Annotated in this window: 47 protein-coding genes, 1 tRNA gene and 1 pseudogene (1 of these 49 running past the window's edge); 37 read left to right on the top strand and 12 right to left on the bottom strand. The window is 46.6% G+C overall.

Going from position 1 to position 57,671, the window contains the following annotated elements; genetic code table 11:
• The 6 genes from argH to KGF70_RS01655 all read left to right on the top strand — a co-directional run.
• Positions 1 to 514: the final stretch of an argininosuccinate lyase gene (gene argH / locus KGF70_RS01680; protein WP_216767544.1), read on the top strand. It extends 890 nt beyond the left edge of the window; only the last 514 of its 1,404 coding nucleotides appear in the window; its start codon lies beyond the left edge, outside the window; the stop codon is at positions 512 to 514.
• Between the two features lie 821 nt (positions 515 to 1,335).
• The gene (locus KGF70_RS01675) at positions 1,336 to 1,872 is read left to right on the top strand and encodes an HdeD family acid-resistance protein (protein ID WP_003637860.1); all 537 of its coding nucleotides are present in this window, start codon (positions 1,336 to 1,338) and stop codon (positions 1,870 to 1,872) included.
• Between the two features lie 188 nt (positions 1,873 to 2,060).
• Positions 2,061 to 2,945 (top strand): RNase adapter RapZ, encoded by an 885-nt coding sequence (gene rapZ, locus KGF70_RS01670; protein ID WP_003637861.1) that lies wholly within the window; start codon positions 2,061 to 2,063, stop codon positions 2,943 to 2,945.
• Complete coding sequence (gene yvcK, locus KGF70_RS01665; RefSeq protein ID WP_003637862.1) at positions 2,942 to 3,943, top strand: YvcK family protein; 1,002 nt, start codon at positions 2,942 to 2,944, stop codon at positions 3,941 to 3,943. Before rapZ ends, yvcK begins: the two co-directional genes overlap by 4 nt.
• 12 nt (positions 3,944 to 3,955) lie before the next feature.
• Entirely contained in the window at positions 3,956 to 4,888 is a 933-nt protein-coding gene (gene whiA / locus KGF70_RS01660; RefSeq protein WP_216767545.1) for a DNA-binding protein WhiA, read from the top strand.
• A 421-nt stretch (positions 4,889 to 5,309) separates the two neighbouring features.
• Complete coding sequence (locus KGF70_RS01655; RefSeq protein WP_216767546.1) at positions 5,310 to 6,962, top strand: peptide ABC transporter substrate-binding protein; 1,653 nt, start codon at positions 5,310 to 5,312, stop codon at positions 6,960 to 6,962.
• A 150-nt stretch (positions 6,963 to 7,112) separates the two neighbouring features.
• On the opposite strand, the gene KGF70_RS01650 is transcribed toward KGF70_RS01655, so the two are convergent.
• The 4 genes from KGF70_RS01650 to KGF70_RS17165 form a co-directional block, all read right to left on the bottom strand.
• Positions 7,113 to 8,084 carry a 2-hydroxyacid dehydrogenase family protein gene (locus tag KGF70_RS01650; RefSeq protein ID WP_216778609.1) on the bottom strand — a complete coding sequence of 324 codons (972 nt, stop codon included), beginning with the start codon at positions 8,082 to 8,084 and terminating at the stop codon, positions 7,113 to 7,115.
• A 235-nt stretch (positions 8,085 to 8,319) separates the two neighbouring features.
• Complete coding sequence (gene clpP, locus KGF70_RS01645; RefSeq protein WP_003637866.1) at positions 8,320 to 8,910, bottom strand: ATP-dependent Clp endopeptidase proteolytic subunit ClpP; 591 nt, start codon at positions 8,908 to 8,910, stop codon at positions 8,320 to 8,322.
• Between the two features lie 281 nt (positions 8,911 to 9,191).
• On the bottom strand, positions 9,192 to 9,650 hold the full coding sequence (locus KGF70_RS01640; RefSeq protein WP_253954668.1) for an SDR family NAD(P)-dependent oxidoreductase: 459 nt from the start codon (positions 9,648 to 9,650) through the stop codon (positions 9,192 to 9,194).
• Positions 9,625 to 9,879 carry an SDR family NAD(P)-dependent oxidoreductase gene (locus KGF70_RS17165; protein ID WP_253954669.1) on the bottom strand — a complete coding sequence of 85 codons (255 nt, stop codon included), beginning with the start codon at positions 9,877 to 9,879 and terminating at the stop codon, positions 9,625 to 9,627. The genes KGF70_RS01640 and KGF70_RS17165 overlap by 26 nt, the downstream gene beginning before the upstream one ends.
• Before the next feature lie 85 nt (positions 9,880 to 9,964).
• Here KGF70_RS17165 and KGF70_RS01635 point away from each other — a divergent pair, with 85 nt between their 5' ends.
• A complete protein-coding gene (locus tag KGF70_RS01635) occupies positions 9,965 to 10,102 on the top strand; it encodes a MerR family DNA-binding transcriptional regulator (protein ID WP_082230272.1) in 138 nt (45 codons plus the stop codon).
• A gap of 615 nt (positions 10,103 to 10,717) precedes the next feature.
• Here KGF70_RS01635 and KGF70_RS01630 read toward each other — a convergent pair.
• Positions 10,718 to 10,789, bottom strand: a tRNA-Arg gene (locus KGF70_RS01630).
• An 82-nt stretch (positions 10,790 to 10,871) separates the two neighbouring features.
• On the opposite strand from KGF70_RS01630, the gene rpoN reads away from it, so the two are divergent.
• The 17 genes and pseudogenes from rpoN to KGF70_RS01550 all read left to right on the top strand — a co-directional run bounded on the left by rpoN (position 10,872) and on the right by KGF70_RS01550 (position 34,837).
• Positions 10,872 to 12,206 carry an RNA polymerase factor sigma-54 gene (gene rpoN, locus KGF70_RS01625; RefSeq protein WP_216767548.1) on the top strand — a complete coding sequence of 445 codons (1,335 nt, stop codon included), beginning with the start codon at positions 10,872 to 10,874 and terminating at the stop codon, positions 12,204 to 12,206.
• A gap of 219 nt (positions 12,207 to 12,425) precedes the next feature.
• Positions 12,426 to 13,457, top strand: a complete 1,032-nt coding sequence (locus KGF70_RS01620) for a sugar-binding transcriptional regulator (RefSeq protein ID WP_003637870.1) — start codon at positions 12,426 to 12,428, stop codon at positions 13,455 to 13,457.
• A 66-nt stretch (positions 13,458 to 13,523) separates the two neighbouring features.
• On the top strand, positions 13,524 to 14,546 hold the full coding sequence (gene gap, locus KGF70_RS01615; RefSeq protein WP_003643974.1) for a type I glyceraldehyde-3-phosphate dehydrogenase: 1,023 nt from the start codon (positions 13,524 to 13,526) through the stop codon (positions 14,544 to 14,546).
• 117 nt (positions 14,547 to 14,663) lie between these two features.
• On the top strand, positions 14,664 to 15,866 hold the full coding sequence (gene pgk / locus KGF70_RS01610; RefSeq protein ID WP_003637872.1) for a phosphoglycerate kinase: 1,203 nt from the start codon (positions 14,664 to 14,666) through the stop codon (positions 15,864 to 15,866).
• Between the two features lie 26 nt (positions 15,867 to 15,892).
• Entirely contained in the window at positions 15,893 to 16,651 is a 759-nt protein-coding gene (tpiA, locus tag KGF70_RS01605) for a triose-phosphate isomerase (RefSeq protein ID WP_003637873.1), read from the top strand.
• Between the two features lie 80 nt (positions 16,652 to 16,731).
• Entirely contained in the window at positions 16,732 to 18,060 is a 1,329-nt protein-coding gene (gene eno / locus KGF70_RS01600) for a phosphopyruvate hydratase (RefSeq protein WP_003637874.1), read from the top strand.
• 147 nt (positions 18,061 to 18,207) lie between these two features.
• Positions 18,208 to 19,083, top strand: a complete 876-nt coding sequence (locus KGF70_RS01595) for a hypothetical protein (RefSeq protein ID WP_216767550.1) — start codon at positions 18,208 to 18,210, stop codon at positions 19,081 to 19,083.
• Positions 19,084 to 19,122: 39 nt separating this feature from the next.
• A pseudogene (locus tag KGF70_RS01590) lies at positions 19,123 to 20,653 on the top strand (ClC family H(+)/Cl(-) exchange transporter).
• A 99-nt stretch (positions 20,654 to 20,752) separates the two neighbouring features.
• Entirely contained in the window at positions 20,753 to 20,989 is a 237-nt protein-coding gene (gene secG, locus KGF70_RS01585; protein WP_003637877.1) for a preprotein translocase subunit SecG, read from the top strand.
• A 63-nt stretch (positions 20,990 to 21,052) separates the two neighbouring features.
• Positions 21,053 to 21,133 (top strand): hypothetical protein, encoded by an 81-nt coding sequence (locus tag KGF70_RS17710; RefSeq protein ID WP_323128385.1) that lies wholly within the window; start codon positions 21,053 to 21,055, stop codon positions 21,131 to 21,133.
• A gap of 137 nt (positions 21,134 to 21,270) precedes the next feature.
• Positions 21,271 to 22,020, top strand: coding sequence for a carboxylesterase (locus KGF70_RS01580; protein WP_105920636.1), 750 nt, complete (start codon positions 21,271 to 21,273; stop codon positions 22,018 to 22,020).
• Positions 22,021 to 22,028: 8 nt separating this feature from the next.
• Positions 22,029 to 24,431, top strand: coding sequence for a ribonuclease R (gene rnr, locus KGF70_RS01575; RefSeq protein WP_216786387.1), 2,403 nt, complete (start codon positions 22,029 to 22,031; stop codon positions 24,429 to 24,431).
• 25 nt (positions 24,432 to 24,456) lie between these two features.
• Positions 24,457 to 24,927 (top strand): SsrA-binding protein SmpB, encoded by a 471-nt coding sequence (gene smpB / locus KGF70_RS01570; protein ID WP_003637880.1) that lies wholly within the window; start codon positions 24,457 to 24,459, stop codon positions 24,925 to 24,927.
• 393 nt (positions 24,928 to 25,320) lie between these two features.
• Positions 25,321 to 30,123: a BspA family leucine-rich repeat surface protein gene (locus KGF70_RS01565; RefSeq protein ID WP_216786386.1), complete on the top strand. Its 4,803-nt coding sequence runs from the start codon at positions 25,321 to 25,323 to the stop codon at positions 30,121 to 30,123.
• A gap of 539 nt (positions 30,124 to 30,662) precedes the next feature.
• Positions 30,663 to 32,099, top strand: a complete 1,437-nt coding sequence (locus KGF70_RS01560) for an amino acid ABC transporter substrate-binding protein/permease (protein WP_216767553.1) — start codon at positions 30,663 to 30,665, stop codon at positions 32,097 to 32,099.
• A gap of 2 nt (positions 32,100 to 32,101) precedes the next feature.
• Entirely contained in the window at positions 32,102 to 32,836 is a 735-nt protein-coding gene (locus KGF70_RS01555; protein WP_050339118.1) for an amino acid ABC transporter ATP-binding protein, read from the top strand.
• Between the two features lie 1,248 nt (positions 32,837 to 34,084).
• Positions 34,085 to 34,837 (top strand): Fic family protein, encoded by a 753-nt coding sequence (locus KGF70_RS01550; RefSeq protein ID WP_088769961.1) that lies wholly within the window; start codon positions 34,085 to 34,087, stop codon positions 34,835 to 34,837.
• 63 nt (positions 34,838 to 34,900) lie between these two features.
• Here the strand turns inward: KGF70_RS01550 and KGF70_RS01545 are convergent, their stop codons facing one another.
• Both KGF70_RS01545 and KGF70_RS01540 read right to left on the bottom strand, forming a co-directional pair.
• Complete coding sequence (locus tag KGF70_RS01545) at positions 34,901 to 35,488, bottom strand: LURP-one-related/scramblase family protein (RefSeq protein WP_050339116.1); 588 nt, start codon at positions 35,486 to 35,488, stop codon at positions 34,901 to 34,903.
• A gap of 23 nt (positions 35,489 to 35,511) precedes the next feature.
• On the bottom strand, positions 35,512 to 36,381 hold the full coding sequence (locus KGF70_RS01540) for a Cof-type HAD-IIB family hydrolase (RefSeq protein WP_216767554.1): 870 nt from the start codon (positions 36,379 to 36,381) through the stop codon (positions 35,512 to 35,514).
• A gap of 115 nt (positions 36,382 to 36,496) precedes the next feature.
• Here KGF70_RS01540 and KGF70_RS01535 point away from each other — a divergent pair, with 115 nt between their 5' ends.
• From KGF70_RS01535 to KGF70_RS01520, 4 genes are all read left to right on the top strand, one after another.
• Positions 36,497 to 37,189, top strand: a complete 693-nt coding sequence (locus KGF70_RS01535) for a uracil-DNA glycosylase (RefSeq protein ID WP_050339114.1) — start codon at positions 36,497 to 36,499, stop codon at positions 37,187 to 37,189.
• A gap of 23 nt (positions 37,190 to 37,212) precedes the next feature.
• Positions 37,213 to 38,190, top strand: coding sequence for a phosphate acetyltransferase (gene pta, locus KGF70_RS01530; protein ID WP_003637888.1), 978 nt, complete (start codon positions 37,213 to 37,215; stop codon positions 38,188 to 38,190).
• Positions 38,191 to 38,306: 116 nt separating this feature from the next.
• Complete coding sequence (tsaE, locus tag KGF70_RS01525) at positions 38,307 to 38,768, top strand: tRNA (adenosine(37)-N6)-threonylcarbamoyltransferase complex ATPase subunit type 1 TsaE (RefSeq protein WP_216767555.1); 462 nt, start codon at positions 38,307 to 38,309, stop codon at positions 38,766 to 38,768.
• Positions 38,769 to 38,773: 5 nt separating this feature from the next.
• On the top strand, positions 38,774 to 39,289 hold the full coding sequence (locus KGF70_RS01520; protein ID WP_216767556.1) for a GNAT family N-acetyltransferase: 516 nt from the start codon (positions 38,774 to 38,776) through the stop codon (positions 39,287 to 39,289).
• 60 nt (positions 39,290 to 39,349) lie between these two features.
• On the opposite strand, the gene KGF70_RS01515 is transcribed toward KGF70_RS01520, so the two are convergent.
• Together KGF70_RS01515 and KGF70_RS01510 are read right to left on the bottom strand one after the other, a co-directional pair.
• Positions 39,350 to 39,886, bottom strand: coding sequence for a 3'-5' exonuclease (locus KGF70_RS01515; RefSeq protein ID WP_003637891.1), 537 nt, complete (start codon positions 39,884 to 39,886; stop codon positions 39,350 to 39,352).
• A 62-nt stretch (positions 39,887 to 39,948) separates the two neighbouring features.
• A complete protein-coding gene (locus KGF70_RS01510; RefSeq protein ID WP_216767557.1) occupies positions 39,949 to 40,713 on the bottom strand; it encodes an exodeoxyribonuclease III in 765 nt (254 codons plus the stop codon).
• Positions 40,714 to 41,864: 1,151 nt separating this feature from the next.
• Between KGF70_RS01510 and KGF70_RS01505 the strand changes: the two genes are divergently transcribed.
• The 4 genes from KGF70_RS01505 to KGF70_RS01490 all read left to right on the top strand — a co-directional run bounded on the left by KGF70_RS01505 (position 41,865) and on the right by KGF70_RS01490 (position 46,673).
• Complete coding sequence (locus tag KGF70_RS01505; protein ID WP_216767558.1) at positions 41,865 to 42,767, top strand: Gfo/Idh/MocA family protein; 903 nt, start codon at positions 41,865 to 41,867, stop codon at positions 42,765 to 42,767.
• A 185-nt stretch (positions 42,768 to 42,952) separates the two neighbouring features.
• Positions 42,953 to 43,861 carry a UDP-N-acetylmuramate dehydrogenase gene (gene murB, locus KGF70_RS01500; protein WP_050339110.1) on the top strand — a complete coding sequence of 303 codons (909 nt, stop codon included), beginning with the start codon at positions 42,953 to 42,955 and terminating at the stop codon, positions 43,859 to 43,861.
• Positions 43,862 to 43,895: 34 nt separating this feature from the next.
• The gene (locus KGF70_RS01495) at positions 43,896 to 46,025 is read left to right on the top strand and encodes a sodium:proton antiporter (RefSeq protein ID WP_050339109.1); all 2,130 of its coding nucleotides are present in this window, start codon (positions 43,896 to 43,898) and stop codon (positions 46,023 to 46,025) included.
• Positions 46,026 to 46,160: 135 nt separating this feature from the next.
• Positions 46,161 to 46,673 carry a MarR family transcriptional regulator gene (locus tag KGF70_RS01490; protein ID WP_216767559.1) on the top strand — a complete coding sequence of 171 codons (513 nt, stop codon included), beginning with the start codon at positions 46,161 to 46,163 and terminating at the stop codon, positions 46,671 to 46,673.
• Between the two features lie 84 nt (positions 46,674 to 46,757).
• On the opposite strand, the gene KGF70_RS01485 is transcribed toward KGF70_RS01490, so the two are convergent.
• On the bottom strand, positions 46,758 to 47,417 hold the full coding sequence (locus KGF70_RS01485) for a DUF1361 domain-containing protein (protein ID WP_216767560.1): 660 nt from the start codon (positions 47,415 to 47,417) through the stop codon (positions 46,758 to 46,760).
• A gap of 182 nt (positions 47,418 to 47,599) precedes the next feature.
• On the opposite strand from KGF70_RS01485, the gene cdaA reads away from it, so the two are divergent.
• The 5 genes from cdaA to KGF70_RS01460 all read left to right on the top strand — a co-directional run bounded on the left by cdaA (position 47,600) and on the right by KGF70_RS01460 (position 55,229).
• Positions 47,600 to 48,442, top strand: coding sequence for a diadenylate cyclase CdaA (gene cdaA / locus KGF70_RS01480; protein WP_003637898.1), 843 nt, complete (start codon positions 47,600 to 47,602; stop codon positions 48,440 to 48,442).
• Entirely contained in the window at positions 48,439 to 49,416 is a 978-nt protein-coding gene (locus tag KGF70_RS01475) for a YbbR-like domain-containing protein (RefSeq protein WP_050339105.1), read from the top strand. Before cdaA ends, KGF70_RS01475 begins: the two co-directional genes overlap by 4 nt.
• 30 nt (positions 49,417 to 49,446) lie before the next feature.
• Positions 49,447 to 50,805, top strand: coding sequence for a phosphoglucosamine mutase (gene glmM / locus KGF70_RS01470; RefSeq protein ID WP_050339104.1), 1,359 nt, complete (start codon positions 49,447 to 49,449; stop codon positions 50,803 to 50,805).
• Between the two features lie 1,494 nt (positions 50,806 to 52,299).
• Positions 52,300 to 54,117 (top strand): glutamine--fructose-6-phosphate transaminase (isomerizing), encoded by a 1,818-nt coding sequence (gene glmS, locus KGF70_RS01465; protein ID WP_216767561.1) that lies wholly within the window; start codon positions 52,300 to 52,302, stop codon positions 54,115 to 54,117.
• 296 nt (positions 54,118 to 54,413) lie between these two features.
• Positions 54,414 to 55,229 carry a Cof-type HAD-IIB family hydrolase gene (locus KGF70_RS01460; RefSeq protein ID WP_216767562.1) on the top strand — a complete coding sequence of 272 codons (816 nt, stop codon included), beginning with the start codon at positions 54,414 to 54,416 and terminating at the stop codon, positions 55,227 to 55,229.
• A 199-nt stretch (positions 55,230 to 55,428) separates the two neighbouring features.
• On the opposite strand, the gene KGF70_RS01455 is transcribed toward KGF70_RS01460, so the two are convergent.
• Both KGF70_RS01455 and KGF70_RS01450 read right to left on the bottom strand, forming a co-directional pair.
• Positions 55,429 to 56,019 (bottom strand): TetR/AcrR family transcriptional regulator, encoded by a 591-nt coding sequence (locus tag KGF70_RS01455; protein WP_050339100.1) that lies wholly within the window; start codon positions 56,017 to 56,019, stop codon positions 55,429 to 55,431.
• A 12-nt stretch (positions 56,020 to 56,031) separates the two neighbouring features.
• Complete coding sequence (locus KGF70_RS01450) at positions 56,032 to 57,051, bottom strand: aldose epimerase family protein (RefSeq protein ID WP_216767563.1); 1,020 nt, start codon at positions 57,049 to 57,051, stop codon at positions 56,032 to 56,034.
• Between the last annotated feature and the right edge of the window lie 620 nt (positions 57,052 to 57,671).

Below are 57,671 nucleotides of genomic sequence, written 5' to 3'. Positions count from 1 at the left end.
ATCTGGCCGGGTTTACGGTAACTTGATGGGCTTGTTGACAGTCATGAAGGGCATTCCGTTGGCTTACAATAAGGACCTTCAAGAAGATAAGGAAGGCGCCTTTGATACGGTGACCACCGTCTTGACTAGTTTGCACGTCTTTACTGGCATGCTGGCAACGCTCACGGTTAATGAAGATCGGATGGCAGAAGCCACCACCAACGATTTCTCAAACGCTACCGAATTAGCAGATTATTTGGCGAACAAGGGGATTCCATTCCGCGAAGCCCACGCGATCGTCGGTAAGCTTGTTTTGGACGGCTTGAAAAAACAGCGGCCATTACAAGATATTCCATTAAGTGAATATCAGCAGATTTCACCACTGATTCAAGAAGACGTTTATCATGATTTGGATGCCAAGGTTGCCGTGCAACGGCGGCATTCACTCGGTGGTACCGGCTTTGACCAAATCAAACAAGAGTTGCAACGGGCACAAGCGCAACTCGCCACCTACCAGTCTTCAACGACTGACTAAATATTGTTATCAATTTGACCATTGATAGTTTTCGAATCGACCGCCAAGAGTGTATGCACTTGGCGGTCGTTTTCTTGATGGAAATTTTGAAGACGAAACAGACTTTAGGTTCGTTCAAAAGCAGCCAGCTGAGGGACGCTGGAAACAAGGCGAATTAGCGTAAAACTGTCGTGTTGTTCGTCCTACACCGGCTTCCAGGCATTTCTGACAACGCTGGAACGCGATGGACACAGATTTAAGCCGACAACCCACGTCTTAAATACTGGTCTTTCACGTTCTATGCAATATTGTTGAAACGTGTTCGGGTCAGACCGGGACTTCCGGTTAGCTACGCCAGAACGCCAAGCGGAAGTTCACCGCTTAACGCTCTAGCTAGGCTAATCCTCAGTCCCAACCCGTCTGAACCTCACACTCTAGGAGCCGCTGAGCATTGTCAGAAATACCTTCCACCCGGGGATCGTATTCGAAAGGCAGACATGTGCGGACCCAACTTTTAGTGAACAGGTCGTTGGTTCTTAGTGATGAGTCATTTTGGTATCGAACTGTAAGACTGGTCTGCAGCAATTTCAAGTAGTCATACTTTTTTATTCAATTGACCGTCAACACCATTGAACGTTATCGAAAAATTTCCTAGTTGACTCAGCCAGCTCCAAAAGTCGGAATAGGGAGATCATTGGCTGCCGAACAATCAGCCAACTGTTTGATTCCTTTTACCGAAAAACAATACTGATTAAAGTCTAATAAAGTCCATCAGAAAAATTGGAAACTCTTACATTAACTGGTAAGATAGAATTAATATCGGATATGGGAGATGTTAAGAGATGTTTAATGATCATCGATGGGGTTTTGACTGGACAGAGTTTATGACCGGAGTCGTTTTCTTGATTGCGGCGTACTTTGTGATCAAACAACCCCAAGCAGCATTATTGAGCTTGGTATTTCTATTTGCGATTGCAGCAATTATTAGCGGAATCACAACGATTGGTGGCTACACTAAGTTGCGGCGCGAAACTGGGTTACGAGCGAACTTTGCACTGGTATTTGCAATTATCGATATTTTAGTCGGTTTACTGTTCTTATTCCACGCACCAGCAGGGATCCTCGTCCTCGGCTATGTCTTTGCCTTCTGGTTCTTGATCGACTCTATCGAACGGTTGACCGTGGTCTCACATTTGCGAGTCTTCGGAACGGGCTACTACGTGTTATCACTGATTCTGGATATCATTAGTTTGGCGTTAGGGATTATGCTGATCATCAACCCAATGATTGCGGTCGTTAGTTTCAACGTCCTCGTCAGTTTCTATTTCGCAGTCTTTGGTATCAACGCGATTTTGATTGCCTTTGCACGGCGCAACTAAACGCAAAATGATTTAGTTTGTCTGTACAAATTAACGTAGCTCGCTACCAGAGATAGCGGGCTATTTTTAACGCAACTTTCAATAGATTTTATGGCTAGCCTGGTACTAGCCAACCGGACTGTCAGTAGAAATGACACGCCCGGTGTGTTATACTACCAACAATATGGACTTTAGGAGGCCAATATAGCATGGCAGAGTCATTACAACTCGTTATTATTTCTGGGATGAGTGGTGCCGGTAAGACGGTCGCCGTTCAAAGCTTTGAAGACCTAGGCTATTTTTGCATTGATAATATGCCGCCAGCGTTGTTACCGAAGTTCTCAGAATTAGTTGAGGAGTCGGGAAAGATTAAGAAAGTGGCATTGGTGATCGATTTACGGTCACGGGCCTTTTACGATGAAATTATGGATATGTTGGCCAATCTGGACAACACCGACTTTGTGTCGACTCGGATTCTGTTCTTAGATGCTTCCAATGAGGAATTGGTCTCCCGGTATAAGGAGACGCGGCGTTCGCATCCGCTGGCAATGGAAGGCCGGGTCATGGATGGTGTACGTAAGGAACGTGAACTTCTGGCACCATTGAAAGACCGGGCTTCCTACGTAATCGACACGTCGGCATTGACGCCCCGCGAATTACGAGAATCAATTTTTGATAAATTTGAAACTGATCAGGATGAAACCTTCCACATCGAGATGCTGTCGTTTGGCTTCAAATATGGTTTGCCAATCGATGCCGATATCGTGATGGATGTGCGCTTCCTGCCGAACCCGTATTACATTCCGGAATTAAAGACGCAGACCGGATTGGATAAACCGGTGGCGGATTACGTGATGGAACAACCAGCGACGGAGAAATTTTACCAACAATTCCTAGGCATGTTGGAAAGTATCATGCCAGGCTATGAAGCTGAAGGCAAGAGTAGTTTGACGATTGCCATCGGCTGTACGGGTGGTCAACATCGCTCAGTCGCATTGACGCAACGCATCGGCGAAGCGCTGGCTAAGCACTATAAGGTGCATATCAGCCATCGCGATATTGATAAACGAAAGGAAACTGTTAATCGCTCATGAGAAAGTACACATTTAAGACCCAGCGGCCTAAAATTGTGGTGATTGGCGGGGGGACTGGTTTGCCAGTCGTTCTGAAAGGCTTGCGCAAACAAGCTGTTGATATCACGGCAGTTGTAACGGTCGCTGATGATGGTGGCTCGTCGGGTATTATCCGCAACTATGTTAACGTCGTGCCGCCTGGTGATATTCGAAACGTTATGGTGGCATTGTCGAATTGGCCCCATTTGTATAAAGATATTTTTCAGTATCGTTTCCAGGGCGACGACCAGTTCTTTGCCGGCCACGCGATTGGAAATCTGATTATTGCCGCCCTCACTGAGATGAAGTCGGGGGTGTTTGATGCGGTCCAAGAACTGTCTAACATGATGCAAGTTGACGGGCACGTCTACCCGGCAGCCAATGAAGCGCTGACGCTACACGGACGGTTCAAAGACGGCACTGAATTAGTGGGTGAAGCTGAAATCACCGCTGCCCACAAGTCGTTGGAACGCGTTTGGGTCACTGATAAAAATGGTCAGGAACCACAAGCCGTTCAACCAGTGATCGATGCCATCATGGCGGCGGACCAGATCGTTTTAGGACCTGGTAGTTTATTTACCAGTATCCTGCCCAACTTGACCATCAGTAATATCGGTCGCGCCGTTTGTGAATCCGATGCGGAAGTGGTTTATATTTGCAACATCATGACGCAAAAGGGTGAAACGGATAACTTTTCAGATGCTGACCACGTGCGGGTCTTGAACCGCCATCTCGGTCAGAATTTCATCAACACGGTACTCGTTAATACGGAAAAAGTACCGGAAGATTATATGGATTTCCACAAATTCAACGAAGTCTCTCGTCAAGTCAGTCATGATTTTCGGGGGCTACGTGAACAAAACTGTCGGGTCATCTCGTCTAATTTCTTGAAGCTTCGCGACAATGGGGCCTTTCATGATGGCGACCAGGTCGTGGCGGAACTCATGAACTTAGTGGGCCATTCCGACGTTTTTAGATAAGGGGGTCGTGGCATGTCATACGCCAGTGACGTTAAGAAAGAACTAACTAACCTCGCTGTCCATCGCGAGAATGCAAAGGCTGAATTAATGGCCTTGATTCGAATGAATGGTGCAATTAGTCTTGCCAATCACCATTTCATTTTGAATATCCAGACGGAAAATCCGGCCATCGCGCGGCGTATTTACCGGCTACTCAAACAATTTTATGACGTGGATAGTGAACTGATCGTCCGTCGTAAAATGAAGTTAAACAAAAACAATTTATACATTGTGCGGCTGAAGACGGGGACTGACATGGTGCTGGCTGATTTGGGAATCTTAAAAGATTATCAAATCGTCGAAGTCGCACCAACGGAAGTGCTTACCGATGATGCCGCGGTCCGCTCGTACTTGCGAGGGGCCTTTCTGGCGGGTGGCTCCGTCAACAATCCGGAGACATCGCGCTACCATCTTGAAATTTACTCACTTTACGAAGCCCATAATCATATGATTTCTGAAATGATGAATAAGTATGGGTTGAATTCACGAACGACTGACCGGCGTGGCGGCTACATCACGTACATCAAGGAAGGTGAAAAAATCGCGGACTTCTTGTCATTAGTCGGTGCGACGAATGCGATGTTGAAATTCGAAGATATCCGAATCATGCGTGATATGCGGAATTCGGTCAATCGGTTAGTTAATTGCGAAAACGCCAATATGGACAAAGTGGCGAACGCGTCTAGTAAGCAGATTGAAAATATTTTGTTGATCGACGAAACGGTTGGCTTACAACAGCTGCCGCCTAAGTTACAAGAAGTGGCGGTCGCTAGGTTAGCACACCGAGAAGTCAGTTTGAAAGAACTTGGCACCTTAGTCCCTGGTGGCCCGATTTCCAAATCTGGGATCAACCATCGTTTGCGCAAAATCAATCAGTTTGCAGAACAGTTACAAAAAGAAGCTTAAATACTGGTCTACCGGTCTTCTGGTATGACCTGTTAATATTGCGCCAAGCTGTGGGTTACGACCAGTGCTTGGCGCAATTTTTTTGAGTGCGTTCACTAATAGCAAGATTGGTACGCCTTAAAAAACACTTGACAAAAGTAAGTAAAGCTATTTATACTGTACACAACTTATGAAATCGGAGAGACGTTAACTATGCAAAAGTCAGCTACTAACATGATGATGTGCTGCCCATGTTGTGAATCACACAACATGGTTATTTGCGTAGGATTACAAGCGTCTCAGCATCAAAAATAACGGGATTGAGCTCACAACGTTAATTTTGAAACGCCTGCTTGGAATCTGACGAGATTCTAAGTGGGCGTTTTTTGTTACCACCGATGGGGATAAGTCATTTAATTTGGGAAATAAAGGGGCGATCAGGTTGAAAAAACGAGCAATAGTTGCAGCAATTATGAGTTTAGCATTAGTCACGGTGTTGGCCGCGTGTGGCAAGCAGAGTAGTCAGAGTACTGGCAGCGGCAAGTATGCCAGTAGCCAAGTCCTGAATCTGTCCTACCCGAGCTCTTTAGATTCGATTGATATTTCTAACATGTCCGGTTATGGCAGTACCGGGAATATTTTTGAAAGTTTGTACCGCTTGGGTAAGAACGGGAGTATTACGCCTGGTTTAGCGAAGTCCACCAAGGTTTCAAAGGACGGTAAGACTTATACATTCACGATTCGCAATGCCAAGTGGAGTGACGGGTCCAAAATCACCGCACAAGATTTTGTTTATTCATGGAAACGCACGGTGACGCCCGCGACGAAATCACAATACGCCTACCTATTTTCAGGGGTGAAAAACGCGGATGCGATCGTTGCTGGTAAAAAATCGCCAGATACGCTAGGTGTGCAAGCCAAGGGTCAGCATACCTTCATCGTCACTTTGGATAAGCCAATCACGTACTTCAAGAAGTTAATGACTTACCCATTGTTTGGACCAATCAGTGAAAAAGCGGTTAAAAAGTGGGGTAGCAAGTATGCCACGAAAGCCCAATACATGCTCTACAGTGGGCCGTTTAAGCTAACGGGTTGGACTGGGACCAACAACAAGTGGCAATTCGTCAAGAACGACCAGTATTGGGATAAGAAAGCCGTTCATTTGCAGAAAATCAACTATACGGTGAATGAAAGTACGACCACGACGTTGAACTTGTTCCAAGAAAAGAAGCTCGACCTCACTCAGCTATCCAGTGAACAGGTTAAGAATCTTAAGTCCAACGCTGATTACACCACGTACCCATATTCCATTACGGCATTCTTGATTTATAACTTCCAAGACAGCAATGCCACGATCAAGAAGGCACTGAATAATAAGAACATTCGCCAAGCCATTTCATTGTCGATCAACCGCAAGACGCTGGTCAAAAACGTCATTGGTGATGCGTCGACCGTCTCCAAGACATTCGTGCCGCAAGACTTGGTCAAAGATCCTAAGAACGGTAAGGATTTTGCGGATGAATCGACGGTCAAGAATTCAACGTCTTATAACAAGTCCTTAGCTCAGAAGTTATGGAAACAAGGGTTGAAGGAGACTGGGATTAAGAAATTATCATTGACGCTGTTGGCTTCAAATGATGACCCGAATAAGCCAATTTCACAATACTTGAAGTCAGCGCTGGAAAAGAATTTAGATGGATTAACGGTCAACCTTTCTAATATTCCTTCTAAAGTCGCTTCTAGCCGGGCGCAAAGTGGTAACTTTGATCTTTATTTGAGTGGTTGGGGCGCAGATTTCAATGACCCAATCTCACATCTACAAATCATGACCAACAACAGTGGTTACAACTATGGGAAGTACAATAGTTCGACCTACAATGCCTTAGTCAAGAAGGCACAGAACCAGGATGCCAACAAGGCAAGTGCACGCTGGCAAGACATGATTAACGCCGAAAAGACGATTATGCAAGACCAAGGCATTACGCCATTGTACCAGACGAACTATTCTTACTTGCAGAATCCGAAAGTCAAAGGGATTATTCACAACACCGCCGGAACGCAGTGGAATTATAAGTATGCTTATATTGCAAAGTAAACAACCAGTTTCTTAATATTGGTTGTTAAGCGATACTTTTAGACACGAAAGCCCACCATAATTAGGTTGCAGCAGTTGCAACCGATTATGGTGGGCTTTTTGTTTGCGATTTGCGACAGTATTATGGCGGTCCTTGTGAGTTAATGCAGGCTAAGGGGTGATGTGATTAACAACATACTTGACTGGTTGATGATTGGCCATCGCAATCACGTTTTCAGCAACGATTGCCGCCATTCCGTCACGCGCTTCGACGGTCGCATTGCCCAGATGTGGCGTCAAGATAACGTTGTCCATTGTCGTCAGTGCGGGTGTCACTTGGGGCTCATGCTCGTAAACGTCGAGGGCTGCGCCAGCAATTTGGTGCGTTTGTAACGCAGTAACTAGAGCCTGTTCGTCGACAATTGGGCCACGCGCGGCGTTGATCAAGAGGGCAGTGGATTTCATCTTTTTGAAGGCCGCTTGGTCAATCATATGCATCGTTTGCGGGGTGAGTGGCAAATGCAAACTCACGATATCGGACTGGGCGAGTAAGTCGTCTTCGGAGACGAAGGTTGCGCCCAGTTGCGTCTCAACACTGACGGGGAGCGGGTGGTGTTGCGTGTATAGGATTGGCATATCAAAGGCGTGTAACCGTTTGGCAACGGCTTGGCCGATTTGGCCCATGCCAATGATGCCGAGTGTCTTAGCTTGTAAGTTGTGACCGAGAAAGAAAAGTGGCGCCCAACCGTCGAATCCGGTTGTTCGCATCAAATGGTCGCCTTCAACGATGCGGTGTGCGAGGCTGATAATCAGACCAGTTGTCGATTCAGCGGTGGCGACTGATGAAACATTCGGCGTGTTGGTCACAGGAATGTGGTGGGCGTCCGCGGCCGCTAAGTCGATATTATTAGTCCCGGCACCGAAATTCGCGATTAATTTTAACTTTGGCGCGTGTGCCAAGACGTCTTCGTCAATCTGCGTGGAAAGCGGGGTGATGAGATAGTCAGCGTCAGCTACGCGGTCAATGAGTTCGTCGTGGCTAATCAGTTGTTCACCGGTATAGGTGTCGATGGTCAGCTGATTTTGGCGCAGTAACGTATTTGCTTTCGCCGGTAATTGACCGGCAACCAAAACTTTAGGCATAGTGGAAACTCCCTTTACTGATAAATTAAGCCACGGTGAATCTGCTGTTTTAGCATAGATGACCGTTGCTTGAAGTCAATTGCAGTATGGCCTTTTTACTTGCAAAAAACAAGTCAGAACGCTGCGCGAACCATGCAACGCGCGTTGTGAGTGGTTAGTGGGCCACTAGTGAGTGGTTAAAAGAAAGCACAAAAAAACTGAACCAACCCGAAGGCGGTTCAGTTTGATGCTGCCATTATTTTAAGTTGTTGTTTTCCATGATATCATCGATCAAACCATATTCTTTAGCTTCTTGTGCGCTTAAGTAGTTATCACGTTCAGTATCGTGGTTCAACTTTTCGACGGTTTGACCAGAGTTGTCTGCCAAAATCTGGTTGATCTTCTTACGAGTCTTCAAGATTTCTTCGGCAACAATTTCAATTTCCGTTTGTTGACCTTGAGCACCGCCGGATGGTTGGTGAATCAAGATTTCGGAGTTAGGTAAAGCGAACCGCTTGCCCTTCGTACCAGATGAAGCTAGGACGCTGGCCATTGATGCGGCCATCCCCATAACGATGGTTTGAACATCAGACTTGATGAAATTCATCGTATCGTAGATTGCTAAGCCGGCAGTAACCACACCACCTGGTGAGTTGATATAAAGGTAGATGTCCTTACCTGAGTCTTGGGCATCCAAGAAGAGTAATTGGGCAATGATCGCATTGGCCATGTTATCTTCAATCGGGCCGGAAAGCATAATGATACGGTCCTTTAATAGTCGTGAATAGATGTCATAAGCACGTTCACCACGTGATGACTGTTCAATAACTGTAGGAACTGGATACATGATTTGTTAGCCTCCTAAGGTTGCAATATTTGATTAGCTTGGTTGCTAATTAATAAGTGTAGTTTACCGCAAAGGTCAGTGAAGGTCAAAAGAAAAACCTCAAAAACTAAATTCCGTTTTGTGACTTAACGTGGTATACTTAGGTTTCTATCATATACGGCTTGAGATTGGGTGATCCCAATCTCTTTTTTTACGTCCAGCTTCAGTGGTCAACGACACAACGAAAATTGCAGATTGAGCAGTTGCCGAACTGCGACTAGATTAAAAAGGGACGTTGGCTGTTACCAAGCAACCGGTCCGTCGGTGTTTGAAAACGTGCCAGTGGTGGTATTATCTGTATCCATAGCTAATTCCGGGGTAATCCCGCCGAATTCAGTAGCAACCATTCCGGGATCAACGGCGTTAACCGTAATATTGGTGGTTTGAAGCTCTTTGGCGAGCTGAATCGTGAACATGTTGAGTGCGGCCTTAGAAGCTTGGTAGCCAATCGCGCTGGCATGATAAACGCTCGACTGGGGGTCTAATGCGTTCGTGAGCGAGCCCATCATGCTAGAAATATTGATGATTTTGGATGGGCTAGACTTAGTCAACAATGGCAGGCAAGCTTGAGTCATGGCGATTGTGCCTAGAAAGTTCAGATTCAGGTCGGCTTGAATTGTCTCCAGTTTGATGAGTGAAGGTCGTTGGTGATGGTCAAATGCTGCCCCAGCATTATTAATTAAAAATGTCGAGCTGACCATATTGGTTTTGAATTGCGTTTACGGCAGCTTGAATGGATTGGGAATCGGTGACGTCCAGTTGAACAACGGTCACGTCTGACAAGTGGGCTACTTCAACGGCCGCTCGCCCCTTTGCTAAGTCTCGGCTACCCATAATGAGCTGTTGCCCCTGGGCGTGTAGTGCTTTAATCAGTGCCAGTCCCATACCGCGGTTGCCGCCAGTGACGAGCGTAACAATTTTATTGGTCATCTGAATCACACTTTCTTAATAGAATAATGGTAATCTTAACACGCTAGCGTTACACTAGCGCAAGTAAAAAAGTTGGGGGAAAACGATGGTGGCATCAATCAAACAAGTCGCACAGCAATTTGGGATCACTTATGATACATTGCGATTTTATGAGCGCTGTGGGTTGTTGACGGATGTGGCGCGAAATAAACATGGTCAACGGATCTCCTCAGCTGAATGTTAAAATGATTGTGTACCAAGGAACCAACGACTAACCCATCAAAATATTGGGTCCGCACATGTCTGCCTTCCGAATACCATCCCGGCTGGAAGGTATTTTGGGTAAGGCCCAGTGGTGAAATTTCACTTAGCAAGCGTCTTGTGATTGGTTAGTGAAAGACCAGTATTTAAGACGTGGGTTATCGGCTTAAATCTGTGTCCATCGCGTTCCGGCCATTGCCCAGAATGCCTGGAAGCCGGCATAGGACGCATCCACAAGAGTATGTTTACGGTAACTCGCACTGTTTCCAGCGGGTCTCAGCTGGCCGCTTTTGAACTTAACACCTGACATGATTTAATCATATTTAATGATAAAGCATAACTCGTATTCTGATATGTAGAAATAAAACTTTTGCTATCATTAAATTCATCGAACAACTATACTGATAGATGGTCCAATTATATTGACGGCTAACTAGATGAAATAAATCACGCGGTTGCCAATGTCATACGGTTGGTAGTGTCTAACTTGTGATTAGGTTTAAATTCAGTTACCATAGAAAGATGTAAGCGGTATAGGCCACCAATTCAGCAGAATTAGGCCACAAAAAAAGCTGAGAATCACTTCTCAGCTTTGCGATGCGCCCGGAGGGAATCGAACCCCCATTTCAAGAACCGGAATCTTACGTGCGATCCATTACACTACGGGCGCCTAAACAACATATTATATTCTAGCGAATAATGGATAAAAACACAAGGGTTTTACATAAAAATTTATTTTGGGAGGTATTTTTATGGCACTGGGACAAGGCTTTCGCCAGCAACAACGGCAATCGCAGAAGTTAGCGATGACCCAGCGGCTGCAACAATCTATTCAGATGTTACAGTTCAATGTGGAAGAATTGCGGGATTTTCTCACGCAAAAAGCCCTTGAGAATCCGTTGATTGATGTGGATACGAATTGGAATAATAATCACGCCAGTTTAAGTGCAGCTAAGAACGTGACTGCAAAGGATGATTTTATTGAACGGGTGTCGACATCGAATCAGCATTCCTTATTTGAATACTTATTGGATCAGATTCATTTAACGATGCGCGATACCCATTTGCGGCAAATCGTGCTGTATTTAATTGAATACGTGGACGTCAATGGTTATCTACATCTTGATGAAGCTCAAGCACGGCAAGAAACACAGGCAACGCCGATTGAGCTACTGGATGCCATCACGTTACTCCAGCAACTTGATCCACCAGGTGTCGGTGCTCGCAGTTTGCAAGAGGCCTTAATGCTTCAGACTGAAAATGATGACCACGCGCCTAATTTGGCATACATTATTTTAGAAGAAGACTTCGACGCGTTTGTCAATCGTCACTGGGATGGCTTGGCGAAAAAGTACCAGGTCGACCTGGCGGATATTTCTAATATCTATGATTACGTCCGGACGTTGACACCAGTACCGGGTGCAGCGATTGGACAAGAAACGACCGGCTACATCTTTCCAGACTTAGTCGTCACTAATCATGAAGGTCAACTCGCATTAAAGACTGCGTCGATGGCTCAGCCGGTGGTGAAGTTCCGCCGCAAGTATTATCAGCAGATGGGGCAGTACGATGACCGGGAAGTGACGGAATATCTGAAGGAAAAGAAAAATGAGTATGACTGGATTGCCAATAGCTTACAGCAACGTGAAGCAACCATTTTTCGGGTCGGCACTGCGATTATCGAGCGCCAGGAAGATTTCTTCTTAGAAAAAAGTCAAGATTTAAAGCCGCTATTATTACGAGATGTGGCCCAACAGCTACAAGTTCATGAGTCGACGATCAGTCGTAGTATCAATGGGAAGTATATTCAAACAGACTTCGGGATGTTTGAACTTAAACGTTTCTTTACCAAAGCGGTCAGCAAACGTCCCACTGGGGGCAAAATTGTGTCTGCAGACAGTGTTCAACATCGAATTATGACCCTGATTGAGCAGGAAAATAAAGAAAAACCGCTTTCAGACCAAAAAATTGTTCAGATTCTTAATGCAGAAAATGTCGAACTTTCTCGTCGAACAGTGGCAAAATATCGGGAAAATCTTAACATTCCGTCTTCGTCCAAACGGAAACAGTACTTGAGAACCGAATGATAGTTTGTGACCGGTTTTGGACCAGTCGGTTATAAGGCCCCACAGGGTTTCATTTGCAACCACCTGATGAACCTGTTATAATTCATGTTGTGGTAAGAGAGGTATGCAACATCGATTTCTTAGTAAATTAGCGTTGTGTGCTTTGTTTTTTGAAGTCTTTGGGTCGTTTTTCGACATAGCTGGACCAGACCCGTCCCACTAGAGAGCAGGTTGGATGCCATGCATTCAGATATTCAATGGATTGAGGCAATTGCCCCAGATATGGTTGACATGCTGAGTCGTCGTTACTTAGTATTACGAACCATTAATTGGATGGCCCCAGTTGGACGTCGGCTATTAGCTCAGACATTAGGTGTTAGCGAACGGACGTTACGAACCGAAACGGATACGCTACGCAAGCTTGATTTGATCATGACGAACAAGTCAGGCATGCAAGTTACCCAGCAAGGTCAGGACGTGTTGGTCGGATTAAGCCACTTCATGGATGAGTTAATGGGCATTCGCCAGAAGGAACGGCAGTTGGCGCAATACTTTAACATTAAGCGTTGCATCATCGTTTCTGGTGATTCCGATCGACAGTTGAAAGTTATTGGGACCATGGGCGAAGAAGTGAACCAACTATTACAGCAGTTATTGCCAGAAGGTCATAACATTATTGCCGTGATGGGTGGTCATACCATGGAACATGTCGCAAGTCACTTAACTAATAAATTAGGTGATAAACGTGATTTGCTATTTGTTCCGGCACGTGGTGGTGTTGGTGAGTCGGTTGCGATTCAGGCAAATACCATTGCGTCACAAATGGCACAACATACTGGCGGTAAATTCCGCTCGTTGTTCGTGCCAGAACAGGTCAGTGAACGGACGTATGAACCGCTCCTCAAAGAACCTAGTATTCAAGAGGTGTTGGCGATTATCGGGCAAGCTAACGTGGTTGTGCATAGTATCGGTGAAGCCATTTCGATGGCGCATCGCCGTAATATGTCAGAAGATCAGATTAAGGTATTACGCAGTCGCGATGCGATTGGTGAAGCCTTTGGTTATTTCTTCGATAAGAAGGGTAACGTGGTCTATCGGATTCCACGAATTGGGTTGCAAATCGGAGAACTGGCCCATCGGGAGATTATACTCGCGGTTGCGGGAGGTGCTTCTAAGGCACCGGCAATTGGCGCGTATATGAAGAACATCGCACCTAAACAGACGTGTTTGATCACGGATGAGGGTGCAGCTAACTTGATTTTAAAAAAGTAATCTTCTATAGTGAAGTTGCTTTTTAAAATAAAACTATTTTTATTTCCACAAGGAGGAAATTCTAGTATGTCTGTAAAAATTGGTATTAATGGTTTCGGACGTATCGGTCGTTTAGCATTCCGTCGTATCTTAGAACTTGGTGAAAAGTCAAGTGATATCGAAGTTGTTGCTATTAACGATTTAACTTCACCTGCATTGTTGGCTCATCTTTTGAAGTATGACTCAACTCATGGTACTTTGAACGCTGACGTTTCAGCAACCGACGATTCAATCGTTGTTAACGGTAAGAACTACCGTGTTTATGCTGAACCACAAGCACAAAACATTCCTTGGGTTAAGAACGACGGTGTTGACTTCGTTCTCGAATGTACTGGTTTCTACACTTCAAAGGCTAAGTCACAAGCTCACTTGGACGCTGGTGCAAAGCGTGTCTTGATTTCTGCTCCTGCTGGCTCAGACTTGAAGACCATCGTTTACAATGTTAACGATGACATCTTGACTGCAGATGACCGTATCGTTTCTGCTGGTTCATGTACTACTAACTGCCTTGCACCATTAGCATTTTTTGAAAACAAAGAATTCGGTATCAAGGTTGGTACTATGACTACTATCCATGCTTACACTTCAACTCAAATGTTACTTGACGGCCCTGTACGTGGTGGTAACTTCCGTGCTGCCCGTGCTGCCGGTGTAAACACTATTCCTCATTCAACTGGTGCTGCTAAGGCTCTTGGCTTAGTTATCCCAGAATTGAACGGTAAATTACAAGGCCATGCACAACGTGTTGGTGTTGTTGATGGTTCATTAACTGAATTAGTTGCTATCTTAGACAAGAAAGTTACTGCTGACGAAGTTAACGCCGCAATCAAGAAGCATACTGAAGGTAACGAATCATTTGGTTACAACGATGACGAAATCGTTTCATCTGATGTTATCGGTACTACTTTCGGTTCAATCTTCGATCCTACTCAAACAGAAGTTACTTCTGATGGTGACAACCAATTAGTTAAGACTGTTGCTTGGTACGATAACGAATACGGCTTCACTTGTCAAATGGTACGTACTTTATTGAAGTTCGCCACTCTCTAATATAAATTAGATAGTTCAGAACTTTAAAACCGCATATGGTTTTGACGGCGGGGGGAGGCAAACTCCTCTTGCCGTTTTTTTAATTTAACAGTCACGAATTCTAGGAGGATTTTAACATTGGCTAAATTAATTGTTTCAGATTTAGATGTTAAAGATAAAAAAGTTTTAATTCGTGTCGACTTTAATGTTCCGATTAAAGACGGCAAAATTGGTGACGACAACCGGATCGTCGCTGCTTTACCAACAATCAAATATGTGATTGAACATGATGGTAAAGCCATCTTATTCTCACATTTAGGCCGGATCAAGAGCGAAGACGACAAGAAGGGCTTAAGCTTACGTCCAGTTGCAGAACGTCTTTCAAACTTGTTAAACAAGCCTGTTACCTTCGTACCTGTTACTGAAGGCGAACAACTTGAAACTGCCATCAACAACATGAACGACGGTGACGTCTTAGTTGTTGAAAACACGCGTTTTGAAGACGTTGTGAACGGCGAACAAGTCAAGCGCGAATCTGGTAACGACCCTGAATTAGGTAAGTACTGGGCTTCACTCGGTGATGTCTATGTCAACGACGCATTCGGGACTGCTCACCGGAGCCATGCTTCAAACGTTGGGATTGCTTCAAACATGGACCAAGTTGCCGCTGGTTTCTTAATGGAAAAGGAAATCAAGTTCTTAGGTGACGCCGTTGACAATCCTAAGCACCCATTCGTTGCCATCTTAGGTGGTGCCAAGGTTTCTGATAAGATCGGTGTTATCGATCATTTGATCAGCAAAGCCGACAAGATCATCATCGGTGGTGGGATGACTTATACGTTCTATGCTGCTAAAGGCATGGGCATTGGTAACTCACTTGTTGAAAAAGACAAGATTGAATTAGCTAAGTCAATCATCGAAAAGGCTGGCGACAAGTTGGTCTTACCTAGTGACTCAGTTGTTGCTGAAAAGTTTGACAACGATGTTCCTAGCAAAGTTGTTGAAGGTTCAATTCCTGATGGCTACATGGCCTTAGATATTGGTCCTAAGTCAATCGAAGAATTCGAAGACGTTTTACGCGACGCTAAGACCGTTGTTTGGAACGGACCAATGGGTGTCTTTGAAATGAGCAACTACGCCAAGGGTACGCTTGAAGTTGGTAAGTTCTTAGGAACCTTATCAGAAGCAACGACTATCGTTGGTGGTGGTGACTCAACTGCCGCTGTTAAGCAACTTGGCGTTGGCGACAAGTTAACCCACATCTCTACTGGTGGCGGTGCTTCACTTGAATACCTTGAAGGTAAGGAATTACCTGGTATTGCTGCTATTTCTGAAAAATAATCTGTTCTCCGAAAGGAAGGTTTATCGTGCGTACACCTATTATTGCCGGTAACTGGAAAATGAACAAAACTGCTAGCGAAGCTTTAGCTTTCGTTAACGCGGTTAAGGATCAATTACCAGATCCATCAAAAGTTGAATCAGTCGTTGCTGCACCAGCTCTTTTCTTACAAGAAATGGTTGAAGCTGCCAAGGGTTCTGATTTAAAGATTGCTGCTGAAAATGCTTACTTTGAAGATGCTGGGGCCTTCACTGGTGAAACTTCACCAGCCGCTTTAGCTGACTTAGGCGTTGACTACGTTGTTATTGGTCACTCAGAACGTCGTGGCTACTTCCACGAAACTGACGAAGACATTAACAAGAAAGCTCACGCAATCTTCAAGAACGGCATGAAGCCAATCATCTGCTGTGGCGAATCACTTGAACAACGTGAAGCCGGCGAAGCAGAATCATGGGTTTCTGGCCAAATCAAGGCTGCTTTGAAGGACTTATCAGCTGACCAAGTAAGTTCATTGGTTATTGCCTATGAACCAATCTGGGCCATCGGTACTGGTAAGACTGCTTCAAGCGACCAAGCTGAAGAAATTTGTGCAGTTGTTCGTAAGACTGTTGCTGATCTTTACTCACAAGAAGTTGCGGATAAAGTTCGGATTCAATACGGTGGTAGTGTTAAACCAGCCAACGTTAACGAATTAATGGGCAAAGAAGATATCGACGGTGGTTTAGTCGGTGGTGCTTCATTACAACCTGATTCATTCTTGGAACTTGTTAACTACCAAAATAACTAATAATAGTTATTGCAAGTTGTTGGACAAACTTCTACAATAAGTGTGAAACAAAAACAAGCCAATTTTAAGGAGAGAAATTAATGTCTATTATTACAGATATTTATGCTCGCGAAGTCTTAGACTCACGTGGTAACCCAACTGTTGAAGTTGAACTTTATACTGAAAGCGGCGCATTTGGTCGCGGTATCGTTCCTTCAGGTGCCTCAACTGGTGAACATGAAGCCGTTGAATTACGTGACGGTGACAAGAGCCGTTTCATGGGCAAGGGTGTTACTAAGGCCGTTGACAATGTTAACAAGTTAATCGCTAAGGAAATCGTTGGTTACGATGTAACTGACCAACGTGCCATTGACCAAGCGATGATCAAGTTAGACGGTACTCCTAACAAAGCTAAGTTAGGTGCTAACGCTATCTTAGGTGTTTCCATTGCTGCCGCACGTGCTGCTGCTGACGAACTTGAAATGCCTTTATACAACTACCTTGGCGGATTCAACGCCCACGTCTTACCAACACCAATGATGAACGTTATCAATGGTGGGGCCCACGCCAACAACGACGTTGACTTCCAAGAATTCATGATCATGCCTGTTGGTGCTTCTTCAGTTAAAGAAGCTATCCGGATGGGTTCAGAAACTTTCCACAACTTGAAAGCGATCTTGAACGAACGCGGTTACTCGACTGCCGTTGGTGACGAAGGTGGTTTTGCACCTGACTTGAAGAACAACGAAGAACCATTCGAAATCTTGGTTGAAGCTATCGAACGTGCCGGTTACAAGCCTGGTAAGGATATTGCCATTGCCTTTGACTGTGCCGCTTCAGAATTCTACAACGAAGAAACTGGCAAGTACGACTTGAAGGGTGAAGGCGAAAATGGGAAATCATTTACTGCCGAAGAATTCGTTGACTTACTTGACAGCATCGTTGACAAGTACCCAATCGTTTCCATCGAAGATCCTTTGGATGAAAACAACTGGGAAGACTGGCAAATGGCAACTGCCAAGCTTGGTAAGAAAGTTCAAATCGTTGGTGACGACTTATTCGTTACGAACACGGACTACCTTGCAAAGGGTATCAAGATGGGCGTTGCTAACTCAATCTTAATCAAGGTTAACCAAATTGGTACTTTGACTGAAACTGTTGAAGCTATCGAAATGGCTAAAGAAGCTGGCTACACTGCCATCGTTTCTCACCGTTCTGGTGAAACTGAAGACACGACCATTGCTGACTTAGTTGTCGCAATGAACGCTGGCCAAATCAAGACTGGTTCAATGAGCCGTACTGAACGGATTGCTAAATACAATCAATTAATGCGGATCGAAGACCAACTTGAAAGCACTTCAGAATACAAAGGTATCCACGGCTTCTACAACTTAGACGAAGCTGCACGGAACACCATTACTAGCAAGTAATTTGAAGTTCTAATAGAGACGTCGTTCCCTCTGGAGCGGCGTTTTTATTATACATATTTTAAGGAACATCTGTTTGAGTTTAACGCCTGGACCATGAGAAGTCGTGGTAAAATAAGAGCATGTGTATTTGAGTAAGGAGAGAACGGAATGGATGACTTTCAGCAACAAATCAATGTGTGGTCTGATTGGCAAGGACTGCAAACTAATGCATTAGCTTTTGAACCAGTGCTTCAAAAAATCTATGCCAGTGAAAATGAACCCTACAAAACACCAGAACCAGTTGCCGACCAGTTCGCGGCACGGTTTACCATTGGTCCCACAGAAATTGCAATTTTTCCGCCAAGTGCTGTCATGGCTGAGACCCGGGCGTATTATCAAGCGGAACGCTTTGGCCTGACTCGGATGGCGCGCCTTAAGCTGGGTGCACCACGGTTATTACATGCTGGTTTTGTTTTCGATAAGTATCAATTCTATTATGTTATTTATCGGCCATTACAAGGCATTACGCTGACTGAATTCTGCGCGACGGCCAAACCGTTGGCTAAGTCGACACTCGGTCGTCAGATTGGCACGATGTTGACGCAGCTCAATACCGAAGTTGCGACGTTCGGCCCAGAAAGTCAACCAGTTGGCGACTGGCAAGTGTTAGGAAACGACTTCGCAGCTGAACGGGAAGCGTGGTTGGCCCAACATCCAGTGACGCCTAACCAGTTTGTACACGGTAACTTAACCGGTGACAATCTGATTGTGACTAGCGGTGAATTAGGCCTGCAACGCTTTAGCACGGCACATCAAGCTGCTAAGCAGACGGAGCTCGTGTCCTTGATCTTTGACGCGTTCAATGGTGACGCTGAGTTGTTAACTGGCTTTAAGGCCACTTACCAGACGAGCGATTTAGCGACCGACCTGATGTTGGGATTGCTATTACGAGCAGATGGGCCACAACAGATTCAAGCATTATTACCAGAACAGACCGTTACATTGGCTGCGCTTCAACAGAAAATTGCAACATTACTATCATAATTCGGAGGGGGACTCGCTGTGGCACAACGGCCGCACAATATCAAACAACATTTTGACTTCACACGCTTTAGTTCAATCGGCCGGGCATTGATTGTCGGCGTGATTGCGGGGTTCGTCGTTAGCATTTTTCGTTTCAGCATTGAACAAGGCTTAAAGTTCGTTCAATGGGCTTACGGACAAATTCATGCCAATTGGCTGCTACTGATTCCTTGGCTGATTTTAACAGTGCTAGTTGCCATATTCGTCGGTTGGCTGGTCAAAAAGAAACCCAACATTAAGGGTTCCGGGATCCCACAAGTCGAAGGGCAGTTAGCCGGTGAGTTAGACTACGGCTGGTGGTCAGTCTTGTGGCGCAAATTTGTCGGCGGTGTGCTGGGCATTGGTTCCGGCTTATTTCTGGGGCGTGAAGGACCGTCGATTCAATTGGGCGCTACGATTGGCCAAGGGGTCGCTGCCAAGCTCCGTCAGACTGGTTCGGATCGGCGCTCACTGATTTGCCGGTGGTGCTGCTGCGGGGCTCTCAGCGGCGTTCAATGCGCCAATTGCCAGCACGTTGTTTGTGTTTGAAGAAGTTTACCATAACTTCTCACCAATTATCTGGACGACTGCATTAGTGAGTGCGATGGCTAGCGACTTTATTTCGCTGAACTTTTTTGGCCTGGTGCCAGTGTTGCACATCCCTTATGACTATAATTTGCCGTTGAGCCAGTACGGGAATTTAATCGGCCTCGGCATCTTTTTAGGCGTGTTTGGTTATCTGTATCAAAATGTCACGTTGACGATGCCCAACTGGTATGCGAAGTTGCGGTTGCCGAGTTGGCTCGATGGGTTGATCCCGTTTCTGCTAGTGATCCCGATTGGCTTACTGTGGCCACAACTATTAGGTGGCGGTAATGCGGTTATCTTGAATTTAGCCGCTGCTACGCCAGCATTAATTGCCTTATTAGGGATTTTTGTCTTGCGCTTCAGCTTTTCGACGATTTCATACGGGTCCGGGTTGCCCGGCGGTATTTTTCTACCGATTCTATCGTTAGGGGCCATTCTAGGGGCGATTTATGCCCAAGTCATGGTCATGTTGGGCTGGATGCCGACTAACTTGATTCCCAATTTTATTATTTTTGCGATGGCCGGCTACTTTGCTGGGATTGGGAAAGCCCCCTTTACCGCGATTCTGCTAATTACCGAAATGGTCGGGACGCTGCACCATTTGATGCCGTTAGCCGTTGTCTCGATGACGGCCTACTTAGTAGTGGACCTCTTAGGCGGGGCACCCATCTATGAAGCCTTATTGGAAAAGCTCATTCGGCCACGGATGCCCGAGCACAGTGGCGTTCAGGACCGGCTCGAATTGCCGATTTTTGAAGGCTCTAAGTTGGAAGGACACCAGGTTCGTGATTTTAAATGGCCAGCTGAGTCGCTGTTGATTGCGATTCGTCGTGGTGAACAACAGGTGATTCCACATGGGGATACCTTGATGCGCGCGGGGGATACCTTAATTATCTTAACCGACCGCGATAACCGTGCTTGGGTTCGCCATCAAATCTCGCATTTGACAGTCGCGACGCCTTGAGTGCTGAACAAACCAACGAATTGTCCAGGATACTGGAAAAACAAGGCGAAATATGTTAAATTGTTATAGACATAGCGGACTCTTTAGGAGGCACATTTCTTGTATAATTTATTGTTAACGTTAATACTGGTCATTTCCGTCTTGATTATCATCGCGGTAATGATGCAACCATCCAAAACTAATGATGCCATGTCTTCATTGACCGGTGGTGCTGATGACTTGTTCGCCAAGCAGAAGCCCCGCGGTTTTGAAGCGTTCATGCAGAAGGTAACCGTGGTATTAGGAATCGCTTTCTTTATCCTAGCGTTAGCTCTAGCATGGTACTCATCGAAGTAATTGACCGTCCTCCTGTGATTTCAGGAGGATTTTTTTGAAATTTAGCGAGGAAACACGTTAGATATTCGTGAGTGGACTTGTCCTCATTATGGTATTAGCCATGACCGAGACATTAGCGCTACTAAGAATATCTTAAGTGCTTAACCGACTAATTAGGCGCGGGATGCGCCATAGTAAATAGCCGTAACCTCTGCACAAGTGCTAGCCACTGATGTGTAAGTTAGCGGTGTTCCTAGAAGCTCGGTCATTTATGGCCGAGTAGTTCACGAAAGTTGGTGGTAATGATGTTAAAACAACCGGAACCATTTTACTTTGAACACGGTGAACGGGCCGTTATCTTACTCCACGCTTATGCTGGCAGCGCCAATGACGTGCGGATGTTGGGGCGGACGCTGGAACGGTCTGATTATACCGTGTACGGCCCGCAATTCAGTGGTCACGCGACGAATGATCCGCGTGATATTTTAGCCCAAACACCCGACCAATGGTGGCAAGATACCCAACAAGCAATATCATTTCTACGGCAAAAAGGCTATACTAAAATTAGTATCTTTGGCCTTTCATTAGGGGGGATTTTTGCGACTGCTGCGTTGGAACGTGATCCGCAACTACTAGGTGGTGGGACGTTTAGCTCACCGCTATTTGCGGGTAATCGCAGTGATGTCGCCGAAATGTTCATTACGCTTAGTCACCATCAGTTGGCGCATAGCCAATTTTCACTGGCCGAACGGGAACAAATCTTGGCAGTACTGCCAGAACTCGTCCAGCAGCAGTTACAAGCCGTTAATACCTTTACTGAGCAAGAGGTTACGACCAAGTTAACCAACGTCACACAACCGTTTTTCATTGGTCAGGGTGGTCAAGATGAATTGATCGATCCGAACGTGGCGCGTCGGCTGCAAGCAGCGCTAACGCAAGTGCCCGTTGATTTTCATTGGTATGCCGATGCGGGGCATGTGATTACCGTGAATAATGCCCATCATCAATTAGAACAAGATGTCTTAACATATTTAAAATCTATATATAAATGAGGTAAATGATGTCAGAAGCAAACTTACAAGAACAAATCCTGACTTTTCTGCAGGCCCATCCTGATCGCACTTATAGTGTCGAACAGTTGACGGACGAACTGCATTATACAGGCGCAACGGCCTTTACATTTTTAGTGAAGGAACTTGCGAATATGGAACGCAAGAAACTCGTCAGTACCGACGACCATGACCATTTTAAGTTGGTCCAAGAAACCAAGACCGTTGAAGGGTCATTTCATGGCAATGATAAGGGCTTTGGTTTCGTACGCTACGATCCAGATTTGCCCGATATTTACATCAATCCCGACAATACGCAGTTTGCATTGACCGGTGACGATGTTGCGGTTGAAATTATTCGGCCAGCCCGTCCTGGTTCAGACCGCGGTCCTGAAGGTAAAATCGTCAGCATCGTTAAACGTAACTATACCCAAATCGTCGGTGCCTACACGCCTAGCACGGATGAAGCTGGGTTTATTGGGACTGTCGAAATCAAGGACAAGAAGCTCTCTAAATATCAATTATTAATCACTGACCAAGGCCTCCACCCAACTGAGGGTGAAGTGATCATCGCCGAAGTCGCCGCTTATCCGGATGCCCAACATCCAACACGGATGATTGGGATCGCCAAGCAGGTGATTGGGAGCGTTGATGACCCTGGGATGGACGTCCTTCAAGTGGTCTACCAACACGATGTCCCATCCGTCTTCCCTGAAGAAGTCACGGATGAAGCCAACCGGATTCCGGACTACGTGACGGATGAAGAAAAAGTTGGCCGGGTCGACATTACCGACCAACCATTAGTGACGATTGATGGCGCTGAATCAAAAGACTTGGATGATGCGGTCGTTGCTTGGCGGTTGCCAAATGGGAACTTCCACTTAGGGGTCCACATTGCAGACGTTAGCCATTACGTGACTGAAAACTCTGAGTTGGACCGTGAAGCATTCAAACGCGGGACCTCCGTTTATTTGACTGACCGTGTGATTCCAATGTTACCACGGCGGTTATCGAACGGAATCTGTTCATTAAATCCAGATGTTGAACGGTTAGCCATGAGTTGTGAGATGGAAATCGATCCAACCGGGGAAATCGTCAATCACAAGATTTTCCAAAGTGTGATTCGGTCCCACGCGCGGATGACATATGACGCCGTCAACCAAATTCTGGAAGCCCACGATCCTAAGACGCGTGAAAAGTACGCGGACTTGGTCGATATGTTTGATACGATGGGTGATTTACACCGTATCTTATACAAACACCGTCGGCACCGGGGCGCCATTGATTTTGATGATAACGAAGCTAAGATCATCGTTGATGAAGCGGGTCACCCAATCGACATCCAATTGCGGGTGCGGGGCTTAGCTGAACGGATGATTGAAAGTTTCATGTTAGCTGCCAACGAAACGGTTGCTAAAAATTATAGTCAACTCAAGGTACCGTTTATCTACCGGGTCCATGAAACACCTGATAGTGACCGGATGCTGAGTTTCTTTGAATTTGTCACCAACTTTGGCGTCAGTGTCAAGGGGAGCTCCAAGGATGTTAAACCGAAGATGCTCCAGGATGTTTTGAAGAAGGTCGCTGGCAAGCCAGAAGAAGCCATGGTCTCAGTGATGATGCTCCGGAGTATGAAACAAGCCCGGTATGCTGACCAGTCACTTGGACACTTCGGGTTAGCTGCGCCATACTACACCCACTTCACGTCACCAATCCGGCGTTATCCAGATATGATGGTCCACCGGTTGATTCGGCACTACGCTGAAAACGGGACTGGTAAAGAAGCGCGGGCACGTTATCGGGATAATTTACCAAATATCGCAGAAACGACTTCCGACCACGAACGCCGGGGTATCGATACGGAACGTGACGTGGATTCCATGAAGAAGGCTGAATACATGGCTGACCATGTTGGTGAGACCTTTGAAGCCGTCGTTGATTCCGTCATGAAGTTCGGCTTGTTTGTTGAGTTGGAGAACACCGTTGAAGGGCTCGTCCACATTAGTACGATGGACGATGACTACTACGAATACGTTGAAAAACAACTCGCATTAGTCGGGCGTAAGACGAAGCGGACGTTTAGAATCGGCCAACCAGTCAAAGTTCAATTGATGCGGGTGGACAAGGATCAACGCGAAGTCGACTTCAAGTTGTTGAATCCGGAAGAAGCGCCAAAGACGGACTTATTACCAAAACGGGAACATTCCGATAATTATCGTGGTAATAATCGTCGTGGCGGTAACAATAATTACCACCGCAATGGGAACAACAATAACCGCAACAATGACCGGCGGGGTGGCAATAATAACCATCGCAATGGCAACAGCAACGGCCGTCGTAATAACAATGGTCGTTCGAATAATCACAGTAATAATAATAGTAATCGACGGTCAACTAGTGATCGTCGGCGCTAATTTTTAACTAAGGGGGTGTGCGGCAATGGCCAAACAACACGGTAAGCACCCAGATACCGCCCTCGCTCAAAATCGGAAAGCACGTCACGACTATGCCGTCGAGGACACCTATGAAGCAGGAATCGCACTGACCGGGACGGAGATCAAATCCGTCCGTGACCGGCGCGTGAACTTGAAAGATGGGTTCGTTCAGATTCGTAACGGTGAAGCGTGGATGCAAAACGTTCACATTAGTCCGTTTAAAGAGGGGAATCGCTTTAACGTTGACCCACTGCGTAACCGGAAACTCTTGTTGCATAAGAAAGAAATCAGCAAGTTAGGTGCCGCAACGATGACCAAGGGTGTCACCATCATTCCACTCAAGATGTATCTCAAACACGGGTTTGCGAAAGTCTTGATTGGGGTCGCTCATGGGAAACGGGAATACGATAAGCGCCAAGATATTAAGAAACGTGAACAACAACGGCAAATCGACCGGGTCATGAAACATTATTAGACCGGGTATATAAGGACACTTCGACGAGATTTCGTTGAGGGGCCCTTTTTTGCGTCCCTCATTAGACCAGTTGGATTGTAGCTTGAAACGGTCGCTGAACGGTCGCTGCAGATCGAGCGATGGCGCACATTTAAGATTTTCATCGTTAGCAAACTGAGTTATCAGACTATAAATTAATTTAGCTAATAGCTATATATTAATTGCTTTATATAACGAGTTTATGTTACGTTATAAGTGGATGAATAATTAAAGTAATCGTTAGTTAATGTCATAAATTAAAAACGAACGTTAATTTTATGCCATTCGGATTGGAGACCCGAAAAGTAAACGATACTTTAATGAATCAAAACATGTACAAACTGACACACGGTTATTATCTAGGGGGACATCGATATGCGTCATGTACAAACGGAAAAACAGTATTATAAAATGTATAAAAAGGGCCGTTTCTGGGTATTTGCAGGGATAACGGTCGCAACCATTGGCATTAGCCCAATTATTGGACGTGCAGACCAGGAAAATAAGGTTTCGACTCAGTCAACGACGAGTGCGGCGATGACCAACCAAGCCAGCGTGGCAACAGGTAAAACGGTGGTTTTGAACAAGCAGAATGAGCAGGGGGCTTCACAAGCTCAGACTGATGAGACGAGTACCAAAGGTGAATCAACCACTAGTGCGGAAAATCAGCAGTCTAAAAATGTAACCGATTCCAGCAATAACACATCTGGGTCGGCTACGGGACGGGTCGCTATGAAGACTGATACTAGTTTGACCAACGATAATGCACATGCACAGTCAAATGCGACTGATACGCAGATGCCTGGCACATCAACAGCAAACCAATCAGCCACTCAGCCGACATCGAGCCACGCGCAAGCTAGCATTACTAATCCAGCTAATGACACTCAACAAGCTACAGTGAATGGCAAGCAGACCACCGTGGCAACCACCGAAACTAAAGCGGATACGACGACAACAACCGACGAGAAAAATATTACGACTGCGAACACCGAACCGGATGCAGCATCACCGACAACATCCACAGACTCGGTGGTCAACCCAGCTGCGACAGCAAAAACGACAGATACCTCGGCCGATGTCTCATCAACGACCAACACTACTGACGCGGCGATTAATGCAGCAACCACGTTAACTGAATCTGAAGCGGCGACCAATCAGACACGAACGAACACTGAGTCCACCGTTCAGGACGATTCGAGTACAGTCCCAACAGCTGCCAAGATGAGTCGAGCAGTATTAAGAAGCGTGCAGCCGGCAACCGTAACTTCCAGTGGAACGATTGGAACCAGTGCCTGGAGGATGACCGATGATGGCGTACTGACAATTGGTGCGGGCGATTGGTCGAATGCTGACGTGGGATCACTTGTTGGCAATTTCGGCAAACAACTCACCCAAGTCGTGATTGATGGCAAAGTCAATGCTGGCGACGATCTCAGTTGGCTATTTTTCAGTACGTCCAACCTCAAAACGATTCAAGGATTCGAAAATTTGGATACTTCCAAAGTAACGGATTTCAGTCACATGTTCACTAACACGGCGATCAGTGATTTCTCTGGCATTGCGAATTGGGATGTCAGTGCCGGAACGGGCTTTAACAGCATGTTCGCGAATAACAAGTCCCTGCAAACGATTGATTTAAGTCACTGGCAGCTCAATCAGACTAAGCCGGTCAATCTTTTTATGATGTTTAATTCAGATACGGCACTGACCACGATTGATTTAAGTGCTTGGGATACGCGCATGGTGACCAATATTGGCGGGATGTTTGCCGGTGCTGCTAGTGGGACCATGCAGTTGAAATCGGTAGATCTGCATGGTTGGCAATTGCCAAATGTGACCAGCATGGGTTCGATGTTTATTTATGATGACCAATTGACCCACGTTGACTTGAGTGGCTGGCAAACTTCTGCCAAATTAACCGACATGAACTACATGTTTCAGGGGACATCTAAACTGACTACCTTAGATTTGTCGGCACTCGACATGCGTTCGGCGACAATGACTAAGATGTTGATCAACCAAGATAATCGGCAAAATTCGGTGCCATTTAATTTGCAGCAGTTGACCCTTGGCGCGACGAGCAAATTAACGGGTAGTATGTTGCCCGCAATTTCAACGGGGACCGGTTATTCCGGCTACTGGGTCAATCAGGCAGACGCCACGCAGCGCTATGACTCAGCTGGTTTGATGGTCTTATATAATGGCACGACCAATCCAGGTGCAACGATTACTTGGGTCTGGGAAACGGCGCCTTCGCAATCTGAGTTAACAGCGGCCGATGTGACGGGATTAATTGCTGGGCCGAATACGACCTGGAAGCTAGCCGATAGCGTTGCGACCTTGAAAGATGTGACCGGTGCTGATATTAGTGCCAACATTGACGAGTTAGTCAAAGTGTTGAGTGTCAACGGAGATACGGCCGTGACGACGGTGGATGCGCAGACGGCTGGCACCTATCAAGTGGCCTTACAATATATTGATGGTTACGGTGTGAAACATGAGGCAACTAGTACGATTGTGATTGCCCCGAACCAGACCAAACTCGTCGGTCGAGCAGTAACGATTAAGATGGGGCCACACGCGGCCTATCAACTGTCAAACTTGATTGATGCAACCCAATCTCTAAATGCTGCGGGTCAGCAATTGAGTGCGGCAGAAATTGATCGAATCACGGTCAGCGGTCTCGATATGAGCCAACCAGGCACACGACAAGTAACCCTAGCTTTCACGGATGACACTGGCCAGCGCCACACGACTGAGGTGCCCGTCACAATGATTGCGAGTCAAGCGACCTTAGCTATCCAGGATAGTACGATTGGTATTGGTCCTAATCAGACGAGCTGGGATTTTCATGATTATCTGACCCATGTCACTGATTTTGACGGCCAGATGATTGCGCCAGAACAATGGGACGCTTTGAATATCGTGGCTGACAAACAACCCGACTTAAAGACGCCAGGTACCCAACGGATTACGTTGACCTACACGGATGCGCTAGACAACGTGCATACTGTGACAACGACGATCAACGTCGTAGCATCTGCGGCAACCCTCAACAGCCAACCAGAAGTGATTGTGTTCGCTTATAAGGCTGCTCAGGTGAGTGCTAAGACACTGGTCACTGAGTTGACGGATGTGACTGGTACCGCATTGACTGATTTGAGTGCGGTCACAATGCACGGTTTTGACGCGAAGACTAGTGGTCCGCAAACCGTAACGCTGACTTACACGGACGCTTATGGCAATGTGTTAACGACGCAATCAGTTGTGACGGTCGATTTTGCGACGATCAGCGGGAAAAATACGATGTTAATTGCCGGGCCAACCGCCGCTTGGAATTATATGGACAACATTGAGACGCTCACGGACTCGACCGGTCAAACGATTGATGCACAACAGGCCAAGCTCAGTTATGAGCAGCCTAATTTAACGAGCGCTATGGTGGGTGTCCCGCAATCAATTACACTGGCTTATACTGATGACCTTAGTCAAGTACAGCGGGTTACCGTTGTGGTAACGACGCAAGCGTCTAAAGCTGGCATCACAGCCAAGGCCGACCAAGTAATTTGGCCGCATGAAGTGACCAATCTCAAGGCAACGGACTTAGTGGCCAACGTTCAGGATGCAACCGGACAACCACTCACTAATTTGGCAGCCGGCCAATTGACGATGAGTCCGATTACTGCCGACCGTGCTGGCGCTCAATTAGTCACGCTCACATTTATGGATGAAGTGGGTAACTTGACAACTGCACAATTAAAAGTGACTGTCGATCAAGCAACGATCACGACGCAACCGACGACGGTTATTGCTGGGCCAACTGCGACTTGGCAGTATTTGGCCGCAATTCAACAAGTGAGCGATGGAATGGGCCAGCCGATTGAGGCGACGACTGCCAATATTCAGTTGCTTAATCATCCGGATTTGAGTACTGCCAAAATTGGGCAACCGCAGACTGTTCAATTTCGTTATTTAGATTCATTAGGTCAGCAACATATCGGCCAGTTTGACGTGACAACGGTTGCTAGCCAAGCGGTCTTGGTCGGACAACCAGTCAGCTTGATTGCTGGTCCTCAGACCACTTGGCAACTGGCTGACAGCATTGATGGGGCCCATAGTCTTGCGGCTAATGGGCAAACACTGACTGCTGCACAGCTTAAACAAGTGACGACTGACAGCCTGCCAGACTTAAGTACGCCGGGGACGTATCAGTTAACGTTACGATACCTTGACGAAGCTGGGAACCTAGTCACGGGTCAAACGATTGTCACGGTTGCCGCGAGTCAAGCAGCGATTCAAGTCCGCGACAGTCAATTGACGGTCGGTACTGCTTGGCAAGCTGCGGATAACCTCGTGCAAGCGGTTGATGCAACAGGCCATGCGCTCGCGCTAACTGATTTGACCGTGACTGGTAAAGTCGATACTCAGACGGCTGGTCGTTATCAGATAACTTATGCTTACACGGATGCGGTCGGTAATGCCATCAGTGAAACGGCACTGATTACCGTCGTCGCACCACCAGTTGATCCCGACGAAAATGGCAACGGTGACGAGGTCAAGCCGGATGAACCAGATTCAGATGGTGGTCAGACTAAGCCCGATGACAATAATCCTGATCAGCCCCAACCAGATGATAGTGAAGACAATACGAAACCTGGCACGGGGGATACAGATAGCTCCAAACCAGATAACGATACGGATAGTACCAAACCCGATATGGGTACAACGAATCCGGGTGGCAATGACCAGGAGACCAGTACGCAACCTGATGTGATTCCTGATGATCAGTCGACAAATGAGACGACGCAGCCGGAAACAAACCATCATGGTCAGGCATCAGCTAGCCGGCCAGGTCGAAGCCGGCCAACTGCGACTGTTCGACCAGCGAAAACGACCCAACATCATAGCAATGGTGGAGGCACCGCTAAGACACTGGTCCGGTCGGCAAAAGCGGATGCAATTGCACAAAATGCAACCGCTAACGTCACGTCAACTAATTCGACGCGATCAGCTAAGTCGAGCGCAACTGAGGCATCTAACCGCCATGGTCAATTGCCACAAACAAGTGAAGCTAATGCCTCGGCATCAGTGGGCGCAGTCGTATTAGGATTAGTCGGACTATTAGGGCTTAGTGGACTGGCGGCATGGCGTCGGCACTTCGAACATGAAGATTAAGCTGTGTTCGAAAAGATAGGGTGCAGCTGTCATTGATTGTCATTGCAAGTCAGTCGCAACCCAGTTGGGTCGAAGAATATCATTGTGAGGGTCGTCATGATTGCTGGTCAGACAACTAGCAGGCACCCCTTAAATCAACTGTTTTCAGAACGGCAGTCATTTCGTAACTTGAAGTGACTGTCGTTTTGAGACTGATAAAGTGATTGCTAAAAGCCATTTTGGAAAGGAGACATCGAGTGCGTGGTGAAACGTTTTCTATCATCACAACAGCTTGGTCAGCCTATTCTACAGATGAGGTTGAGTTATATGGACCTAAGATGACAGGCTCACTAAATTATAAAACGTTAAATCACGGTGCTTTCGTTAGATTCTTTTTTGAAATTGGCATTTAACTTAATTTTATTAAGTTAAACCTCATTTTTAGCACCATCCTTAAAGCATAATGAGAAAAGAATAACAAATCGGATTGGTCGCGAGCCATGAATTATGTTATATTTTATGACATACCGTTTCGGTAATTTTTTGAGGAGGTCTCGTCGATGAGAAAGTGGCAAGTTGCGGTTGTCATGTTGTTAGCAGCGTTGGGAAGCTGGTTTGCAGTTGGTACCCAGGCGCAGGCGAAAGCATACACCATTGCAACGGATACGACCTTTGCGCCGTTTGAATTTCAGGCCAAGGGTGGTAAGTACAAAGGAATTGATATTGATATTTTAAAAGCGATTGCTAAAAAAGAAAACATCAATTATAAACTTAAAGCGATTAGTTTTGGTGCCGCCGTTCAGCAGCTTAGTGCAAACCAAGTTGACGGGGTGATTGCCGGAATGAATATTACGGCCGAACGTAAGAAGACGTTCGATTTTTCGAATGCTTACTATACGTCTGGCGTCGTTATGGCGGTCGCCAAGGATAGTAAGGTCAAGAACTTTAAGCAGTTGAAAGGCAAGACGGTCGCGTTAAAGACTGGGACGGCCGGTGCTGCTTATGCGAAGTCGATTCAGAGCAAATACGGCTTTAAAATCAAGTATTTCAATGATTCCAACAATATGTATAACGACGTGAAAGTCGGTAACTCGGCAGCCTGTTTTGAAGACTACCCCGTGATGTCATATGGGATTAAAAATGGGATTCAATTGAAGATCGTGACCAAGCAATATGCCGCTGGTGACTATGGCTTTGCCGTTAAAAAGGGTAAAAATGCCGAACTGTTGAAGAAGTTCAACGCTGGGCTGAAGGCCATCAAAGCGGATGGAACTTACAAGAAGATCGTCAATAAGTACTTGAATTCCAGTGAATCATCATTGACTGGTGAAACAGCCAGCAGCCGGACCTTTATCGGTTTGTTCACGCAAAACCTTGATACAATTGGTTCTGGGTTATGGATGACTTTGGAATTAACGGTTATTTCAATTATTTTAGCCACGATTCTTGGCCTCATCCTCGGAGTGCTCGGCGTTATGCCTGGTAAAGTTGGTCCAGCAATCTCTAGCACGATCATTTATATTTTCCGGGGGATGCCACTGATGGTGCTGGCTTTCTTCATCTACATCGGGTTCCCAGATCTGATTGGGCACGGGTTTAAGATTCCAGCATTCATCGCCGGGATGATTACGCTTATGCTGAATGAAGGGGCCTATACCGGGGCGTTCGTCAAAGGGGGCTTTGCGGCCGTTGATGATGGCCAAATGGAAGCGACACGTTCACTGGGCTTACCTTACTGGACGGCGATGCGCAAGGTCATCATGCCTCAAGGGATTCGGATTATGATTCCGTCATTTATCAACCAATTTATTATTACGTTGAAGGATACGTCGATTCTGTCCGTAATCGGGATCGTTGAATTGACCCAAACCGGGACGCTGATTATCGCCCGGAACTTTGAAGGGTTCAAGATTTGGCTGATGATTGCGATTATTTACTTGGTTATCATTACGTTATTAACATGGTTATCTAACTGGGTTCAAAGGAGGATTAACTAGGCATGGCGAAAGTAATTGTCAAAGATTTGCATAAGAGTTACGGTGACAACGAAGTCTTGAAGGGGTTAAACCTCGAAGTTCAAGATAACGAAGTCGTTTGTATGATTGGGCCCTCTGGTTCCGGTAAGAGTACGTTCTTGCGCTGTCTCAATGATTTGGAAGTGCCAACGCAGGGGCAAGTCGTGATTAGCGGCTACGACCTATCTGACAAAGGGACCAACATCAACTTAGTGCGTGAAAATATCGGGATGGTGTTCCAACACTTTAACCTATTCCCGCACTTATCGGTGTTACAAAATATCACCTTAGCACCGACTCAGCTTAAAAAGGAAACCCAACAAGAAGCCGAAAAAACGGCGCGCGATTTGTTAGCGACGGTTGGGTTGTCTGATAAAGCTGACGCAATGCCGAAATCATTATCTGGTGGGCAGAAGCAACGGGTTGCCATCGCCCGCGCGTTAGCAATGCATCCCAAAATCATGCTATTTGATGAACCAACGTCTGCCTTGGACCCTGAAATGGTCGGCGATGTCTTGGATGTTATGAAGAAGCTAGCCGCCGATGGGATGACCATGATTGTGGTCACACACGAAATGGGCTTTGCCAAAGAAGTCGCGGACCGTGTCGTCTTCATGGCTGACGGCCTGATTCAAGAAACGGGTAAACCTGCGGATGTCTTCAATCATCCTAAGAGTCCCCGGCTACAGGACTTCCTCGAGAAAGTTATTAATGTTTAGTGAATAAGATATTTGATTGGCACGTCTCATGATGGAGGCGTGCCAATTTTTTAAGCCTTACACGTGTTGTGCTAGTTATTGGTATTAAAAATGATCAAAACGTGCTAATTATTAAGTTCAAAAGCAACCAGCTGAGGCCCACTGGAAACAAAACGAATTAGCGTAAACCTGATTTGATAGCTGCGTCCTACACCGGCTTCCAGGCATTTCTGACAACGCTGGAACGCGATGGACACAGATTTAAGCCGACAAACCACGTCTTAAATACTGGTCTTCCATATCTCCTGCAATATGGATGAAACGTGTTCGGGTCAGACTGGGACTTCCGGTTAGCTACGCCAGAACGCCAAGCGGAAGTTCACCGCTTAACGCTCTAGCTAGGCTAATCCTCAGTCCCAACCCGTCTGAACCTCACACTCTAGGAGCCGCTGAGCATTGTCAGAAACACCTTCCAGCCTGGATGGTATTCGAAAGGCGGACATGTGCGGACCCCACCTTTGAGGAGTTGGTCGTTGACACTTAAGTAAACAGCTATTTGACATCTAACTGTAAAACTTGGGCCACTAGTCGCCATGTTGGCAGACTCGTGTTGGCGAAACAGCAGCGTTGCAGAAACGTTAAATGGGTCTTGTCAAATCACATAAAATATCAAACTCTAGCAGTTAAACGAAAGGCAATTCTAGCGACTTCTTTCAAGATTAGTTACTATTGAAGTTAATGAATAATCTTCCTAGCATTTAAATGCCATCAATCATCATCCATGATGATTCAAAAGTTTGCATGAAGAGCCAGTTTCGTAATATTCAATGATCAATTGTACCTGAATAGGCGGTCGTTCATCCGCCATTCGAGCGGGTTCCCGACTGTAGGGGCTGGCTGACAATGCTCAAGGGCGAAATTCTTCTTGTCCGGGTGTAGTTCCCGGGCTAGAAGAAGACTCGTATTTGAAATTGCGCAGTGGGTTTCTGCGTGAGTTCAAATCGATGTCCGCCCTGTTCCAGCGTTGTCAGCCAGCCCCGGAGGTCGGAATAAGACGCGCCCCGGCTGACGAACAGGAATCCATTGATTGGCACGTTTTACTCATGATTCATGACAAATTAACTGGCACAAGGTGTGATTTATGATTGTCTACATGGTCGAACCCGACGCGACCGTCTGGAACGCTGCTTGTAACTGTGCGCGCCAAGCACAGTAAAATGCCGTCTCACGACTAGGCATGCTATACTAAATGTGAAATGAGATGAAGCCATGAAAAATTTAGTCGCTGAGCTAAAGAATGAACGTGACAAGCAATTATCAGGAAGTTTATATTACTGGACACAAATATTGTTTTCTTATAACTCGAATCATATGGAAGGCACACAGTTGACTGAAGATCAGACACAACAGATTTTTGATACGGGGACGGTTTTTGCCAATGACGGGCAGGCAATCAAAGTTGATGATGTCCTAGAAACAGCTAACCATTTTCGCGCTTTTGACTATCTTTTAGATACTGTTGAGGTACCGGTAACCAGTGCGTACGTCTTCGAATTACATCGCATTCTCAAACGCGCGACCAGTCAAGAAAATGATGCCAAGTATCATGTGGGCGGCTTCAAAATAGTGCCGAATCAGATTGGCTTTCTCGATGCCACGGAAACGACTAGTCCCGCAGATACCCCTCAAGCGATTGCTGACTTGTTTTCAGAGTGGGAAGCTTCAGGCCAAACAGGTCGTGATTTGAGCGCCATCGCCAAATTTCATTGGCAGTTTGAAAGGATTCACCCATTCAGTGATGGCAATGGCAGAATCGGACGCTTATTAATATTCAAGGAAGGTTGCCGAAGTGGGGCGGTCCCATTGATTATCCGTGAAGACACTAAACCTTATTATTTGCGCGGGTTAAAGACCTTTAAAACGACACCTGGATATTTAATTGATACGCTAGGGCATGAACAAGATAATTACCAAGGCATGATTGCCCGCTTCTTCCCAGAACCCAATCATGAATTAGACTAAAAAATCTGAACGGCTAAATTCAACATTTAACCGTTCAGATTTTTTGGCTATTATCAGTACTCGTCAGTGTGAACCGCGTCCGCAGTTATAGTGTTGGGCGACTTTATCATGGGGCGTCAGGGTGTAGTTGCTTTCACCAAAACTAACTTTAAGGCCCTTTTTTGCAACGGGTGTCCGGGTGCGATTTGTTGGCTTTTGCCAATGGTCGAGAATCGCTGCAATGCAGATACAGAGCGGTTCAGTGGTCGGCTCAGTGATGGCTAATTCGAAGGCTTCACCGTTCGTCGTGACGACTGGCCGCATTGTCATCACTAATTCAGTCCCGTGATAAATGCGGTAGCTTTCAGCGTTTAAACTGCCCATGATGATCCAGCGAAGTTTGCGAACGTAGAGCATCTCGTGCCAAAAACCGAGCGTTTTACTGATGGAGCCGACGTTTTGGCGATTATAGTACAAATCAAATTTTGGTAATAAGCCCAGAGTCGTTTGTCGAATCTCGGCCAGTAGTTCACCTTGGATGGCATATAGACTGAGCGCATCTTGGCGTCGCCCCCAGCGTCCGACTAAGAGGTAGTGGGATTGATTATGCGCGTCGCGAACAATCCGAGCACCTTGGGCGAAGCTATTGCGGCTGAAATATAATTTACGCATCTTCAACCTCCGTTTTCCGGAAACTATTGTTTCGCAAGCACCTCGAGAATCGCTTTGCCCACGCCATCGTTGACGTTGGTATCCGTGATGTAGCGCGCCAGTTGTTTGACTTCAGGACTGGCATTGCCCATCGCGTAGCTGACACCAGCGAGTTCGAGCATCGAGACGTCGTTGTTATTGTCACCGATCGCCATCACGTCACTCATTGGCGTGTTGAGCATGTTGGCGTAGCGTTCGACCGCGATCCCTTTTTGCGCGTTGATGTTATTGATTTCAATGTTGGAAGCGGATGAAGACGTAATCTTAAGCGATGAGTGTTTGGCGAGAATCTCGTCGCTCAGTGGCTTGAGCTTGCTAGGACCTTCTTCACTAAACGCGATAATCTTCATCACGTGCTTAGTCGAGTCGTCTAGTAGCTCGTTATAATTATCCACGTAATTGATGTCCATTAATTCCAAACGAGCAGAAGCAAGTGAGACCGCGATTTTAAAAGTCGTGTCTGGATTCAAGTTGGTTAAAAGATGGGCAATTTGTTCGATTCGTTTGGCTTTGTTATTGGAATAGATTCCGTCGTTGCCCACAACTTCAAAGTAATAGCCTTGAGCCGTTAACGTATGGAATACAGCACGGGCAACGCTATTCGTAATTGGCACCATGTCGAGCATCTTGCCGGAAGCATCATATACTTCGGCACCATTCAACGTAATGAGTGGGGCGGTGATTCCCTGGGCAGCCAGGAGCGGTTGAGCTTCGGAAAAGCGGCGTCCGGTGGAAACGATAAAGTGCACGCCTTGCTGTTGTGCTTGACGGATGGCGTCAGCGTTAAAATCAGAAACGACCATTTCATTGTTGAGTAACGTTCCGTCCATGTCAGAGGCGATAATCGAAATCATGTTGTCACATCCTTAGTTGTCTTAATAATTACATTCTAACATGTTTGGGTCTGAATACAGAATTATTATCATTACCGGCTTTGGTTATGATACAATAAAACGAGAGGTGTTAAGGATGAAAGCGTTTATTCATACAGACTGGTGGGACGTCTTAAAACCCGAGTTTGAGAAGCCCTATTACCACCAATTGCACGAATTTTTGAAAAATGAATACCGAACGAAAAATATTCACCCGGACATGTACAATATTTTTCAGGCCTTTGAATGGACGCCATTTGCTGACACAAAGGTCGTTATTTTAGGTCAGGATCCGTATCATGGTCCTGGTCAGGCGCACGGATTGAGCTTCTCCGTGCTACCTGGAGTGGCGGTACCGCCATCATTAGGCAATATTTATAAAGAATTACAGGATGATGTCGGCTGTACACCGGTCGAGCACGGGTACTTAGAGAGCTGGGCCAAGCAGGGCGTGTTGTTATTGAATTCCGTCTTAACGGTCCAAAATGGGGTCGCTTTTTCACACGCGGGCAAAGGCTGGGAACGGCTAACGGACGTTGCCATTCAGCGATTGTCAGAACGGGAGACGCCGGTCGTCTTTATTTTGTGGGGCAAGGCCGCCCGTTCGAAAATCAAACTGATCAACACGCAGACCAACGTGGTGTTACAAGCACCGCATCCGAGCCCGTTATCAGCTTACCGTGGCTTTTTCGGTTCAAAGCCATTTTCCAAAACGAACATTGCGTTAACATCCTTTGGCGAGCAGCCAATTAACTGGCAGTTACCAGAACACGTCAATCTCGAGCATTAATTAATTTATTGGAGGGTTATCACATGGATTTATTCGAGTCATTATCACAAAAGATTACTGGTCAAGATCAAACAATTGTTTTTCCTGAAGGCACTGAACCCCGAATTGTCGGTGCCGCTGCACGGTTAGCAGCGGATGGCTTAGTTAAGCCGATCGTGTTAGGCGCAACGGACAAGGTTCAGGCCGTGGCTAAAGACTTGAACGCTGATTTAGCAGGTGTTCAAGTCCTTGATCCTGCGACATACCCGGCTGAAGATAAACAAGCAATGCTTGATTCACTGGTTGAACGGCGTAAGGGTAAGAACACACCAGAACAAGCTGCTAAGATGTTAGAAGATGAAAACTACTTTGGCACGATGCTCGTTTACATGGGCAAGGCTGACGGGATGGTTTCTGGTGCCGTGCACCCAACTGGTGATACGGTGCGTCCAGCCTTACAAATCATCAAGACCAAGCCAGGTTCACACCGCATTTCTGGTGCCTTCATCATGCAAAAGGGTGAAGAACGGTACGTCTTCGCGGACTGTGCCATCAACATTGATCCCGATGCAGATACGTTAGCTGAAATTGCGACCCAGAGTGCGGCGACTGCCAAGGTCTTTGATATTGACCCGAAAGTCGCAATGCTGAGCTTCTCGACTAAGGGTTCTGCCAAGGGCGACATGGTCACTAAAGTTCAGGAAGCAACGGCCAAGGCACAAGCGGCTGCCCCTGAATTAGCGATTGATGGTGAAATGCAATTCGACGCCGCCTTTGTTGAAAAGGTCGGGTTACAAAAGGCGCCAGGTTCAAAAGTTGCGGGTCACGCCAATGTCTTCGTCTTCCCAGAACTCCAATCTGGTAACATTGGCTACAAGATTGCGCAACGTTTCGGTCATTTCGAAGCCGTTGGTCCCGTTCTGCAAGGCTTGAACAAGCCCGTTTCTGACTTGTCACGTGGTTGCAGCGAAGAAGATGTCTACAAGGTCGCCATCATTACCGCGGCTCAAGGCTTAGCTTAAACGCTGACTTAGTTTGTTAAACGAGGGGAACTTCAGAGCTTGTACTTTGAAGTTTCCCCCGTTTTTTCTATAATAAGAGCAGTCAAGCTGTAAATAGGATGAGGAGTTGGAAGAATATGGAATCAATCACGGTAACGTCGCCGGAAGGGACCATGCAAGTCGGGGCCAAACTTGGGCAGTTAGTTCAACCAGGAGATCTAATCTTACTAGATGGTGACCTGGGTGCTGGCAAGACCACTTTTACGAAGGGGTTAGCGAAGAGTCTCGGCATCCCGAATAATGTCAAAAGTCCGACGTTTACGCTTATTCGTGAATATCATCAGGGCAGATTGCCACTGTATCACATGGACGTTTATCGGCTAGAAGATGGTGGCGAGGAAGATTTAGGTTTGGATGAGTATTTTGATGGTGATGGTGTCAGTGTTGTTGAATGGTCACAATTTATTGCTGAGCTGTTGCCCACAACCTACTTGAGAATTGCCATCAGCCGTGACACGGACGCTGACGATCAACGTGTGATGACATTCAAACCGCAGGGCGACCATTATCAACACCTGGTTGATCAATTGAAGGAGTGACAACCATGGCAGAAGAAGTTGTCGACGTTCGTCCGGCTGAAGTGACGGATGCAGCGCAATTATTGGCGTTGTTAGCGCAACTGGGACGTGAGAGTAACACGTTCACGGTTGATGATGGCATCGAAGAATTAAGTGAAACGGATGAAGCGGAACAGATTGAACGCATCAGCGGCACCACGACCAACGTCATTTTTGTGGCGGCACTGGGAGATCGACTGATTGGCGTTAGCACCGTTCAGGCCAGTACGGATTTTAGCGCCGCGCAAGGTGAAGTCGGAGTCGCCGTCCTCAAGGAATTCTGGGGAATGGGACTCGGGACCGCGTTAGTCGAAGAAATCCTTGATTGGGCCCGCAATTATAGTTCACTCGAGCGACTCGTTTTGACGGTCCAGCTACGCAACACCCGTGCCGCCAAGTTGTACCAACACTTAGGGTTTGAAAATTGTACGGCTACCAGTTATGAGGTCGTCGACCCGACTGGCCAGCGGGTGGCCGCAATCGATATGAGTCTTTGGGTCTAGACTGGCTTGAATTGCACAAAAAAAGCCCAGCAATTGCTGAGCGATGATTGATGGATGTGATTAGCCCTGAACGCGAACGAACGGTTTTAGCTGTTCGGTGCCGAAAGTTTGCGCCTCAGTTAATAGAATATTGGCGCAGGCCAGGCTATCGTCTAAGGCGTTGTGATGATGTTGAAGCTCGATATCAAGTGCACGGCAGAGCGTGTCAAGCTTGTGGTTCGGCAGTTCTGGGTAGAACTTCTTACTCGTCTTGACCGTATCCATGGATAGGTATTCGGGTGCGCTGATGCCATAGTGTGCGAGCGTATTGCGTAGCACCCCAATATCAAATGGAGCGTTGTGGGCAATCACTAACCGATCACGCTGGAAGAATGGCGCAATGTGCTGCCAGACTTCCGGAAACTTCGGTGCATCGGCGACGTCTGCTTCATGAATCCCATGAATTTGAACGTTACGCCAGAAGAAGTCACTTTCCGGTTTGATGAGGGTATAAAACTCATCACTGATTTGATTGTTCCGGACGACGGTCAGTGCGAGTGAACAGGCACTATCCCGTTTGGCGTTCGCCGTTTCAAAGTCCATTGCGACAAAGTTCAAAGTTGCCACCACCGTTTCTAAAGAATAGCTTTATCGTACAAAGCTTGCGGTAAAATTTCAAGTTAACGGTTCGGTAAAATAATATCCAGTTCCACTGGGCAGTGGTCAGAACCGAAGACGTCGTTAAGAATGCGGGCGTTGAGGAGTTGACCGTCCAATTGTTGCGAGGTGATGAAGTAGTCGATGCGCCAACCGGAATTATTGTCACGAGCATGACCACGATAGCTCCACCAAGAATAAATATCCGTTTGGTCGGGATAGAAGTGACGGAACGTGTCCGTGTAACCGTTCGCTAAGAGGCGGTCAAACTTGCCCCGTTCTTCATCGGTGAACCCGGCACTATGATGATTGCTGCGCCAGTTCTTCAAATCGATATTTTCATGGGCGACGTTCAAATCACCACAGAAAATCAGCGGCTTATTGGCGCTTAGACTATTGATGTAAGTTAAAAAGGCGTCTTCCCAATGCTGGCGATAATCGAGGCGTTTCAATTCGCCACCGGAATTAGGCGTGTAGCAAGTCAGCACATAGTAATCGGCGTACTCTAAGGTAATGACGCGTCCCTCAGTATCAAATTCTGGTACCTCGATGCCATAGGTGATATTCAGCGGGGTGTGCTTGGTGAAGATCGCGGTACCTGAGTAACCTTTACGTTCCGCGTAGTTCCAATACTGTTGATAACCGGGAAAGTCAAGGTCGATTTGACCCGCTTGTAATTTGGTTTCTTGCACACAGAAAAAGTCAGCATCCTGTTCATTGAAAACATCAATGAAGCCATGCTTGACGGCAGCGCGCAGTCCGTTAACGTTCCAAGAAATAAGTTTCACGTGAATTTCAGACCTTTCGAGTCATTTACAACTATTGTAACACGGTCAGCAGTCATGATTGGGTCGATTTGTCATGGGATGCGATGTGTCATTAAGTTCAAAAGCGGCCAGCGTAGACCGCTGGAACGAAAGCGAGTTGGCGTAAACTTGCTGTTGTAAGCGTCCTAGGCCGGCTTCCAGGCATTCTGGGCAATGGCCGTGACGTGGTGGACACAGATTTAAGCCGAAAACCACGTCTTAAATACTGGTCTTCCACATTAGCTGTAATATGGATGAAACGTGTTCGGGTCAGACTGGGACTTCCGGTTAGCTACGCCAGAACGCCAAGCGGAAGTTCACCGCTTAACGCTCTAGCTAGGCTAGTCCTCAGTCCCAACCCGTCTGAACCTCACACTCTGAAAGGCACTGGGCCTTGCCCAGAATACCTTCCAGCCTGGATCCTATTCGAAAGGCAGACATGTGTGGACTCAACCTTAAATGAACTGGTCGTCGATTTTTAGTATCCAGTCATCTTGTCATTCAACTGTAAAATTGGCTTCTGACGAAAGCTAATGTACTCATGTTCAAATTACCGGACTTAATAGCAATGCTGAATGTTGTCATAATCTTCTCCAGGCGCCCTGAGATGGAAAAGTATGAAATGCTAGACGGGTGGCAAATCTATCGTCTAACTCTAAGAATAGTTCCTATCAAAATTGATCAATAATCTTCAGACTACCAGATCAGTTTTTTAATCGGACAAGTATTTGAGTTCAATAAATCATGGTTGATGTTGATTTAAAATTTGCACGAAGGCCCCGACGCCTAATATTCAATGGACAATTGTACCAAAACAGGTGGTCGTTCATCCGCCATTCGAGTGGCTTCCCGACTGTAGGGGCCGGCTGACAATGCTCAGTAGCCAAATTATTCTTAGTCGGAAGTGGGTTGCTTCCGGCTTAGAATAAGACTCGTATTTGAAATTGCGCAGTGGTCTTCTGCGTGAGTTCAAATCGATGTCGGCTTACGTTCCAGCAATTGTCAGCCGGCCCTGGAAGTCGGAATAGGACGCTCGTCGGCTGACGAACAGCAAGCCAGCTAACTAGCATACTTTAATCATGATTCATAAAATGTCATAATCAGTCAAAAAACAAGTTACGGGAGGATTCTATATGTTAAAAATTGGTGTACTGGGGTTAGGCAATATCGCGCAAAAGGCATATTTGCCGGTGATGGCAGCGATGCAGGATCAGTATGAATTTCATTTAACTACGCGCAATGCGGAAAAGCGGGCGAAATTGGCAGCCATGTATGGGTTTCAACACACGCACGCAACGTTGGAAGCTTTGATTGATGCCCAGCCGGATGCGGTATTCGTGCATACGCCAACTCAGACGCATGGTGCGATCATCAAGCAGTTATTGTTGGCCGGCATCCATGTTTATGTGGATAAACCAGTCGCAACAGACTTACAAGTCGTCCAGAATTTATATGATTTAGCAGCTGCTCGTCACTTACTATTGACCTGTGGTTTCAATCGCCGCTTTGCCCCGTTTAATCAGGAGTTGAAGGCCTTGCCAGACAAACGACTGATCGTTGCGGAAAAGGTTCGCGAAGCGGGTGGGCAGGATCCCGAAACAGCGGTTTTTGACTTGATGATTCACATGGTGGATACTGGGTTATTTTTATTGGACGAACCGTTAGCAGACACTACCGGCCGAATCGTCACGACAGATAGTGGTGCCTTAGCGCAGGGCTACTTGACCGTTCAGACCGCGCACGAACAACTCCAGGTCGTGACGAACATGTACGGTGGCGTGAACTTAGAACAAGTGACGGTCCAAACGGCACAGCAGCGTGCGATGGTCACTGATTTAAGCACGAAAACGGTGTTGACGACGGCTGAACAGCTGACGACCAGCTTTCCTGACTGGACACCGACGCTCGAAAAACGTGGGTTTGCGCCTTTGATTCGCGCCTTCTTAACGGCTGTCGCGACCCACGGGGAGAATCCGGTCGCACCGTCGTCCGCGATTACGAGTCACGCGGTGTGCCGTCATTTATTAAGTGACTAAAAAGTGATAAAATTAAATAATGGACTTACAATTTTCAACAGGATCATAGCGTTAGCGTAGCGTTTCAACTTATCGACCCGTTGTCATGGGAAGCTTTTAGACCTGCTAGAATAACGAATACGCTGTGAGACCGGTATATGTTGAAGTAAGTGAATTAAATTGAAACACGAAAGGAACTTTTCACCATGACCCAAGATGTCTTGGCCACTTTTCCAGCCATCGAAATTAAAAAAGATGAATCACTAAGTCATTATACGAATACCAAAACGGGAGGCCCCGCGGATTACGTGGCGTTTCCCAAGTCGATTAGCGAGACCAAAGCATTGATTACCTATGCCAACGAGCAAGGCTTACCCTTAACGGTGATTGGCAACGCCAGCAATTTAATTGTTAAGGACGGCGGGATTCGTGGGCTGACCATTATTTTAACGAAAATGAATCAAATCCATGCCAGTGACAATAAAGTCGTGGCTGAAGCAGGGGCCGCGATTATTGCGACGACCAAGGTGGCTTGTGGTGCCAGCCTGACTGGGATGGAATTTGCTGCGGGCATTCCTGGGAGTGTCGGTGGTGCCGTCTTCATGAACGCCGGGGCCTACGATGGTGAGATGAGCGAAGTGGTCGAGACGGTCACCGTTTTGACGACTTCAGGTCAGCTCAAAACACTAGACAACGCGGATTTGGATTTCGGATACCGCCACAGTAGTATTCAAGATTACGATGACATTGTGGTCTCGGTGACGTTCGGCTTGAAACGCGGCAATCAGACTAAGATTCAGGCGCGGATGGATGAACTCAATACGTTGCGGGCAGCAAAACAGCCGCTTGAATGGCCGTCTTGCGGAAGTGTCTTTAAGCGACCAACCGGGTACTTTACTGGTAAACTAATTCATGATGCTGGTTTACAGGGCCATCGAATCGGTGGTGCGGAAGTTTCTAAGAAGCACGCTGGTTTCATTATTAACGTCGACCACGCCACGGCGACGGATTATATGGATATGATTCACTACGTCCAAAAAGTTGTATTTGAACGGTTCGGCGTTCATCTTCAAACCGAAGTGCGGATTATTGGAGAGGATGTTGACCAAAGTTAGCATTGTCAATTTAACAAAGGAGGCAACCACTTAGATGCCGATTATCGAATTAGTGATTTTACTGGCATGTTTAGTGCTGCTGTCGAATGTGTTGAGCCACTATCTAGTCGCAATCCCGGTCAGTTTAATTCAAGTCGGGCTCGGTCTAGGAGTGGCTTTATTATTAAACGTACAAGTTAAGCTGCAAACAGATTGGTTTATGCTCGTCTTTATTGCGCCAATGCTGTACAACGACGGCAGAGAGTTCCCTAAGCAAGAGCTGTGGGAACTACGCGGGGCGATTTTCGCAAATGCAATCGTGCTCGTTTTTATTACAACTATTTTAGGCGGCTTTTTGATTCACGTCTTGATTCCGACGATTCCACTCGCAGTCGGAATCGCACTGGCCGCCATCCTATCACCAACCGATCCGATTGCCGTGCAGTCGATTTCGGAAGGGGTCAAATTACCGAAAGAAATTTTACACCTGGTTAGCGGTGAAAGTCTGATCAACGATGCGAGTGGCCTGATTGGCTTCAAATATGCGTTAGCAGCCGCCGTCACCGGGACCTTTGTTCTGAGTAAGGCCATCGGCGATTTCTTTTACATCAGTCTGGTCGGGCTAGCAGTCGGGCTGGCGCTGATTACGGTCATTCAGTTGATTCGTGATATTTTGAGACGAGAAGGGATCAACGACATTGTGTTCAACGTCGTGTTACAGATTACGACGCCCTTTGCCATTTACTTCATCGCTGAAGAATGGTTCCATGCTTCAGGCGTTGTCGCCGTGGTTGCGGCCGGCGTGCTGGCACATATTCAAAATTCACATGAGAGTGAAGATGCGCCCGAATTACGACTCGTTACCGAGCGCGTTTGGAACGTCGTCGTTTACTTATTAAACGGAATCGTCTTTTTGATTCTAGGAATTGAACTCCCAGTTGCCACTCAGGCGACGATCAAAGGGGCGCACACGAACACGTTCCATGCGGTCTTCGATGTGTTGATCGTTTGGGGCATTCTACTACTCATTCGGGTCGCATGGACCTATGCGTACATGCTGTTCAATTGGCTGCGGCACCATAAAAAGGTCAAGCCAAGTCTGCGAATCGCCGCGTTATCCGGTTTGTCCGGTGTTCGGGGTGCCATCACGATGGCCGGGGTCTTTACGATTCCGACCGTGATCGCGACTGGCGAAGCCTTTCCAGAACGCTCACTGGTGCTCTTTATTGCAGCGGGGGTTATTATCCTGAGTCTGGTTGCGGCGGCTGCCATCTTACCATTGATGGCGTCGAAGTCGCTGCCATTTGTGACCCGGGGTTCGAGTCCTGATGAAGATGATACTGTTTTGGCTGAAGATTTGGATGAAGCCGAAGATGCGGACGGCGGCTTGCAACAGTTAACTTATAAACAAGCTCGGATTTACATTCTACAATTAGCCGTTCAAAACATCGAGGAACATCGTCGTCCTGAGAATCAGCGCGCCGCGTATGATTTGATCTTAGACCAACAGTTTCAAATTCGGCGGTTAGAAGTGGCGTCCCAGACTGCGGATGAATTAGCACCAATGCTGACGGATGAGTTGCAGCTCCGGTTAGTCGCATTGAATGGCGAACGGGCGGCAGTTCGTGAGTTAATTACGTCGAAGAAAACGACTAAATTAGCGGGGCAAGTTTACTTGCGGCGAATCGACCGCCGAGAACAACGGTTCTTACAAGCGACGCACAAACCAGGACTACCAACCTTGCGCTCATTGCAGTTATTATTTAACCGCGCCATGCAAGGAATTCGCCTCTGGTTAGCGCCAGGGGACAGCGACGCCTTACGTTCGGAACTGTTGAATATTCAGCGGGAGGCTTCGAAAGCGGCCATCAAAGCGTTGTCGCAGTATTTGAAGCAAGCCAATGTCGATGAGCAACAGTTTGACCGCCAAGCCTTGTATCACTTGATCGTGCATTACCGAAACCGCATCGAAAACGCCAAGAATGATCATACCTTGTCGCGTGATGATTATGAGCGGCAACTTCATAGCTTACGAATCAAGAGCCTGGGTGCTGAACGTGCTGGTGTACAACATTTGCTGGAAAGTGGGCAAATCAGTCTGCGCACCGCGGCAAAGTTACGGCAGTTCATTAATTACTCAGAGAACCTATTAATGCTCAATGATATTGAGGCTGATGACGAATAGTTAACTTTTTAGATTGTAAATTAGTAGTTCTACGTTATAATGATGTAAGAGTAGTATTGACGGTAAAAGGTTGGGTCTGCAAAAGAATCATTATTTAAAAGAAGGATAAGGGCGACCTTACAGGGGGACATCATTATGACAGAATCAGAGATACACGAACGTTTTGTAGACACTTATATGCATATTTTGAAGTACGTTGGCGACTTTGTGTCGGTCCCAACGCGGCCGTATAAAATCACGTTTGAAGCTTATACCGTGATGCGGATGATTGCAACAAGTGACGAACCATTGACATTGGTTAAGATTGCGAAAGCTCAACGGGTTTCACGTAGCGCTATCGCACGGCAAATCAATGTGTTATTAGACTTAAAGTATATTGAACAGACGACTAACACCAATGACCGGCGCATCAAGTATTTGTCGCTGACGCCAGCGGGAGTCAAAGTTGAAAAGAAAATCACGAAGGCTTCTGAAGAACGCTTCCACCAGTGGGTTCAAGTCTACGGTGAAAAGCGGGCGAGTGATACCTTACGCTATATCAACGATGCTGAACAAAAGGCGACTGAACTGGGCTTTAGCGGGTTCAGTGGCTTGCATGATAAGCGGGGCCGGCACACCGAATATAGTGATCCAAAAGCCAAAAACTAATTAAGAATTAGTTAAATTTTAAGCAATAATAAGAAACACCGTTCAAACGAATGCTTAGTCATCGTTTGAACGGTGTTTCTTTGTTTAATTGGTTGGGTGGTTGTCAGTAGCTGGCATCGTAAACCGCCACGCCGCGTAGATGAGTAGCTGCAGGAGCCACATCATGAGAACGAAGGCGAGCATTTTTGGCGACCACATTTCGAGTAATTGTTTGATAATGTATTGCGGTGTAATCAACAAATAGATTGAATGCAGGCGCATGAAGCGACCAACATAAACACCGATACTTGAGAATAAGAAGAGCGCCGCACAAATCAAAACGCGGTTGGCAGGTAACTTCGTTAAGTGTAACCGCTGCGTCAATTGTTGGGTCACGCGGTCGACGCCCCACGTACCGACGATCGTGGCGACCATCATCGGCCCAACCAAGTAGGCAAAATCCCGCCACATCGGTAAATCAAATCGCAGGAGACCGTTAATACCATAGGGCTTGAGTAAGCTGAGATGGAACAGGTCCGTCATCAGGTAAGGGGCATTCGGGTAGAAAAGCAACCAAATGACCGCAATCAGCCAGAATAGTAATGGGCTTCGCCGCGTTGTCAACCAGAAGCTGAGCTCGATTGGAATATAGGCCAGAATTGAGTTGAGTAGTAAAAAGTGGAACGCGCCGTGCAAATCGAGCGCTGCGAAGATGAAGAATCCCCAGAATGCGAGACGAATCAGCCAACGCTGTAACTTAGTCATTTAGTCACTTCCTTTCACCACCAATTTTAACAGAAATATTAATCAAGCTATATTAAATAACATCAAGCTTAATATTTCTTCAAAATATGACTAAAAACAGTGTCCACCCCTAAATCAATCCGCGAGAAGCGGGTTCCCGTGCTATAATGTGAAAGTAAATGATTTTCATGAGGAGGAGGACTATGACTTTCAATTGGAGCGGTTTGCTGACCTTACAAAATTTCGTCCGGCTCCTTGACATTCTGGCAGTCTGGTTTGTCATTTATGAGCTGATCGTCTTGTTGCGAGGAACCAAAGCCGTACAACTATTTCGCGGTATCGTGGTCATTGCGGTCATTAAAGCCATTAGTGTTTTGATTGGTCTGGACACGGTTTCGTGGATCATGGACCAAATTATTAATTGGGCGGTTATTGCAATGGTCATCATCTTCCAGCCCGAAATTCGGCGTGGGCTAGAACATTTAGGACGAGGCTCCATGTTTGCCCGTGGAAAACGTCAAAATGAAGACGAAGAGCGGATGATTACCGAATTAGATAAAGCCATTCAATACATGGCCAAGCGGCGTATCGGTGCTCTAATGTCCATTAAGATGGACACTGGTTTGGAAGATTACATCGAGACTGGAATTGCACTGGATGCCGATATCACGGGTGAATTATTGATCAATATTTTCATTCCGAATACCCCTTTGCATGATGGTGCGGTCATTATTCAAGACAATCAAATCAAGGTGGCGGCAGCTTATCTGCCATTATCCGAAAGTAATTTGATTCCCAAGGAACTTGGGACTCGACATCGCGCGGCGGTCGGTATCAGTGAAGTGACGGATGCGTTGACCATCGTTATCTCAGAAGAGACGGGTGAAGTGTCAATTACCAAGGATAATGAGTTGATGCGGGGCATGACGCGTGAGAACTACTTACGTTATTTCCGGCAAGTCTTGTTAACGCCTGAGGATTCAACCAAGCAAAATGCGTTCCAAAACTGGTTTGGACGGATTTTCGGAGGAGGTCCCCGAAAATGAAAAAATTTATGAATAGCAATTGGTCGATGCGCTTACTGGCCTTAATTTGTGCCCTGGTCCTGTTTGCTTACGTGAACTCGATGAAGTCGACGCATAATTCAAGTGTGCTGACGAATAGTTCATCCAAGACGACGCTGACTTCCAATCGGAAAGTGACCATTAGTGCGCCACTTGAATTGAACGTCAATAGCACCAAGTACTTTGTGACTGGCTATCCGGAAAATATCAAAGTGACGCTGGAAGGGCCCGCTGCGCTCGTGACGACGACGGCAAACACCCAGAACTTTAAGGTGTACGCGAACTTGTCCAAACTAGCGGTCGGTCGGCATAGTGTCAAAATCGATGTCGATGGGTTGAATAAAGAGTTGAGTTATAGCCTTAGTCAGAAGTATATTCATGTGAATATTCAACCGCGGCGAACGGCGACTTATAAGGTCAGTGCAGATTTTAATAAGGCCAACGTCGCGGATGGTTACGAAGTCGGGACGGCGCGTCTCGGTACCTCGTCTGTCAAAGTGACGGGCGCGGTCAGTGAAGTTAGCAAGGTTGCCAAGGTCGTGGCGGTGGTCAATACGGATAAGAATCTGGAAAAGTCCGTCAACCAACAAGCCATCATTGAAGCTTTGGATGCGAATGGTCAAAACTTGAATGTCGTCTTGACGCCTTCGACCACCTCGGTGTATATTCCAATTACCCAGGCAACGACGACTAAGGATGTGCCGATTGATTTGAAAGCGAGTGGGACGACGACTGCCGATACGAGTTATTCCTTCTCCTCGGATACCAAATCAGTGACGGTGACTGGGACCAAGTCGGCATTAGCCAAGCTTAAGTCATTGCCGGTCAATGTTGACGTGACGGATGTGGATGAAACGACGACTAAGACGGTCAAGGTCTCAGCGAGTGATGAAGATGGCATTTCATCCGTTAGTCCAACGTCGGTCAAAGTAAAAATTACAGTCAAAAAAGATTAATAACGAAATTTTGAAATGAGGTAAATGATAATGAAATATTTTGGTACTGATGGTGTTCGGGGAATTGCGAACTCGGGCTTAACACCTGAGATGGCATTTCGTTTAGGCCGTGCCGGTGGCTATGTCTTAACGGAACATGCGGAAAATAAGGACACCCAGCCACGCGTTTTAGTTGCACGGGATACCCGGATTTCGGGCCAAATGTTAGAAGAAGCCTTGATTGCCGGCTTACTTTCAGCTGGAATCGAAGTGCTGCGTTTAGGTGTGATTACCACGCCAGGAGTGGCTTATTTAGTTCGGATCCAAGACGCGGATGCCGGGGTCATGATCTCCGCTTCCCATAACCCGGTTGAAGATAACGGCATCAAGTTCTTTGGTGGCGACGGCTTCAAGTTGTCAGACGCCAAGGAAGAAGAAATCGAATCCTTATTAGACGAACCTAAGGATACCTTGCCACGGCCAGCTGCTGAAGGGTTAGGAACGGTTGCTGATTTCCCAGAAGGTAACTTGAAGTATTCCCAATTCTTGGAACAAACGATTCCTGATGACTTAAGCGGCATTCACTTAGCTGTCGATGGTGCCAACGGATCGACCAGCAACTTAGTTTCACGGATCTTTGCCGATTTGAACGTTGATTTCGATACGATGGCCACGTCTCCAGACGGTTTGAATATCAACAAGGGCGTTGGTTCGACGCATCCAGATGCCTTGGCCAAATTCGTCGTTGAAAAGGGCGCCCAAGTTGGGTTAGCGTTTGATGGCGATGGCGACCGGTGCATCGCGGTGGACGAATTGGGCAATGTCATCGATGGTGACAAAATCATGTACATCTGCGGGAAGTTCCTCAGCGAACGCGGTAAGTTGAAGCAAGACACGGTCGTCACGACGGTTATGAGTAACTTAGGCCTTTACAAAGCCTTGGAAGCCGCTGGATTACACAGCAAGCAAACTCAAGTCGGTGACCGTTACGTGGTTGAAGAAATGTTGAAAGATGGCTACAACCTCGGTGGTGAACAATCTGGTCACGTGGTCTTCCTGGACTTCAATACGACTGGTGACGGGATGCTGACTGGGATTCAACTTCTCCACGTTATGAAGGAAACTGGCAAGAAGCTCTCTGAATTAGCTGCTGAAGTGACGACGTATCCACAAAAACTTGTGAATGTTAAGGTCCAAGACAAGAAGGCTGCTTTGAACAACGACAAGATTCAAGCCGTTATCAAAGCGGTTGAAGACGAAATGGCTGGCGACGGTCGCGTCCTCGTACGTCCTTCCGGGACCCAAGACCTGTTGCGGGTCATGGCTGAAGCTAAAACTGACGAATTAGTTAATGCCTACGTTGACCGCATCGTCGACGTTGTCAAAGCTGAAGTTGGCGTTGAAGCTTAATAATTGAACGATTGAAAACCGTTACTCATGTGAGTAACGGTTTTTTTCTGCACTGAAATCCGGAATAGCTGATACAGTGATTCTGATAGGAATCAATCTGCGAGTGTAAGTCAACTGCAATTAGTCTTTAGTACGCCCGTGAGCACCAAAGCGACCAGCTGAGAACCACAGGAAACAAGGCGAGTTGGTTTACTGTTCGTCAGCTTCGGTGCGCCATATTCCGACCTCCGAGGCTGGCTGACAACGCTGGAACAGGGCGGACATCGATTTGAACTTACGCAGAACCCCACTGCGCAATTTCAAATACGAGTCTTCTTCTAGCCCGGGAAGACCACCCGGACAAGAAGAACTTCGCCCTTGAGCATTGTCAGCCAGCCTCTCCAGTCGGGAAGCCGCTCGAATGGCGGATGAACGACCACCTATCTGGGTACAATTGATCACTGAATGCTAGGAGACAGGTTCTTCGAGCAAGTTTCTAATCGATATTGATGATGATTTGTGGCTACGGTATTTTAGTGCTGAGAAGATTAGTGAATATAATCGACTAAATTCAACGGACACTAGTATGGAATTAAGTCGATAGAAAGACCTTCACTTATAATTCAAGATTTTTCAATCTCAGATGACCAGAGAAAATGTTGACAAGTTCAGTGAAGTCGCTTGTCAGAGACCTTAAAACACGGGTAAGAAAGTTTAGCGATTGTTAGAAACCAATCTGACGGTTGAATATCAAAGTTTCCGTGTACCATGGAATCAACGACTAATCCAACAAAATGTTGGGTCTACACATGTCAGCCATTCGAATACCATCCCGGCTGGAAGGTATTCGGGGCAAGGCCCGGTGGTGAAATTTCACTTGGCAAGCGTTTTTGGCTTGGTTAGTGAAAGACCAGTATTTAAGACGTGGGTTATCGGCTTAAATCTGCGTCCACCACGTTCCGGCCATTGCCCAGAATGCCTGGAGGCCGGCCTAGGACGCGGCTACCACAGAAAGTTTACGGTAACTCGCACCGTTTCCAGCGGGGCTCAGCTGGCCGCTTTTGACCTTGAAAAGAACTAGTTTCCTTGAGCGTTCATACGGTTGAGGTTCAACCTGACCACCGCAGAATATTTTACCCACTAAAAAGTTACAAAAAATTCGCAATTCGGCAATGGCCTTGATTTGGTCGCATTTTAGATTGGTCTACATGCAAACAAACACATATACCAATGTATTATCTAGTTGACATTTATCGGGTGTAACGGTAAAGTTAACTTGTTTCTAGGAAATATACCAATCGGAGGTTAGACTAGACCAATTGTTAACTGGTTAAAGCGGAATAGCGCCAGGACTTTAGAATCTAAAGTTGACGAGGATGACGTTTATCGATAATCGACGGGTGACGTCAGGGACTGCACTCTACAGGTCAATTACAAAAACCAGTTGTGAAATTGGTGACAGATATTTTGACCACGCAGCTAGAAACAATTCAAACAGTAAAGGAAGAATTATTTATGTGTGGAATTGTTGGTGTAACTGGAAAAGATAGCGCAGTATCAATCTTATTAAATGGATTGGAAAAATTGGAATACCGGGGCTACGATTCAGCCGGTATCTATGTTAACGACCAAGATGGTCATGATTATTTAGTTAAAGAAAAGGGTCGCATCGATGACCTTCGTAAAGAAGTGGGCGAAGCCGTTCACGGATCAACTGGGATCGGCCATACGCGTTGGGCAACCCATGGTGAACCAAGTGTTGCTAACGCCCATCCACAAGTTTCCGCTGATGGCCGTTTCTACTTAGTCCACAACGGTGTGATCGAAAACTTCCAAGATTTGAAACAAACTTACTTAAGTGATGTTACTTTCAAATCACAAACTGATACCGAAGTCATCGTGCAATTAGTTGACCGGTTCGTGACGAAGGAAAACTTGAGCACCTTGGATGCCTTCCGGAAGACGCTGAGCTTATTAGGCCACTCTTCATACGGTTTCTTATTAATGGACAAAGAAGATCCTGATACGTTATACGTGGCTAAGAACAAGAGTCCACTATTGATTGGGGTTGGCGACGGCTTCAACGTGGTCTGCTCAGATAGTTTGGCAATGCTTGACCAAACCAAGGATTTCTTGGAACTTCAAGATGGCGAAATCGTTGTGGTTAAGCCTAATGAAATCAAGATTACCAACCAAGCGGGCGAGTCCGTTGAACGGAAGCCATTCCATGTCGACATTGACGCAGCTCAAGCCGACAAAGGCACTTACCCATTCTACATGTTGAAGGAAATCGACGAACAACCAAACGTGATGCGGAAGTTATCTCAAGTTTACTTAAACGATGCGGGTGAACCAGTGATTAATGATGATTTAATGACTGCGCTCAAAGCCGCTGACCGGCTCTACATCGTTGCCGCTGGGACAAGCTACCACGCTGGTTTAGTGGGTGCCAAGTTATTCGAATCACTTGCTGGGGTGCCAACTGAAGTGCACGTTTCATCTGAATTCGCTTATAACCAACCATTATTATCGGCACATCCATTCTTCATCTTCCTGACACAGTCTGGTGAAACTGCCGATAGTCGTGAAGTGCTCTTAAACGTCAACGAACAGCACTTCCCAAGTTTGACGATCACGAACGTGCCAAACTCAACGTTATCACGGGAAGCAACTTACACGTTATTGCTCCATGCTGGTCCAGAAATCGCGGTGGCTTCAACCAAAGCTTACACGGCCCAAATCGCATTGGAAGCAATTCTCGCCAAAGCTTTAGGCGTCGCAACCAACCAGCCGGCTGCGGATGACTTCGATGTCAAACAACAACTTGCACTGGTCGCAAACGGGATGCAGGCTCTAGTTGATGAAAAGGATACGTTCGAGAAGATCTCGAAGGACGCATTGTTGAATACGCCAAACGCCTTTTACATCGGCCGGGGCTTAGACTATGCCGTTTCACTAGAAACTGCTTTGAAGTTGAAGGAAATTTCTTACGTTCAAGCGGAAGGTTTTGCTTCAGGTGAACTCAAGCATGGGACGATTGCCTTGATTGAAAAGGATACGCCAGTTATTGGGATTATCACCCAGAAGAACACTGCTGGTTTGACGCGTTCCAACTTACAAGAAGTGGCCGCTCGGGGTGCGAAGACGATTACGATCGTTACCGATAACTTAGCCAAAGAAGGCGACACGGTCATCTTACCAGCCGTTGACGAACGGTTGACGGCCTTGTTAAGCGTCGTTCCTGGTCAATTACTCGCTTACTACACGAGTTTGAACAAGGGCTTAGACGTTGACAAGCCACGGAACCTTGCCAAGAGTGTTACCGTTGAATAACTCATTAAAATAAAAGTGTGTGGGCACCAGGAAACGTCATCGGCAGTCGTCCGATGGCGTTTTTTGTCGGGGTAGCTGCGGACCAGCAACGGTTTACTGACTAGCATCAGCGATGAATTTGGGCTTATAATGGAAAGAACCTGATTTTGTGATGTATCGGGCTACGATGGTGGGATGACCACCGTTTGATTAGTAGTTGCGAGTTAATCGGCAGAATCAATTGGATAGTTGATGGTTTAGAAATCGTAGACCATCGGGTAAAGTTTAAGTAACTAGTAGAGGATGAGGTGAATCGAGTGGCAATCAAGTTAATTGCGACGGACTTGAACGGAACGTTATTGCACCAGGACCAGCAGTTTGACCGGGCACGCTTCAAACGGGTCTTAGCAGCGTTGAAATCGATCGGTGTGTCATTGGTGTTGTCGTCGGGGAATCAGTACGCCCATTTACAACAGTTGTTTCATGATGTGATGGCAGATAATCTGATTGTGGTCGCTGAAAACGGGGCGTCGATTTATGCGCAGGATCAGTTGATTTTCGACGGCAGTTTGTCCACAAAACAACAGCGCCAATTTGTGACGGTCGACCGCCAACAGCCATTATTCCGACAGGCGTACGTCATTCTAGTCGGCAGTCACGGCTCGTATACTGAAACGGGGGCACCAGCCAAATTAGTGGCGATGGCGCGTCAGTTCTATGATAACTTGGCATTGGTTGACGACCTCGCAAAAGTGCGGGATACCATCAAAAAAATTAGTATCGCAACGCGTCCGGAAGCAGCTGCATCACTGGTAACGCAAGCTAACGACTATTTTGCCGGGCAACTGAAAGCCCATGATAGCGGCTATGGTGTCGTTGATTTGGTCGCGCAAAACGTCGGCAAGTTGCCAGCGATTCAGTTTTTAGCCACTAAGATGGGACTAACGGCGGATAACATCATGGCCTTTGGTGACGGCGACAATGACGTCCCACTGTTGCAATACGCAACGCACAGTTTTGCGATGGCGAACGCGTCAGCAGCCATTCAAGCGGCCGCCAAACACGTGACGACTGTGGATAATGAACATGACGGGGTCTTAGCGACAATCGAGGCACAACTACTGAATCACTGATGGATAAGTGGCTGTGGAGACCGATACTAATCGTGAGTGGATTGCGTCGAAGCTAGATTTCACGTCGCGGTTCGTGTTTAACGGTGGTTATGATTATGTTGTGAATCAGCTAATAAATAAAACCTTGGCACGACTGGAAAAGGTATTCTGGTCGTGCCAAGGTTTTTTAGATTGTGATTTAAGCCTCGCCGCCTGAGTCTTATTTTAGGGGTTGATGTGGATAAAAGAACTGATGGATACCATAGGCGTTCAGTGAAACTAAGCGCTGTTTGACCTCCTCAAGATTCAGTCCCAATTCGCCGGTAAAATAAAGCCGGTAGAAGGTCAGGTTGTTGTGAATCAGAAAGCTTGAACAGACCTTGGCGTCGACTGCCGACAAATGGTAGCTGGCTTGAATCGTGGCCGTTAACCCATCTGCTACCGCGGTCTGAATCTTGCGTGACAGAAAGCTGTAATCGTCGTTGAGCAGAATGACACGGTTAAAGGCCTCAGATTGACGGAAATAGGCGACGAGCCGGTCAAAAATCAAGCCTGGTTGCGCAATGGTTTGTTTGAAGTCCTGGGGGTCAATCAGTGCAAGAATGTTATTGGCTCCTTCTTCAACGAACGTTTCAGCGAGGTCGTCGATGGTGTCAAAGTGCAGATAGAACGTCTTACGATTGACGTTAGCGACGCTGGTGAGCTCTTTGACGGTAATGTCACGATACCGCGGGTACTTGAGCGCTAAGGTCCGAAAAGCCGCCTTAAGCGCTGCCTGTGTCCGTTGAACGCGTAAATCAGTCGTTGGCAAATAGCACGCCCCCTAAACGTCGTAAATATTCGTAAAACGATAAGCCGTCTGGTAGGTCACGGGGACGTTTGGTTCAATGATAATGCTGCCAAACGCCTTATGATGAATGGCATCTGGGAGTTTTTGTGCTTGCAAAGACAGCCCCAGCTGGGAGCGCATTGGTTTACCACCATTGAGTCGGTAGCGGTCGTCACGGTAGTTCGTGGCGCTCGAAACCACGACGGCTGGTGCATTCGTCCGCATGGTTAATTTTAGCCCGCTGACCCGGTCCAACAATTCGACTTGTGGATAGGGGGTATCGTTTAACACGAAGCCGTGCCGCAAGCCACCTTTGATCTGAGCAATTTGTGGACCGATTTCGGTGCGATCGCGGAAGTCAAACGGGGAGCCGGTGACCCACGGTAGCTTGCCCGTTGGAATATCATGCTTGTTCAGTGCCGCGTATTCGTCCGCGTTGATTTTGAGAATCTGATGGTCAATCAATCGTTCGGCATCGCCGCTGAGGTTGAAATAAGTGTGGTTGGTCGGGTTGAACAGGGTCGTTTGATCACTCTTGCCCGTGTAACTAATGGTAAACTTACCATCATTATCCAGCACAAAGTTGGCGGTGATGGTCATCGTTCCTGGATAGCCATTCTCACCGTCTAACGTGATGTATTGCATGACCAAACCAACCTGGTCACTGGTGTGTAGCTTGCGTTCAAGAAACCAGGGTTCAAAGGAGATTTGTGGCATATTACCGCCATTCAAATGGTTTTCGCCGGCATTTTGCGTTAAGTCGTATTGCCGCCAGCGCGCATTCTTGATGACACCTGCGACCCGGGCGACCGTCGCCCCAAAAAAGGACTGTTTGTCGATATAGTCCGCGCCTTCGTCGAATCCAAGAATGATATTGGCAAATTTGCCATCCTTATCATGGGTGCGAATCGCCGTGATGGTCGCGCCCCAATCCATGATGGTCACACTCATGTGATGATTATTAACTAATGTATAATAATTGATACCTTTTTCTTGATGCTCTAGTATTTTCATAACACCCTTACCCCCATAACGCCTTCCCGAGTAACTGCCTACTTTTAGTATATTTCATTAGTAATGAGATTGCGAACGATAACCGTCCTGGATGTCGGTGTGGCGCAATTGTTTTGGCAGTGATTTTTAAATGAGTTGAATATCAAAATGGGTGGGGTGGCAATCAAGGGTGATCCGCTGAGATCCATTGGAAATAGTACAGGCTAGCGTAAACCTGCAGTGATAAATTCGTCCTCGTATACTTGATTCCAGGTATGCTAAAAAAAGACGTGGCAGGACGGTGCTCATTTATGTAAATAGGTAATAATCTCAAACAAAAATACTTATCGTTTTCCACTGCACATGCTCACGATTAGACAATATCAGTAACGGCCGTACGTTAAAGAAAGTCAACTAATAAACGGCAGGTCTAGTACCGCGGGTGTATGACTGTTACGATGCGATTTAACAGGGACTTAGGCATCAAACTGAAATAATTTATCTATTTATTTCGACTAACTGTTGACAACGCTTACAAATTCGCTTATTCTTAGTTTGTAAGGTATTTAGTTACCTTCTAATCAATTCTCTTTCTCTCTTATGCCGACCACTATCTGCTTGGATAGTGGTTTTTTCTGTCT

The sequence above is a fragment of the Lactiplantibacillus sp. 7.2.4 genome (assembly GCF_018991185.1).
Lineage (GTDB): Bacteria > Bacillota > Bacilli > Lactobacillales > Lactobacillaceae > Lactiplantibacillus > Lactiplantibacillus pentosus.
Note: the sequence above shows the minus strand (reverse complement) of the source record. Positions and strands in the feature narration are given on the sequence as shown.

Bases quoted from the DNA above. Each gene is read 5' to 3' on its own strand.
- KGF70_RS01675 (WP_003637860.1), top strand. From the start codon at position 1,336: ATGTTTAATGATCATCGATGGGGTTTTGACTGGACAGAGTTTATGACC.
- rapZ (WP_003637861.1), top strand. From the start codon at position 2,061: ATGGCAGAGTCATTACAACTCGTTATTATTTCTGGGATGAGTGGTGCC.
- yvcK (WP_003637862.1), top strand. From the start codon at position 2,942: ATGAGAAAGTACACATTTAAGACCCAGCGGCCTAAAATTGTGGTGATT.
- whiA (WP_216767545.1), top strand. From the start codon at position 3,956: ATGTCATACGCCAGTGACGTTAAGAAAGAACTAACTAACCTCGCTGTC.
- KGF70_RS01650 (WP_216778609.1), bottom strand. From the start codon at position 8,084: ATGCCTAAAGTTTTGGTTGCCGGTCAATTACCGGCGAAAGCAAATACG.
- clpP (WP_003637866.1), bottom strand. From the start codon at position 8,910: ATGTATCCAGTTCCTACAGTTATTGAACAGTCATCACGTGGTGAACGT.
- KGF70_RS01640 (WP_253954668.1), bottom strand. From the start codon at position 9,650: ATGGTCAGCTCGACATTTTTAATTAATAATGCTGGGGCAGCATTTGAC.
- KGF70_RS17165 (WP_253954669.1), bottom strand. From the start codon at position 9,879: ATGACCAATAAAATTGTTACGCTCGTCACTGGCGGCAACCGCGGTATG.
- KGF70_RS01635 (WP_082230272.1), top strand. From the start codon at position 9,965: ATGGTGGCATCAATCAAACAAGTCGCACAGCAATTTGGGATCACTTAT.
- rpoN (WP_216767548.1), top strand. From the start codon at position 10,872: ATGGCACTGGGACAAGGCTTTCGCCAGCAACAACGGCAATCGCAGAAG.
- KGF70_RS01620 (WP_003637870.1), top strand. From the start codon at position 12,426: ATGCATTCAGATATTCAATGGATTGAGGCAATTGCCCCAGATATGGTT.
- gap (WP_003643974.1), top strand. From the start codon at position 13,524: ATGTCTGTAAAAATTGGTATTAATGGTTTCGGACGTATCGGTCGTTTA.
- eno (WP_003637874.1), top strand. From the start codon at position 16,732: ATGTCTATTATTACAGATATTTATGCTCGCGAAGTCTTAGACTCACGT.
- KGF70_RS01595 (WP_216767550.1), top strand. From the start codon at position 18,208: ATGGATGACTTTCAGCAACAAATCAATGTGTGGTCTGATTGGCAAGGA.
- KGF70_RS01580 (WP_105920636.1), top strand. From the start codon at position 21,271: ATGATGTTAAAACAACCGGAACCATTTTACTTTGAACACGGTGAACGG.
- rnr (WP_216786387.1), top strand. From the start codon at position 22,029: ATGTCAGAAGCAAACTTACAAGAACAAATCCTGACTTTTCTGCAGGCC.
- smpB (WP_003637880.1), top strand. From the start codon at position 24,457: ATGGCCAAACAACACGGTAAGCACCCAGATACCGCCCTCGCTCAAAAT.
- KGF70_RS01565 (WP_216786386.1), top strand. From the start codon at position 25,321: ATGCGTCATGTACAAACGGAAAAACAGTATTATAAAATGTATAAAAAG.
- KGF70_RS01560 (WP_216767553.1), top strand. From the start codon at position 30,663: ATGAGAAAGTGGCAAGTTGCGGTTGTCATGTTGTTAGCAGCGTTGGGA.
- KGF70_RS01555 (WP_050339118.1), top strand. From the start codon at position 32,102: ATGGCGAAAGTAATTGTCAAAGATTTGCATAAGAGTTACGGTGACAAC.
- KGF70_RS01550 (WP_088769961.1), top strand. From the start codon at position 34,085: ATGAAAAATTTAGTCGCTGAGCTAAAGAATGAACGTGACAAGCAATTA.
- KGF70_RS01545 (WP_050339116.1), bottom strand. From the start codon at position 35,488: ATGCGTAAATTATATTTCAGCCGCAATAGCTTCGCCCAAGGTGCTCGG.
- KGF70_RS01540 (WP_216767554.1), bottom strand. From the start codon at position 36,381: ATGATTTCGATTATCGCCTCTGACATGGACGGAACGTTACTCAACAAT.
- KGF70_RS01535 (WP_050339114.1), top strand. From the start codon at position 36,497: ATGAAAGCGTTTATTCATACAGACTGGTGGGACGTCTTAAAACCCGAG.
- pta (WP_003637888.1), top strand. From the start codon at position 37,213: ATGGATTTATTCGAGTCATTATCACAAAAGATTACTGGTCAAGATCAA.
- tsaE (WP_216767555.1), top strand. From the start codon at position 38,307: ATGGAATCAATCACGGTAACGTCGCCGGAAGGGACCATGCAAGTCGGG.
- KGF70_RS01520 (WP_216767556.1), top strand. From the start codon at position 38,774: ATGGCAGAAGAAGTTGTCGACGTTCGTCCGGCTGAAGTGACGGATGCA.
- KGF70_RS01505 (WP_216767558.1), top strand. From the start codon at position 41,865: ATGTTAAAAATTGGTGTACTGGGGTTAGGCAATATCGCGCAAAAGGCA.
- murB (WP_050339110.1), top strand. From the start codon at position 42,953: ATGACCCAAGATGTCTTGGCCACTTTTCCAGCCATCGAAATTAAAAAA.
- KGF70_RS01495 (WP_050339109.1), top strand. From the start codon at position 43,896: ATGCCGATTATCGAATTAGTGATTTTACTGGCATGTTTAGTGCTGCTG.
- KGF70_RS01490 (WP_216767559.1), top strand. From the start codon at position 46,161: ATGACAGAATCAGAGATACACGAACGTTTTGTAGACACTTATATGCAT.
- KGF70_RS01485 (WP_216767560.1), bottom strand. From the start codon at position 47,417: ATGACTAAGTTACAGCGTTGGCTGATTCGTCTCGCATTCTGGGGATTC.
- cdaA (WP_003637898.1), top strand. From the start codon at position 47,600: ATGACTTTCAATTGGAGCGGTTTGCTGACCTTACAAAATTTCGTCCGG.
- KGF70_RS01475 (WP_050339105.1), top strand. From the start codon at position 48,439: ATGAAAAAATTTATGAATAGCAATTGGTCGATGCGCTTACTGGCCTTA.
- glmM (WP_050339104.1), top strand. From the start codon at position 49,447: ATGAAATATTTTGGTACTGATGGTGTTCGGGGAATTGCGAACTCGGGC.
- glmS (WP_216767561.1), top strand. From the start codon at position 52,300: ATGTGTGGAATTGTTGGTGTAACTGGAAAAGATAGCGCAGTATCAATC.
- KGF70_RS01450 (WP_216767563.1), bottom strand. From the start codon at position 57,051: ATGAAAATACTAGAGCATCAAGAAAAAGGTATCAATTATTATACATTA.